At 68.5% G+C, this 56,247-nt stretch carries 55 protein-coding genes and 1 tRNA gene (2 of these 56 only partly in view); 20 read left to right on the top strand and 36 right to left on the bottom strand.

What is annotated here, in order from left to right:
- Positions 1 to 321, top strand: the 3' end of a protein-coding gene (locus ACQ3HB_RS06150) for a coiled-coil domain-containing protein (RefSeq protein WP_430918707.1). It extends 801 nt beyond the left edge of the window; only the last 321 of its 1,122 coding nucleotides appear in the window; its start codon lies beyond the left edge, outside the window; its stop codon occupies positions 319 to 321.
- 57 nt (positions 322 to 378) lie between these two features.
- Here ACQ3HB_RS06150 and ACQ3HB_RS06145 read toward each other — a convergent pair whose 3' ends face one another.
- The gene (locus ACQ3HB_RS06145; protein ID WP_430918922.1) at positions 379 to 1,215 is read right to left on the bottom strand and encodes a UbiA family prenyltransferase; all 837 of its coding nucleotides are present in this window, start codon (positions 1,213 to 1,215) and stop codon (positions 379 to 381) included.
- Between the two features lie 204 nt (positions 1,216 to 1,419).
- Between ACQ3HB_RS06145 and ACQ3HB_RS06140 the strand changes: the two genes are divergently transcribed.
- The 3 genes from ACQ3HB_RS06140 to ACQ3HB_RS06130 are packed head-to-tail and all read left to right on the top strand — an operon-like array spanning position 1,420 to position 4,527.
- Complete coding sequence (locus tag ACQ3HB_RS06140) at positions 1,420 to 2,616, top strand: type III polyketide synthase (protein WP_430918705.1); 1,197 nt, start codon at positions 1,420 to 1,422, stop codon at positions 2,614 to 2,616.
- Positions 2,613 to 3,380, top strand: a complete 768-nt coding sequence (locus ACQ3HB_RS06135; protein ID WP_430918703.1) for a class I SAM-dependent methyltransferase — start codon at positions 2,613 to 2,615, stop codon at positions 3,378 to 3,380. Before ACQ3HB_RS06140 ends, ACQ3HB_RS06135 begins: the two co-directional genes overlap by 4 nt.
- Positions 3,373 to 4,527 (top strand): FAD-dependent oxidoreductase, encoded by a 1,155-nt coding sequence (locus ACQ3HB_RS06130; protein ID WP_430918702.1) that lies wholly within the window; start codon positions 3,373 to 3,375, stop codon positions 4,525 to 4,527. The genes ACQ3HB_RS06135 and ACQ3HB_RS06130 overlap by 8 nt, the downstream gene beginning before the upstream one ends.
- Before the next feature lie 65 nt (positions 4,528 to 4,592).
- On the opposite strand, the gene ACQ3HB_RS06125 is transcribed toward ACQ3HB_RS06130, so the two are convergent.
- The 8 genes from ACQ3HB_RS06125 to ACQ3HB_RS06090 all read right to left on the bottom strand — a co-directional run bounded on the left by ACQ3HB_RS06125 (position 4,593) and on the right by ACQ3HB_RS06090 (position 11,425).
- Entirely contained in the window at positions 4,593 to 4,946 is a 354-nt protein-coding gene (locus ACQ3HB_RS06125) for a hypothetical protein (protein WP_430918700.1), read from the bottom strand.
- Positions 4,947 to 5,060: 114 nt separating this feature from the next.
- The gene (locus tag ACQ3HB_RS06120) at positions 5,061 to 5,366 is read right to left on the bottom strand and encodes a DUF7882 family protein (RefSeq protein WP_430918698.1); all 306 of its coding nucleotides are present in this window, start codon (positions 5,364 to 5,366) and stop codon (positions 5,061 to 5,063) included.
- A gap of 26 nt (positions 5,367 to 5,392) precedes the next feature.
- Positions 5,393 to 5,908 (bottom strand): GbsR/MarR family transcriptional regulator, encoded by a 516-nt coding sequence (locus tag ACQ3HB_RS06115; protein ID WP_430918696.1) that lies wholly within the window; start codon positions 5,906 to 5,908, stop codon positions 5,393 to 5,395.
- Entirely contained in the window at positions 5,905 to 7,515 is a 1,611-nt protein-coding gene (locus ACQ3HB_RS06110) for an ABC transporter permease (RefSeq protein ID WP_430918694.1), read from the bottom strand. The genes ACQ3HB_RS06115 and ACQ3HB_RS06110 overlap by 4 nt, the downstream gene beginning before the upstream one ends.
- Entirely contained in the window at positions 7,515 to 8,414 is a 900-nt protein-coding gene (locus tag ACQ3HB_RS06105) for an ABC transporter ATP-binding protein (RefSeq protein ID WP_430918692.1), read from the bottom strand. Before ACQ3HB_RS06105 ends, ACQ3HB_RS06110 begins: the two co-directional genes overlap by 1 nt.
- 159 nt (positions 8,415 to 8,573) lie before the next feature.
- The gene (locus ACQ3HB_RS06100; RefSeq protein ID WP_430918921.1) at positions 8,574 to 9,662 is read right to left on the bottom strand and encodes a fatty acid desaturase family protein; all 1,089 of its coding nucleotides are present in this window, start codon (positions 9,660 to 9,662) and stop codon (positions 8,574 to 8,576) included.
- A gap of 141 nt (positions 9,663 to 9,803) precedes the next feature.
- Positions 9,804 to 10,571 carry a TetR/AcrR family transcriptional regulator gene (locus ACQ3HB_RS06095; protein ID WP_430918691.1) on the bottom strand — a complete coding sequence of 256 codons (768 nt, stop codon included), beginning with the start codon at positions 10,569 to 10,571 and terminating at the stop codon, positions 9,804 to 9,806.
- Positions 10,572 to 10,630: 59 nt separating this feature from the next.
- Positions 10,631 to 11,425, bottom strand: coding sequence for an inositol monophosphatase family protein (locus ACQ3HB_RS06090; protein ID WP_430918689.1), 795 nt, complete (start codon positions 11,423 to 11,425; stop codon positions 10,631 to 10,633).
- Positions 11,426 to 11,691: 266 nt separating this feature from the next.
- On the opposite strand from ACQ3HB_RS06090, the gene ACQ3HB_RS06085 reads away from it, so the two are divergent.
- Together ACQ3HB_RS06085 and ACQ3HB_RS06080 are read left to right on the top strand one after the other, a co-directional pair.
- A complete protein-coding gene (locus tag ACQ3HB_RS06085) occupies positions 11,692 to 12,486 on the top strand; it encodes an IclR family transcriptional regulator (RefSeq protein WP_430918687.1) in 795 nt (264 codons plus the stop codon).
- Entirely contained in the window at positions 12,483 to 13,517 is a 1,035-nt protein-coding gene (locus ACQ3HB_RS06080; protein WP_430918685.1) for a zinc-dependent alcohol dehydrogenase, read from the top strand. Before ACQ3HB_RS06085 ends, ACQ3HB_RS06080 begins: the two co-directional genes overlap by 4 nt.
- Before the next feature lie 12 nt (positions 13,518 to 13,529).
- Here the strand turns inward: ACQ3HB_RS06080 and ACQ3HB_RS06075 are convergent, their stop codons facing one another.
- The 6 genes from ACQ3HB_RS06075 to ACQ3HB_RS06050 form a co-directional block, all read right to left on the bottom strand.
- On the bottom strand, positions 13,530 to 14,333 hold the full coding sequence (locus ACQ3HB_RS06075; protein ID WP_430918683.1) for a carbohydrate ABC transporter permease: 804 nt from the start codon (positions 14,331 to 14,333) through the stop codon (positions 13,530 to 13,532).
- 10 nt (positions 14,334 to 14,343) lie between these two features.
- Positions 14,344 to 15,264 (bottom strand): carbohydrate ABC transporter permease, encoded by a 921-nt coding sequence (locus ACQ3HB_RS06070; RefSeq protein WP_430918681.1) that lies wholly within the window; start codon positions 15,262 to 15,264, stop codon positions 14,344 to 14,346.
- A 74-nt stretch (positions 15,265 to 15,338) separates the two neighbouring features.
- Positions 15,339 to 16,661, bottom strand: coding sequence for an ABC transporter substrate-binding protein (locus tag ACQ3HB_RS06065; RefSeq protein WP_430918679.1), 1,323 nt, complete (start codon positions 16,659 to 16,661; stop codon positions 15,339 to 15,341).
- Between the two features lie 136 nt (positions 16,662 to 16,797).
- Complete coding sequence (locus ACQ3HB_RS06060; protein ID WP_430918677.1) at positions 16,798 to 17,943, bottom strand: ABC transporter ATP-binding protein; 1,146 nt, start codon at positions 17,941 to 17,943, stop codon at positions 16,798 to 16,800.
- Between the two features lie 337 nt (positions 17,944 to 18,280).
- Complete coding sequence (locus tag ACQ3HB_RS06055) at positions 18,281 to 19,165, bottom strand: hypothetical protein (RefSeq protein ID WP_430918675.1); 885 nt, start codon at positions 19,163 to 19,165, stop codon at positions 18,281 to 18,283.
- Positions 19,162 to 19,347: a hypothetical protein gene (locus ACQ3HB_RS06050; RefSeq protein ID WP_430918673.1), complete on the bottom strand. Its 186-nt coding sequence runs from the start codon at positions 19,345 to 19,347 to the stop codon at positions 19,162 to 19,164. The genes ACQ3HB_RS06055 and ACQ3HB_RS06050 overlap by 4 nt, the downstream gene beginning before the upstream one ends.
- A 153-nt stretch (positions 19,348 to 19,500) precedes the next feature.
- On the opposite strand from ACQ3HB_RS06050, the gene ACQ3HB_RS06045 reads away from it, so the two are divergent.
- The 4 genes from ACQ3HB_RS06045 to ACQ3HB_RS06030 all read left to right on the top strand — a co-directional run bounded on the left by ACQ3HB_RS06045 (position 19,501) and on the right by ACQ3HB_RS06030 (position 23,442).
- Positions 19,501 to 20,442, top strand: coding sequence for a ComEC/Rec2 family competence protein (locus ACQ3HB_RS06045; protein ID WP_430918672.1), 942 nt, complete (start codon positions 19,501 to 19,503; stop codon positions 20,440 to 20,442).
- A gap of 79 nt (positions 20,443 to 20,521) precedes the next feature.
- Positions 20,522 to 21,400 (top strand): helix-turn-helix domain-containing protein, encoded by an 879-nt coding sequence (locus ACQ3HB_RS06040; protein WP_430918670.1) that lies wholly within the window; start codon positions 20,522 to 20,524, stop codon positions 21,398 to 21,400.
- A 91-nt stretch (positions 21,401 to 21,491) separates the two neighbouring features.
- A complete protein-coding gene (locus ACQ3HB_RS06035; RefSeq protein ID WP_430918669.1) occupies positions 21,492 to 22,490 on the top strand; it encodes an ABC transporter substrate-binding protein in 999 nt (332 codons plus the stop codon).
- Positions 22,477 to 23,442, top strand: a complete 966-nt coding sequence (locus ACQ3HB_RS06030; protein WP_430918667.1) for a siderophore-interacting protein — start codon at positions 22,477 to 22,479, stop codon at positions 23,440 to 23,442. The genes ACQ3HB_RS06035 and ACQ3HB_RS06030 overlap by 14 nt, the downstream gene beginning before the upstream one ends.
- A 30-nt stretch (positions 23,443 to 23,472) precedes the next feature.
- Here the strand turns inward: ACQ3HB_RS06030 and ACQ3HB_RS06025 are convergent, their stop codons facing one another.
- The 12 genes from ACQ3HB_RS06025 to rplU form a co-directional block, all read right to left on the bottom strand.
- Positions 23,473 to 23,976, bottom strand: coding sequence for a metallophosphoesterase family protein (locus ACQ3HB_RS06025; RefSeq protein ID WP_430918665.1), 504 nt, complete (start codon positions 23,974 to 23,976; stop codon positions 23,473 to 23,475).
- 46 nt (positions 23,977 to 24,022) lie between these two features.
- A complete protein-coding gene (locus ACQ3HB_RS06020; protein ID WP_430918663.1) occupies positions 24,023 to 24,808 on the bottom strand; it encodes a metal-dependent hydrolase in 786 nt (261 codons plus the stop codon).
- A gap of 139 nt (positions 24,809 to 24,947) precedes the next feature.
- Positions 24,948 to 25,020: transfer RNA gene (locus ACQ3HB_RS06015), tRNA-Ala, on the bottom strand.
- Between the two features lie 99 nt (positions 25,021 to 25,119).
- On the bottom strand, positions 25,120 to 25,497 hold the full coding sequence (rsfS, locus tag ACQ3HB_RS06010) for a ribosome silencing factor (RefSeq protein WP_430918660.1): 378 nt from the start codon (positions 25,495 to 25,497) through the stop codon (positions 25,120 to 25,122).
- A 55-nt stretch (positions 25,498 to 25,552) separates the two neighbouring features.
- On the bottom strand, positions 25,553 to 26,785 hold the full coding sequence (locus tag ACQ3HB_RS06005) for a hypothetical protein (protein WP_430918658.1): 1,233 nt from the start codon (positions 26,783 to 26,785) through the stop codon (positions 25,553 to 25,555).
- Positions 26,782 to 27,411, bottom strand: a complete 630-nt coding sequence (gene nadD / locus ACQ3HB_RS06000; protein ID WP_430918920.1) for a nicotinate-nucleotide adenylyltransferase — start codon at positions 27,409 to 27,411, stop codon at positions 26,782 to 26,784. The genes ACQ3HB_RS06005 and nadD overlap by 4 nt, the downstream gene beginning before the upstream one ends.
- A gap of 44 nt (positions 27,412 to 27,455) precedes the next feature.
- Positions 27,456 to 27,665: a hypothetical protein gene (locus ACQ3HB_RS05995; RefSeq protein ID WP_430918656.1), complete on the bottom strand. Its 210-nt coding sequence runs from the start codon at positions 27,663 to 27,665 to the stop codon at positions 27,456 to 27,458.
- Positions 27,666 to 27,712: 47 nt separating this feature from the next.
- Entirely contained in the window at positions 27,713 to 29,011 is a 1,299-nt protein-coding gene (locus ACQ3HB_RS05990; protein ID WP_430918654.1) for a glutamate-5-semialdehyde dehydrogenase, read from the bottom strand.
- 54 nt (positions 29,012 to 29,065) lie between these two features.
- Positions 29,066 to 29,851 carry a glutamate 5-kinase gene (gene proB / locus ACQ3HB_RS05985; protein ID WP_430918652.1) on the bottom strand — a complete coding sequence of 262 codons (786 nt, stop codon included), beginning with the start codon at positions 29,849 to 29,851 and terminating at the stop codon, positions 29,066 to 29,068.
- Positions 29,848 to 31,398 (bottom strand): GTPase ObgE, encoded by a 1,551-nt coding sequence (obgE, locus tag ACQ3HB_RS05980; protein ID WP_430918650.1) that lies wholly within the window; start codon positions 31,396 to 31,398, stop codon positions 29,848 to 29,850. The genes proB and obgE overlap by 4 nt, the downstream gene beginning before the upstream one ends.
- Positions 31,399 to 31,517: 119 nt before the next feature.
- Complete coding sequence (gene rpmA, locus ACQ3HB_RS05975) at positions 31,518 to 31,775, bottom strand: 50S ribosomal protein L27 (protein ID WP_430918648.1); 258 nt, start codon at positions 31,773 to 31,775, stop codon at positions 31,518 to 31,520.
- 20 nt (positions 31,776 to 31,795) lie between these two features.
- On the bottom strand, positions 31,796 to 32,104 hold the full coding sequence (gene rplU / locus ACQ3HB_RS05970) for a 50S ribosomal protein L21 (RefSeq protein WP_430918646.1): 309 nt from the start codon (positions 32,102 to 32,104) through the stop codon (positions 31,796 to 31,798).
- A 345-nt stretch (positions 32,105 to 32,449) separates the two neighbouring features.
- On the opposite strand from rplU, the gene ACQ3HB_RS05965 reads away from it, so the two are divergent.
- The gene (locus tag ACQ3HB_RS05965) at positions 32,450 to 32,740 is read left to right on the top strand and encodes a DUF4031 domain-containing protein (RefSeq protein ID WP_430918644.1); all 291 of its coding nucleotides are present in this window, start codon (positions 32,450 to 32,452) and stop codon (positions 32,738 to 32,740) included.
- Positions 32,741 to 32,749: 9 nt separating this feature from the next.
- On the opposite strand, the gene ACQ3HB_RS05960 is transcribed toward ACQ3HB_RS05965, so the two are convergent.
- Entirely contained in the window at positions 32,750 to 35,371 is a 2,622-nt protein-coding gene (locus ACQ3HB_RS05960) for an Rne/Rng family ribonuclease (protein WP_430918642.1), read from the bottom strand.
- A gap of 289 nt (positions 35,372 to 35,660) precedes the next feature.
- Here ACQ3HB_RS05960 and ACQ3HB_RS05955 point away from each other — a divergent pair, with 289 nt between their 5' ends.
- Positions 35,661 to 36,263: a vitamin K epoxide reductase family protein gene (locus ACQ3HB_RS05955; protein ID WP_430918640.1), complete on the top strand. Its 603-nt coding sequence runs from the start codon at positions 35,661 to 35,663 to the stop codon at positions 36,261 to 36,263.
- Positions 36,264 to 36,374: 111 nt separating this feature from the next.
- Here the strand turns inward: ACQ3HB_RS05955 and ndk are convergent, their stop codons facing one another.
- The 5 genes from ndk to ACQ3HB_RS05930 all read right to left on the bottom strand — a co-directional run bounded on the left by ndk (position 36,375) and on the right by ACQ3HB_RS05930 (position 42,891).
- Positions 36,375 to 36,791, bottom strand: a complete 417-nt coding sequence (gene ndk / locus ACQ3HB_RS05950; protein WP_430918639.1) for a nucleoside-diphosphate kinase — start codon at positions 36,789 to 36,791, stop codon at positions 36,375 to 36,377.
- Positions 36,792 to 36,793: 2 nt separating this feature from the next.
- Complete coding sequence (locus ACQ3HB_RS05945; RefSeq protein ID WP_430918637.1) at positions 36,794 to 37,216, bottom strand: DUF4233 domain-containing protein; 423 nt, start codon at positions 37,214 to 37,216, stop codon at positions 36,794 to 36,796.
- On the bottom strand, positions 37,213 to 38,565 hold the full coding sequence (locus ACQ3HB_RS05940) for a bifunctional folylpolyglutamate synthase/dihydrofolate synthase (protein ID WP_430918634.1): 1,353 nt from the start codon (positions 38,563 to 38,565) through the stop codon (positions 37,213 to 37,215). Before ACQ3HB_RS05940 ends, ACQ3HB_RS05945 begins: the two co-directional genes overlap by 4 nt.
- On the bottom strand, positions 38,558 to 41,953 hold the full coding sequence (ileS, locus tag ACQ3HB_RS05935; RefSeq protein ID WP_430918633.1) for an isoleucine--tRNA ligase: 3,396 nt from the start codon (positions 41,951 to 41,953) through the stop codon (positions 38,558 to 38,560). Before ileS ends, ACQ3HB_RS05940 begins: the two co-directional genes overlap by 8 nt.
- A 284-nt stretch (positions 41,954 to 42,237) precedes the next feature.
- Entirely contained in the window at positions 42,238 to 42,891 is a 654-nt protein-coding gene (locus ACQ3HB_RS05930) for a TetR/AcrR family transcriptional regulator (RefSeq protein ID WP_430918631.1), read from the bottom strand.
- A 172-nt stretch (positions 42,892 to 43,063) separates the two neighbouring features.
- Between ACQ3HB_RS05930 and ACQ3HB_RS05925 the strand changes: the two genes are divergently transcribed.
- The 4 genes from ACQ3HB_RS05925 (at position 43,064) to ACQ3HB_RS05910 (ending at position 48,334) form a co-directional block, all read left to right on the top strand.
- Positions 43,064 to 44,722: an ABC transporter substrate-binding protein gene (locus ACQ3HB_RS05925; RefSeq protein WP_430918629.1), complete on the top strand. Its 1,659-nt coding sequence runs from the start codon at positions 43,064 to 43,066 to the stop codon at positions 44,720 to 44,722.
- A complete protein-coding gene (locus tag ACQ3HB_RS05920; RefSeq protein ID WP_430918628.1) occupies positions 44,719 to 45,714 on the top strand; it encodes an ABC transporter permease in 996 nt (331 codons plus the stop codon). The genes ACQ3HB_RS05925 and ACQ3HB_RS05920 overlap by 4 nt, the downstream gene beginning before the upstream one ends.
- Positions 45,715 to 45,791: 77 nt before the next feature.
- Complete coding sequence (locus tag ACQ3HB_RS05915) at positions 45,792 to 46,604, top strand: ABC transporter permease (protein WP_430918918.1); 813 nt, start codon at positions 45,792 to 45,794, stop codon at positions 46,602 to 46,604.
- The gene (locus ACQ3HB_RS05910) at positions 46,601 to 48,334 is read left to right on the top strand and encodes a dipeptide ABC transporter ATP-binding protein (RefSeq protein ID WP_430918626.1); all 1,734 of its coding nucleotides are present in this window, start codon (positions 46,601 to 46,603) and stop codon (positions 48,332 to 48,334) included. Before ACQ3HB_RS05915 ends, ACQ3HB_RS05910 begins: the two co-directional genes overlap by 4 nt.
- 53 nt (positions 48,335 to 48,387) lie before the next feature.
- On the opposite strand, the gene ACQ3HB_RS05905 is transcribed toward ACQ3HB_RS05910, so the two are convergent.
- Positions 48,388 to 48,822, bottom strand: coding sequence for a hypothetical protein (locus tag ACQ3HB_RS05905; protein WP_430918624.1), 435 nt, complete (start codon positions 48,820 to 48,822; stop codon positions 48,388 to 48,390).
- Between the two features lie 263 nt (positions 48,823 to 49,085).
- Between ACQ3HB_RS05905 and valS the strand changes: the two genes are divergently transcribed.
- The 4 genes from valS to ACQ3HB_RS05885 all read left to right on the top strand — a co-directional run bounded on the left by valS (position 49,086) and on the right by ACQ3HB_RS05885 (position 54,507).
- Positions 49,086 to 51,677 carry a valine--tRNA ligase gene (gene valS, locus ACQ3HB_RS05900; protein ID WP_430918622.1) on the top strand — a complete coding sequence of 864 codons (2,592 nt, stop codon included), beginning with the start codon at positions 49,086 to 49,088 and terminating at the stop codon, positions 51,675 to 51,677.
- Positions 51,674 to 52,120, top strand: coding sequence for a GNAT family N-acetyltransferase (locus ACQ3HB_RS05895; protein ID WP_430918620.1), 447 nt, complete (start codon positions 51,674 to 51,676; stop codon positions 52,118 to 52,120). The genes valS and ACQ3HB_RS05895 overlap by 4 nt, the downstream gene beginning before the upstream one ends.
- Positions 52,120 to 52,380 carry a hypothetical protein gene (locus ACQ3HB_RS05890; RefSeq protein WP_430918619.1) on the top strand — a complete coding sequence of 87 codons (261 nt, stop codon included), beginning with the start codon at positions 52,120 to 52,122 and terminating at the stop codon, positions 52,378 to 52,380. The genes ACQ3HB_RS05895 and ACQ3HB_RS05890 overlap by 1 nt, the downstream gene beginning before the upstream one ends.
- 84 nt (positions 52,381 to 52,464) lie before the next feature.
- Positions 52,465 to 54,507 carry a M3 family metallopeptidase gene (locus tag ACQ3HB_RS05885; protein WP_430918617.1) on the top strand — a complete coding sequence of 681 codons (2,043 nt, stop codon included), beginning with the start codon at positions 52,465 to 52,467 and terminating at the stop codon, positions 54,505 to 54,507.
- On the opposite strand, the gene ACQ3HB_RS05880 is transcribed toward ACQ3HB_RS05885, so the two are convergent.
- The gene (locus tag ACQ3HB_RS05880) at positions 54,464 to 55,345 is read right to left on the bottom strand and encodes a hypothetical protein (RefSeq protein WP_430918615.1); all 882 of its coding nucleotides are present in this window, start codon (positions 55,343 to 55,345) and stop codon (positions 54,464 to 54,466) included. The two genes, ACQ3HB_RS05885 and ACQ3HB_RS05880, sit on opposite strands and share 44 nt — an antisense overlap.
- 23 nt (positions 55,346 to 55,368) lie before the next feature.
- Positions 55,369 to 56,247: the 3' portion of an ATP-dependent Clp protease ATP-binding subunit ClpX gene (clpX, locus tag ACQ3HB_RS05875; RefSeq protein ID WP_430918613.1), read on the bottom strand. 399 nt of this gene lie beyond the right edge of the window; only the last 879 of its 1,278 coding nucleotides appear in the window; the start codon falls outside the window, past its right edge; its stop codon occupies positions 55,369 to 55,371.

The following is a 56,247-nucleotide window of genomic DNA, read 5'->3' as shown; positions in this document are numbered from 1 at the left end:
GGCGGAGTGAGTTCCGATCCCGACGCCGCGAAGGCCTATGCGCGCGGAGCCGTCGCCTCCTACGGCTGGGGCGACAACGAGTACCAGTGCCTCCTCCGGCTGTGGACCCGCGAGTCGAACTGGCGTGTCGACGCCTACAACCCGGCGGGCCCCGCGTACGGCATCCCTCAGTCGCTCCCCGGCAGCAAGATGGCCTCGGCCGGCGACGACTGGCGGACGAACCCGGCGACCCAGATCAACTGGGGCCTCAGCTACATCTCGGGCCGGTACGGAGCGCCCTGCGGCGCGTGGGCCCACTCAGAGTCCTATAACTGGTACTGAGCGCAACTGGTACTGAGCGACTGATGCGGAGCCCGGCGGGCTCCGTCCAGTGCGCACTCACACCGTGAGCGTCGTCCCGCTCAGCGCGAGCTGCACGGCGATCACGAGCGCAGCGATGATGATGAGCTGGAACAGCAGTCGTGACGGCGGCCGACTGACGACGAGCCGGATCCCGACGGCGACGATCCCGAGCACAACCACGAGTGCGACGACCGAGAACACGCTCGGCGCACCCGATCCCGCGAGCAGCGGACCGACGAAGACGAGCGCACCGCCGATCGCCAGCGCGACGAAGGCGACGACGCCGGACGCCACTCGGCCCAGCCGATGCGGGAGCCCTCGTACGCCAGTGGTTCGATCGTCGTCGAGGTCAGGGAGCACGTTGGTGAAGTGGATCGCGACGCCGAAGACGGCGCCGACGCCGACGGCCCAGGGCGCTGCGAGGGCCGGCACAGGCGAGGCGAGGGTGACGACGGCGGGCAGCAGCCCGAAGCTCACGATGAACGGCAGCACGGAGAACGCTGTCCGCTTGAGTCCGAGGTTGTACGCCCACCCCGACGCGACGAGCACGATGTGCGCGATCGCCGACGGGACTCCGAGCGCGAAGGACAGCGGCACGGTTGCGACACCCGTGACGACGGCCGCCGCGCGCACCGACCCGATACTGATGAGGCCCTGTGCGACGGGCTTGTCCGAACGGCCGACCTGACGATCACGCTCGGCGTCGATCCAGTCATTGGACCACCCGATCGACAGCTGGCCGACGAGGATCGCGAGCGCCACGAGGACACACCGCCACCCGTCGAAGCCCAGGGCGACGGCGAGCACGACGGCGAGGGCGGTGACGGCGAGCGAGGGCCCGGGATGGGAGGAGAGCGCGAGCCGTCTCGCCATCGTGAACACGGCACCAGCTTAGGGATCGCACGGGCCTCGCAGCGCACGCCGCGCCCGCCAGCTCCCACCGGCGGAGCAGTCGACGGGACAGCCGACCGGACAGTCGACCGGACAACCGACGCGTTCCATGTCAGACCGCTCCTCCGGCGTCAACCCCGCGCTCCACGTCCACTCTGTTCAACAGGTGCGGGGTTACAATCCGGTATGTCCGTCACAGTGAGGTCGATCGGGACCGCGGTCCCGAACACCGTCCTCCACCAGTCCGAAGTCAAGTCGGTTTTCAGCGCGCAGCCGGGTCTTTCACGGCTCGGGACCCGCATCATCGGTGCGGCGTTCGACGCCTCCGCGATCACCACGAGGCACACCGTCATCGATGAGCTGTCCTTCACGAATCCAACCGAGGACCCCGTGTTCTACGACGCGGCGAACGGTCTGATCCTCCAACCGCCGACGGGTGTGCGCAACGACGCGTATGCGAAACACTCCCCCGAGCTCTTCCTCGGCGCCGCCCGCCGCGCGCTGGAGGGGGCCGACGGCATCGACGCTTCGGACGTCACCCACGTGATCACCGCCTCCTGCACGGGATTCTTCGCTCCGGGACCCGACTACGTACTCGTCCGCGAACTCGGGCTATCGCCTTCGACCCAGCGTTACCACCTCGGGTTCATGGGGTGCTACGCCGCGTTCCCCGCGCTCCGTGCCGCAGCGACGTTCTGCATCGCCGACCCCGACGCCGTCGTGCTCGTCGTGTGCGTCGAGCTGTGCTCGCTCCACCTGCGATCCTCCAACGACCCGGACACGATCGTCGCCTCCTCCGTCTTCGCCGACGGCGCGGCCGCGGCGGTCGTGACCGCTCGACCCGCACCCGCGGGAAGCACCGTCCTGGACCTCGACGCCTTCGAGACCGTCGTCGTGCCGGACGGCGAAGCGGACATGGCGTGGACGATCGGCGACCACGGTTTCGAAATGGTGCTGAGCAGCTACGTGCCGCAGATCATCGAGCACAACATCGAGCAGGCGCTCGCGCCGCTCCTCGCGCGCAGTCCGGGCCTCGCAGATGCGCCGTACCGCGCGATCGAGCGGTGGGCGATCCATCCGGGCGGGCGGAGCATCCTCGACAAGGTCCAGCACACGCTCGACCTCGACGACGCGCAATTGGAGCCCTCGCGCGCGGTCCTCGCCGAGTACGGCAACATGTCGAGCGCAACGGTGCTCTTCGTCCTCGAACGCATCCTCAAAGGACCTGCTCCCGAACTCCCGGAGCGGGTCTGCTCCATGGCCTTCGGTCCCGGGCTGACGGTCGAGACGGCGCTGCTCACGGCACGAACGGTGGCGGTCGACGGCGCGTCGCGCTCCACGGCACGACCGACGATGTCAGTGCCGGCAGGAGCCAGCGCATGACCCCCCCGGCGACACAGCCGACCGAGGCCACACGAGTCGACCTGAGCAGACGGGCGACCGAGCTGCGCGAACTGATGGACGATCCCCACTGCGATCTCGCTCGCCTCGAGCGCACCTACGAGGAGTTCATGACCGTCAACCGGCTCGTCTCCGGCTGGCGTGGGATCTACCGCTCGCGCATTCGCCCGTTGCTGGCGGCGGATCGTCTGACGACCCTCCTCGACATCGGCTTCGGCGGAGGCGACGTGCCACGCGCTCTGGCCCGCTGGGCGGCCTCCGACGGACTGCGCCTCGCCATCACCGCCATCGATCCCGATGAGCGCGCCGGGCGATTCGTGGGCGCCCTGCCGCCCGTCCCCGGCGTGACGTTCCTTCGGGCGAGCAGCGACGAACTCGTCTCGGCCGGACGGTCCTTCGACCTCGTCACGTCGAACCACCTCCTCCACCACCTCGACGACGACGCTCTCCAGCAGGTGCTCGCGGACAGCACGGCACTCGCGAACCGGCGCGTCATCCACAACGACATCGAACGCAGTCGCATCGCCTACGCCGCGTACGCACCGGCGACGCTCCCCTTCGCACGAGGGTCCTTCATCCACCAGGACGGCCTCCTCTCGATCCGCCGCAGCTACCGTCGCGACGAACTCGCGGCCGTCGCACCGGCGGGCTGGCGGGTGGAACGCAGCCTGCCGTTCCGCCTCCTGCTCGTCCACGACTCCGACGGCTCCGCGCCGGCCGACGCAGAGGGCAGCGCCCGTGCGTGATGTCCTCGTCATCGGAGGAGGTCCGGTCGGCACCTTCACCGCGGCGGTCCTCGCCGCGTCCGGGCTCGACGTCGAGGTCTGGGAGCGCAGAACGGCGGCGTCGGATCACTCCCGCGCCATCGGCATCCATCCGCCCTCCCTGCACGCGTTCGCGAAGCTCGGCGTCGACGAGGCGTTCCTCGAACAGGCCGTGCTCATCCACTCCGGCATCGCGACGAGCCGCGGACGCGAACTCGGCGTGGTCTCCTTCGACCGCTCCGACGCACGCTACCCCTTCATCGTGGCGATTCCGCAGTCGACGACGTCCTCGATCCTGAACCGGAAGCTCAGCGAGCTCACGCCCGACGCGCTTCGGATGGGCGTCAGACTGGACGCGCTCCGGTTCGACGGTCCCGTCGTCCACGCCGTCGGAACCGCGGATACGGACGGGCCGTCTCCGAGACCCGTCACGACGTCGGCACGCTACGTCGTCGGAGCGGACGGGGCCAGAAGCCTCGTGCGCCGACTCCTCGGCATCCGGGCGCCGGAGCGCACCTATCCGGACTCCTACGTCATGGGCGACTTCGCCGATGAGACGGGAGCGGGGAGCACGGCGGTCATCCACCTCGAACCGGGCGGCGTCGTCGAATCGTTCCCGCTCCCCCACGGTGTGCGTCGGTTCGTCGTCCGCACGGATGAACCCGCCGACGGCATCACGCCCGACGATCTCGCGCAGCTCGTCCACACGCGCACAGGACTCAGAGTCGACCCGACGACGTCGACGATGGTGAGCGCCTTCGGTGTCCGGCGGCGGATCGCCCACCGGATGGTCCATGGGCGCGTGATCCTGCTCGGGGACGCGGCCCATGAGATCAGCCCGATCGGCGGGCAGGGCATGAACCTCGGCTGGGGCGATGCCATCGCGTTCGCCGAACTCATCGCGCGCGGCGTGCGGGCGGGGACGTCACCGACGCACGCCCTCGAAGCCGTCGGCGCAAGCAGGGTGCGCGCAGCACGGCGAGCAGCACGTCAGGCCGAGGCGAACATGGCGCTCGGTCGTCCAGCGCATGGACCGGCATTGCTCGCCCGTGATGCGATGCTCCGGCTCGCGCTCGCGACACCGGCTCGCCGGATCCTGGCCGACGCGTACACGATGCGCTGGCTCTGACAGGACGCGGACCCGCCCCACCCGACTCGTCCGGAAGCTCGTCCGCGAGCGCCCCGGCGCACCACCTATTCGAAGTCGAAGTCGCTCGCGCTCTCGTCCGCAGGACCGACCGTCGAGCTCACGGTCGACGCCCGTTCAGGGCCCAGCCGTCTCGTCATCCGCCTGAGCAGCGCCACCGAGGTGTCGCTCACCGGCTCCTCGAACGCGACGTCCACCGAGGTCAGGAGCGCTTGGCTCGACGGACCCGCGACGAACTGGACTTCCGTCGGCGTCCCACGGTCCGTGAGCGCCGGGAGACTCACCACGCCGGCCTCGCCAACCCTCGTCAACGCTCGAAGGTACTGGAGGAGCGCAGCGCCGACGGCATCGCTCACGTAGAACGCTTCACCCGCATATCGCAATCGCCGCATGACTGCCATGTTTCGCCCCCACGCGATCTCGGGCAAGGGGTTGCGTCGGCGTACGTCAGTGGGTAGCGGGGTCCGAATGAAGGCCACGACCGGGCCGATGCGTCGATGGCCCGGCCCGCCGATCTACACGGATTCGATCTCCGGTACGATCCGGAGGTCGCCGTTCGCGTTCGCCTCGCGCATGAGCCGCTCGAGCCAGTCGCGGTTGAGCTCGGGTCGCTCCGGCTCATCGAACTCGAATTGCAAGCCGATCGACGGGTGGACCCAGATCGAGGTCCGGCCTCCGCCCTCGGCCTCGTCACGGGACCAGGACACCGTGAACGACTCGTTCCGGCGCAGTTTCATCACGATGACCGATTTGACGTGGGCGAGCACCCGATCGTCCATCGCAATCCGTCGTGATCCGCTCCCGTAGACGATCGTTCCCATGCGCTCTCCTCCTGCTGACGAACATGCTAACCCGAGGAACGGTCCATACCCAGCCCTGACGCACTCCTCGTCGCCGAGGCGCTTCGCAACTCGTTCCACTCGTCGAGGACCGCCGGAAGACGTCGCTCGAGGAAGCGGAAGAATTCGGCCATCTCCTCCAAGCGCGCCCGCCCGTTCGGTCCCAGCTGTTCCGCGGCCTGCTCGGAGAGACCGACGATGTGCGTGTAGAGGTCGGTCTTCCCGATCGACACGGTGTACCAGGGGTGCCGGGGAAGCTCGTAGACGTACCGGCGACTGCCGGCCAGCTGGTGCCGGGTGAGGAGTCCGATCGTCACGAGGTACCGGACCGCTCCGGAAACGGCTGCAGGGCTCGCCTGCAGCTCCTCAGCGAGTTGGTCGGCGGTGAGCGCAGACTCCTCTGAGGACATCAGGAGCATCAGCACCGCGGCCGGCATGCGCGGGAACCCGTTCGCGGCGAGGGCGCTGACCGTCTGGGCGATCGGATCCTCCGTCAGACGTTGCACGGCGTCGGGCTCGCTCACGCGGTCATCTCCCGTCCGCGCACCGCCACGATGGACAGTCCCGCGAGCACGATCGCGATGACGCACAGGACGACGGCACCCGACCAGTCCGCGTCGGCGGTCGGCACGGCCGGCGTGTGCGTGAACGGGCTCGCATCGCGCACCCCTTGCGAGAGCTGCAGGAGACCACCCAGCTGGCCGACGACGAACCCGGCGCCGAGGAGCGCCCAGCCCACCGGGATCGTCAACCGCGGGACGAACGCGAACAGCAGTGCCGTGATCGCGACGTAGACGAGCCCCGCCGGCAGCTGTGCGAGGCCGCCGCCGATGCTCGACCACAAGCGGTCCACGTCTGAACCGGTCACGAGGAAGGTGAGGCCGCACGCGAGCCCGGCGGCGAGTGCGACGGCCAGGACCGACAGGACGGCGACGAGCAGGTAATCGGCGAGCCACACGATCCGTCCGACGGGAGCCGCGAGCACGAGCTCCGCCCGCCCGTCCACCTCCTCCGATCTCGCTCGGATGATGGCTTGCACTCCGGCTGCGGCCGCGAGCACACCGGCGATGCCGAGGATGGCCGCGACGAAGAGGTCGGCGAGGCCGCCTCGACCGCCGGGCACAAGACCCGCGATCACCGCCGTGATGCTGGAATCCGTCGTGAGGGCACTCGCGAGGTTGTTCGCGAGTCCACCGCCCAGTGCTCCGAGCACCGCCCCGCCGAGCACCCAACCGACGATCGTCGGCCAGTGCATCCGCCACACGAGGGCGACGTTCGAGTGGAACGCCGGCCGCCCGGCCGCTCGTCCGTCCCGCTCACGGATGACACTCGAGCCGAGGTCGCGCGTGGCCTGCAGGACGAAAGCGACGACCACTGTGACGATCGTGAGTCCCCCGAGGAGGAGCAGCGGAGTCGCCTCCGCCTTCGTGAATGCGAACGTCTGTTGTCCCCAGCCGATGGGCGAGAGCCACGACGGCCACGCGCTCGTGATCGACAGCCCGTCGGCTCTGGGCTCGCCGAGCGCGTCACCGGCGGCGCGGAGGACGAACGCGACTCCGACGAGCGCCGAGCCGATGCCGTTCGCGGCGCGCGATGTCGGTGCGAGCTGTGCCATGAGCAGCCCGATGCCGATGAACGCGATGCCGACGCCGGCGGCGGCCAGACCTGCGAGCAGGGACCCCCTCGCCTCGAGCCCGCCCGCGATGAACGCGAGTGCGACGACGAGCCCGAGCAGGAGATTGGCGAGGACGCCGAGTACGAGCGTGGCGACCGCGCCTGCGGTTCGACCGACGGGAGTTGAGCGGAGGAGTTCCAGCCGCCCTCGCTCCTCGTCCGCCCTGGTGTGCCGTGTGACGAAGAAGACGCTCATGAAGGCCGCGACCATCGACACGTAGACGAACACCTGGAAGAAGACGTACGAACCCGTGCTCGCGCCGTCCGGTACACCGCGGAGGGCGATGATCGACGGCGTCGCGACGGCGACTTTCAAGAGGTTCGCGCGGTCGGCCTCCGTGCCGAACTCGGCGCCGACGGCCGACGAGCTCGTCAGCGCCAGAAGCCCTGCGCCGATGATCCAGATTGGGAGTTGGAACCGGTCCCGCCGCGCCTGCAGGACGAGGAGACGGAACATCAGGACGCCGCCGGGATCCGGTCGCCGTAGTGGCGGAGGAAGAGTTCTTCGAGCGATGGCGGCGTGGCCGTCATGGCGTCGACCCGCGAGCCGGCGAGGTGCGCGACCACGCGGCCCACGGCATCGGTGCTGACGTCGAAGCGCAGGGTGTCGCCGTCCCGAACGGCGTGCAGGACACCCGGAAGGGCTGCGATGGCGTCGACGTCGGCGTCGGTCACGACCGTGAACGCCGTACTCGTGAGGTGTCGCATCTCGCTGAGGGTGCCGTGCTCCACGGCGATCCCGGAGCGGATGATCGTCACTCGATCGCAGAGTTCCTCGACCTCGCTCAGGATGTGGCTCGAGAGGAACACCGTCGCGCCGTCGGCCGTCACACGCTTGACCTGTTCGCGGAAGACCGCCTCCATCACGGGATCGAGACCGCTCGTCGGCTCGTCGAGCAGGTAGAGCTCGGCTCGACGCGCGAACGCTGCGATGAGCGCGACCTTCTGCCGGTTTCCCTTGGAGTAGCTGCGGGCCTTCTTCTTCGGATCGAGGTCGAAGTCGGCGATGAGCCGCGCACGCAATGCAGGATCGGCTCCGCCGCGCATCCCCGCGAGGAGGTCGATCGTCTCACCGCCGGACAGATTCGGCCACAGGGTCACGTCGCCCGGGACGTACGCGAGTCGTCGATGGATCGGGACGGCAGCCGTCCAGGGGTCCTCACCGAAGACGGTGACGCGTCCGGAGCTGCGTCGCGTGAGTCCGAGGAGCACCCGGATCGTCGTGGACTTCCCGGCGCCGTTCGGGCCGAGGAATCCGTGCACTTCACCCTCATCGATACTGAGGTCGAGTCCGTCGAGGGCGCGGACCCGGCCGAACTGCTTCACCAGGCCCGAGGCCTCGATCACTGTTGGCATAGCGCGAATCTACCAAATTCAGCGAATAGTGAAGATGATAAACCGATGAGAATTCGCGTGCAGTGGGGCTGCGCCCTCGCCGACCGGGCCGCAACGCGACAACGCCCCGATTCCGCCGGTGGAGGCGGTGTCGGGGCGCTGGGCGATGCTGCGTCGCGACTAGTCGCGACGACGGAACGAGTTGACCATCGGGCAGTCGAACGGATCGCGAGCGGCCAGTCCGACCCGGTTCAGGTAGCGGATGACCATGCCGTAGGACGCGAAGACCGTGGTCTGCGTGTACGAGATGTCGTTCTCGGCGCAGAACTGCTGCACGATCTGCTGCGTGCGGCGAAGGCTCGGACGCGGCATGTTCGGGAACAGGTGGTGCTCGATCTGGTAGTTCAGACCGCCCATGAAGCCGTCGACGAACCAGCTGCCGCGGACGTTGCGCGACGTGAGGATCTGCCGGGTGAGGAAGTCGACGCGCGTGCCGGCCGGGATGAGGGGCATGCCCTTGTGGTTCGGGGCGAACGAAGCACCCATGTAGAGGCCGACGACGGCGACCTGCACACCGAGGAAAGCGAAGCCCATTCCGATCGGCATGACCGTGAAGACGAGCCAGAACAGCAGAGCGAAGCGGGCGACCAGGAGGCCGATCTCGAGCCAGCGGTTCTTGAACGGGGCCTTCTGCGTGACGGCGACGATGCCGTGGCGGTGCAGGTTGAGGCCCTCGAGCAGCAGGAGGGGGAAGAACAGGTAGCCCTGGCGCTGGGTGATCCAGCGGACGAGGCCACGGCTCTCGACGGCGTCCTCTTCGAGGAAGGAGATCGTGTCCTTCTCGATGTCGGGGTCGCGGCCGATCGTGTTCGGGTTGGCGTGGTGCCTGGTGTGCTTGTTCATCCACCAGCCGTAGCTCATCCCGACGACGAAGTTGGCGAGGACGACGCCGACCTTGTCGTTGAGTGTTCCGGAGGCGAAGATCTGGCGGTGCGCGGACTCGTGGGCGAGGAACGCGAACTGCGTGAGGATGACACCCATGATCGCTGCGACGAGCAGCTGCCACCAGGAATCACCGAGGAGCACCATCGCGGTGACGGCGCCGGCGAGGGCCAGCGTGCACACACCGAAGACCATGCCGTAGAAGGCATATCTGCGCTCGAGGAGGTTCTCGGCCTTGACCGCCCTGGACAGGACGGCGTACGCGCTGTTCTTCGGGTCGACGGGATCCTTGCGGAGGCCGGCCGTCAGGATGACGCGGGATTCCATGAGTGCCAAGGTGGGGCTCCAGACTGCGACCGGTACGTCCGGCAACGGTTTCAGCCTAGGAACAGCCCCGTTTCGACGCGTCACACCCGAGGGGTGTTTGCGACCCCCTACGCCGGTAGGGGGTCGAGTCAGGTGCGCGGTTCAGGCGCTTGAGCCGGCCTGCGCGGTCAGCCCGATGAGCTGGGTCGAGAGGTACTCCCGGAGGTTCGCTTCGAAGGACAGGTGCTCCGGGTTCGTGCCCAGTTCGGCGGCGGCCTGCGCCACCTCGGGGGTCGGCGAGGCGAAGGACCAGAGGCCCGCCACGATGATGAGGACCCCGCCCGCGAAGGATTCGGCGGCAGCGTCGTCGAGTTCCGGGAAGCGTGCCGCGACGAGTGCGGCGAAGCGCTCGGAGTGCGCGTGCGCCCGTCGTTTGAAGTCGCGCGCGAACTCGATCGTGATGTTCCGTTCGAGCACACTCGACATGACGCTGATGAGCTCACAGAGCAACGCGTTCGTCGCGAGGGCCTCCGCGAGCACCCCGGCGACGCGTCGTTCTTCCGCGAATGCGCCCGACCGGGGCGTCGGCGGCGGCGGCGATGGCGAGGTCGCCGTCACTACCGGCCTGACCGGCGAGGTGTGAGGCGCGGACCCCGGCTGAGGGTCCGTCGCCTCGAGCGCGACACGCACCTCGTCGACCCAGCTCGTCCAGCTCTCGTCGAGGATCTCGAGGAAGATCGCTTCCCTGCTGTCGAAGTAGCGGAGGACGTTGGACTTCGCGAGGCCGACCCGTTCGCTCAGCTCACGAAGACTGATCTCCGCCACAGGACGCTCGCCGAGCATGGTCCTGGCGGTCTCGAGGATCGCCGTCCGGCGCGCCTCGACCTGCTCGGGCCGCCGCGCCCGTTGGAAGTGCAGCGACGTGGTCATCGTGGAATTCTATCAGCCCGCTGGTCTCTTGCCGCTGGATGCGACCCTCGATCCCGCGCTCACACCCTCGCTCCGAGCGCATCGATCAGAGCTGCTCCCGCCGCGAGGACGAGTTCGCCGTCCGGCGCACCGCCCGCCCCGTTGCGGACGCTTCCTCCCGCCTCTCGCACGATGAGCGCACCTGCGGCGTAGTCCCACGGCCCCAGTCTGCGCTCGTAGTAGGCGTCCAGCCGCCCCGCGGCGACGAGGCACAGGTCCGTCGCCGCCGAACCGCCCATGCGCAGATCGCGCACGTCGGGGGCGAGGCCGGCGATGGTCTCCGCCTGCTCCCGCCGAACCAGTCGGTCGTAGGCGAGTCCCGTCGAGACGAGAGCGAGGTCCAGACGGTCTTCCCTGCTCGCGGCGATGGGGGCGCCATCGGCCGTCGCTCCCCCGTCCCTGGTCGCTGCGAACGTCACCTGCTCCGTGCACACGACGACGACTCCGACGAGAGCGGTCCACTCCGCGGGCTCGGGAGGACCCGACACCGCTGCGATGCTCACCGCGTACGGCCCAGCGCCGTAGAGGTAGTTCACGGTGCCGTCGAGCGGATCCACGATCCACGTGACCCCGCTCGTCCCGGGGAGCCCTGCCGCTGCGCTCTCCTCGCCGAGGAACCCGTCGTCCGGCCGGGCGGCCAGGATCATCGAGCGGATGAGGGCCTCGGCGTCGCCGTCCGCGCGAGTGACGATGTCGAGTTCAGAGCTCTTCGTCGCGATGACGGACACCCCACTCGCCCGACGGGCCCTGAGGAGTTCGGACGCGGCCTCGGCCGCCTCGGTCGCAATGGCAAGCAAGTCGCCGTGATCGTTCATCCGTCGTCGTCGCTCTCGTCCGGTCGATGCCGTATGCACGACATTCGTTCTGCTCCACGAAACCGTGTGCTGAGCAAGCGAACCAGTGCTCGATGACGCAGGAGCCTCCCCCAGATGCCCGCAACGTGAATTCTTGGTGCACAACCACCGCGACGTGGCCGATTCCGGCTCGGATCTCGCTAGTTTGGGAGCACCGGCACCGACTCGTGTAGACGGACCGAGCCGCGATGATGCGGTGAGACAGAACCCGGTTCGAAAGGATCACGATGCCAGAGGACTCCTCCGAGGCCGCCCGCAGCTACACGGTGGGGAGCGTCGCACGCGCCCTCGGCGTCATCGACATCGTCGCCGCCGGTCCGCTCACCGGCATCACCCTGACCGAACTCACGAAGCAGCTCGGGACCTCGAAGAGCACCGCGTACTCGCTCGCGAGAACGCTCGTCGACGCCGGGTACCTGCGGGACGTGCAGCCCGGGCCGCGATACCGCCTGGGCATGGCCCTCGTCCGGCTCGGCGACCGAGCGGCCGCAGCGCACCCGCTCGCCGAGATCGTCAAGCCCGTCCTGCACGATCTCAGCCGACGCACCCAGATGACGGCTCGCGCCGCCATCAACGATGACGGCTATCCGATGTTCATCTCGCGTGTCGACGCGCCCGGCAACGTCCGCTTCCACACCCCGATGGGCGTCCGGGAGCTGCCGCACTCGTCCGCCGCCGGCAAGGTCATCCTCGCGAATCTCCCGGTCGCCGACATGGAGCGCATCGTGGAGGAGACGGGCCTTCCGTTCCGCACCCGCAAGACGATCACGTCCATGGCAGAGCTGCGGGAGGAGCTGGATCTCACCCGCGATCGAGGGTATGGCATCGACGACGAGGAGGACCAGGACGGCGTCTTCTGCATGAGCGCCCCCGTCTACAGCCACAACGGAACGATCGTCGGCGCACTGTCGGTCACGGGGCTCAAGGTGGAACGCTCCGACCGACGGGTCGCCGAACTCGGCAATCAGCTCCGTAAGGCGGCTGCGCAGATCACCGCCCAACTCACCGGTCGCGCCCTGTGACGGATCACTCGGCCGTTCGCGCGCTCGAAGTCGCCGAACCCGGGAGCATCGCGCTCGTCGACCGTCCGGACCCGATCGCCATGACGACAGCTTCAGCCTCGGGCGGCTCCTCCCTGAAGCCCGTCAAGCCGCTCCTGGTGGGCCTGTGCGGAACGGATCTCGACATCATCGACGGGCTCGTCGATGAAGCGTTCGTCACCTACCCGATCGTCCTCGGCCACGAATGGGTCGGCGAAGCCCTCGGCCCGAACGACGAGCCTCGCCGAGTGATCGCCGAAGGCATCGTCCCCTGCACGATGTGCGACGACTGCCGACGAGGCGCGACGAACCTCTGCGCCGTGTACGACGAGTACGGCTTCACCCGGGACGGTGCCGCCGCCGGCCGCGTGCTCGTTCCCGAGCGGCTGCTCCACGACATCGGTGGGAACGTGTCCATCGAGTCCGCCGTCCTCGCGGAGCCGGCCGCAGTGGTGCACCACGCCCTCGAACGTGCACGACCTGAGCCCGGAGCGCGGGTCCTCGTCGTCGGCGACGGCACCATCGCGCTGCTCGCTGCCCACCTCGTCCGTTCATGGCGGCCGTCAGTCGTCGACGTCAGGGGCCGCAGGACCGCTCAACTCGGACTCGTCGAGCGCGCCGGAGCGGATCGGTTCCTGCTCGACCAGCCGGGCTCGACCGGCCAGACCGGATCCTACGACCTGGTCATCGACGCCGCCGGCAGTCCCGAGGCGTCTGCCGCGGCCGTGCGGTCCCTCGAACGGGGCGGCACGCTCGTCGCCCTCGGCTATCTGGGTCGGGGCGTCACCGTTCCGCTCACGGTCGACGACCTCATCAACCGCGAACTCAGCGTGCTCGGGAGCTTCGCGTCGACGAGCGAGGACTGGCGCTCCATCGCATCCCGCCTGAACGACGACACGCTCGACCTGTCCTGGCTCGTCACGCACCGGTTCCCCCTCCCGGAGTTCAGAGCGGCGATCGAGGAACTGCGCAGGCCGACCGGGGCACGAGGCAAGATCGTCCTCGTGCCCTGACCGGCAGTCCGGTCACTTGATGCCGGAGCGCAGGAAGCTGTTGATGAATCCGCGCTGTCCGATGAGGAAGGCTGCGAGCAGCGGCGCGATCACGATGACGGTCCCCGCCGCCATCCGCGGGAAGTCGAGTCCCGTCTCCGGCGCGAGGAACCGGACGAGTCCGACCGTGATGGGCCTCGTCGCATCCGTCGTCGCGACGATGAGCGGCCAGAGGAAGTTGTTCCACTGGGTGGACACCGAGACGAGCGCATAGGCGATGATGCTCGGCTTCGCGGCCGGGATGAAGACCTTCCAGAGGATCTCGAGTCGCGAGGCGCCCTCGACCTGTGCGGCTTCGACGAGCTCGTTCGGCACCGTCAGGAACGCCTGCCGCAGGAAGAAGATGCAGAACGCGCTCGCGACGTAGGGCAGCCCGATGCCCGTGATCGTATCGAGCAGGCCGAGCGAGGCGACCGTGCGATAGTTCTCCGACATGAACACTTCAGGGAAGATCATCAACTGGATGAGCACGAAGACGAACAGGGCGTCCTTGAACGGGAAGCCGTACCGTGCGAAGGCGTAGGCGGCGAGGACGCCGATCACGAGTTGCGCTCCGGTGATGCCGACGACGAGGAGCGTCGTGTTGAGGTAGTACTGCCCGAACGGCGCCCGCTCCCAGGCGTTCACGAGGTTCTCGAAACCGAAGGAGACTCCGGCCGGCGATTCCACGATGAACGCCCGGACGATGACGTAGGCGAGCGGCGCGAGCCAGAGGAGGCCGGCGACCCACGCGAGCGCCATCTCGACGCGGTCGGACACGGTGAGGATGCGATCCATGTGCGGATTCCTAGCGGTAGTGGATCTTGCGATCGATCAGGCGGATCTGCACGACGGCGAGCACCACGAGTACGGCGACGACCACGAGGGAGATCGCGGCGGCGTACTGTGGCCAGTGCTGAGAGAACGCCACACGGTAGATGTAGAACAGCAGCAGGGTGCTCGCGTTGTCCGGACCGCCCTGCGTCATGACGAAGACGAAGTCGACGGTCTTGATGCTGTCGGAGAGCGCGACGACGGCAGCGAAGAGCGTCGTCGGCATGAGCAGGGGGAAGCTCACCTTCCAGAAGTGGCGGAACTTGCTCGTGCCCTCGAGCTGCGACGCCTCTTCGAGTTCCGGATCGATCGCCTGGAGACCCGCGAGGTAGAAGATCATGAAGAACCCGGCCTCCTTCCACACCATCATGACCATGAGCGACGGCAGCACGAGTGAGGGGTCGCCCAGCCAGTTCGGGGTCGGCAGGCCGAGCGCACCCAGGATGCTGTTGAACACGCCGATGTTGGGTTGGTAGAAGTACATCCAGATCACGGCGATCGCGACGACCGGGAGGATGGCGGGTGCGAACACGCCCGCTCGGAGGAATCCGCGCCCGCGCATCTGCTGATGCAGGAGGACGGCGAGGAACATCGCCAGGCCGAGTGAGATCGGAACCGTGAGGAGCGAGAACGCGAGGTTGTTCGTCACGGAACGGAGGAACACCTCGTCCGTCCCGAGCGCTGCGTAGTTGTCGAGGGTGAACGCGTCGCCGGCCCGGTTGCTGAAGCTGCTCACGATCGATGCGAGCATCGGCTTGACCGTGAACAGGACGAGGAAGACGAGGGCCGGGACGAGCAGGAGGTAGGCGAAGGCCGTGTCCGGCAGACGACGGCCGACCCGGAAGACGTTCCGGGTCGGCCGCCGCTGGCCGGGCGCCACTGGGGCGTCGATCATGTGGTGAACCGATCAGTGAGGGGTGCGATCAGCGGGTGTGCACACGGTGCGTGCGCGTGAAGGGTGCCGTGACCCTATTTGTGGGTGGCGAGGATCGCGTCGATGTCCTTCTGCGCCTTCTCGAGCGCCGTCTTCGCGTCGGCGCCGCTCAGGAGGACGGACTGCAGTGCCGGTGCGAGCGTCTGGTAGACGACTCGGTCGCGGTCGTAGGTCGCCATCTCGGGGATCGCGTCGGCGACGGCGTCGTGCGCCGCCTGCGCCTGCGGGAACTCCTTGACGTAGTCCTGCATCGCCTGCGTGTTCCAGGCGGCGTCGGAGGTGGCGATGTAGCCGGACTTCACGGAGACGTCCGCTGCGCGCTCGGGAGTGGTGAGGAACTTGGCCAGGGTGACCGCGGCGGCCTGCTGCTCCTTGGACACACCGGCGTTGAACAGCATCAGGCTGCCGCCGCCCGTGGGGGCTCCGACGCCGTCGCCCGCCGGAAGCGCGGAGACGCCCCAGTCGAAGCCGGCCTTCTGCTGGATCGTGCCCATCCGGCCGGACGTCGTCCAGAGGATGCCCGTCTGACCGGCGAGGAAGTCGTCGGTCGAGGTGCCCCAGGCCACTTCGGTGTCGGGTGCGACACCTTCGGTCTTGCCGAGCGACGCCCAGAACTCGAGCGCCTTGACGTTCTCGGGGGTGTCGAGCGTGACCTTGGTTCCTGCTGCGTTGCTGATCGCACCGTCACCGCCGGCCTGCTGGACGAGCGCCTGGTAGAGCCAGTACGCGGTGCCGGTCGAGGTGGGGATGAAGACGCCCCACTTGGCGCCGGCCTTCTCCTGGAGCGCTTTCGCGTCCGCGACGAGCGCGTCCCAGCTGTCCGGGGCCTTCTCCGGGTCGAGGCCTGCCTTCGTGAAGAAGTCCTTGTTCCAGTACTGGACGATGGTGGACCGCGCGAACGGGACCCCCCACACGGTGTCCTTGTCGTCGACCGAATTGGACATGAACTGCGGGTAGAACCCGTCGAGCCACTTCTTGTCGTCGTCGCTCGTCAGGAAGTCGTTCCAACTCGTGACGGCCTTGCGCTCCACGAGGTCGTGCATGAACGACTGGTCCATGATCGCGAGCGCGGGCGCCTTGTTGCCGTCGATCGCCGTGTTCACGGCCGTGAGCGTCTGGTCGTAGTCCCCGGAGTACACGCCCTTGACGTGGATGTTCGGGTACTCCTTCGCGAAGTCCTTGAGGTAGCCGTCGATGAGGGTGCCGAGTGTACCGACCTGGTCCGGGTAGTAGAAGTCGATGCTCACCTCCTTCGAGGAGGCGTCGTCGGAGGCCGGCGACGCGCAGCCGGCGAGGAGCGACGTGGCGATGACCGCTGTACCGGCGACCGTGAGGAGGTTTCGTCGGGTGAATGACATGGGACTGGTGGTCCTTTCTGGAACCGTACTCGGGTGTGCGACAGGTGTGATGCGAAGGGATGGTGCTGGACGAACTGCTGAGGGATGGATGCGTGGGTGACCGGGCCGGGCGGTTCAGGCGCCTGGGCGAACCCGGTCAGGCGGTGGCGGCGAGTGCGCGGGAGACCGCCGGATCGATGCGCTGTTCGCTCGTGCGGTCGAAGACGTGCACGTGGCGAAGGGGAACCTCGAGGACGTCGACGTCCGGCAATGGTTCGCTGGCCTTGACGCGGACTTGGACCCGGCTCCCGCCTACGCTGTAGCTCACGAGCCGGTCCGCGCCGAGGAGTTCCTGGCGACCGACGACCGCCGGGAGCGCGAGCATCGACCGCATCGGGTCGATGTCAGAGGTCGCGCCGGCGCGGCCGACGATCACGTCCTCCGGTCGGATGCCGATGAGGAGGTCGCCCGGGAGTCCGGAGCCGTGGCGCGCCAGGAGCGCAGCGCCGTCGACGCGTGTTCCATCCGTGAGCACGAGGTCTCCTCCGTCCCGGTGGGCCGGGAGGAGGTTCATGGGCGGCGAACCGATGAAGCGTGCGACCGCCGCCGACGCCGGCCGCGCGTACAGTTCATCGGGCGACGCGATCTGGTCGACGCCGCCGTCGCGCATGACGACGACGCGATCCGCCATCGTCATCGCCTCGACCTGATCGTGGGTGACGTAGAGGACGGTCAGTCCGAGGCGCTGCTGGAGGTCGCGCAGTTCGGTGCGCATCTCCGCGCGGAGTCGCGCGTCGAGGTTCGAGAGCGGCTCGTCCATGAGGATGAGCTCTGCACCGCTCACGATGGCGCGACCGAGGGCCACCCGCTGCCGCTGGCCGCCCGACAGCTGGCCCGGTCGTCGCGTCAGGTACGGTTCGAGTTGCAGCTGGCGCGCCGCGTCCCGCAGTCGGCTGTTCCGCTCCTCTTTCGAGAGGTGGCGTACTTTGAGGCCGAAGACGATGTTCTCCGCGACGCTCAGGTGAGGGAAGAGCGCGTAGTTCTGGAACACCATCGCGAGTCCGCGCTCCGAACTGGGGACCGCGGTGACATCGCGTTCGCCGATCGTGACACTGCCGGTCTCGGTGCGTTCGAGCCCGGCGACGATGCGGAGGGTCGTGGACTTGCCGCAGCCGCTCGGTCCGAGGATCGCCGCGAACTCGCCGCTCGGGACGGTGAACCCGACATCGTGCAGGGCGAGATGCTTCGCACCCCGGGCGCCCGGGTAGGACTTCGAGAGTGAGCGGAGGGTGACGTCTGGCACGGCTGTCCTTGCGGGTTCGGGAGGGTGAGTCGTTGTGTTCGGGAGCGCAGAACCGGGGTTTGCGCTCGTGAACACAGTGGCAGAGTCAACCCGTCCTCCCGGAGGCGGGGACACGACGGAAGCGTGAACAACACGTGAATGTCAGGGCAGCCGTTCGCGGTGCGACCGCCGCAGCAAGCACGACCGGGCCCGGCACGACCCGACACGGCCCAGCACGACTCAGCACGACTCAGCGCAGAACGATGTCGACCCGCATGACGAACGGCCCGTCATCCACCCCGTGCGGGTCGATGGCGGGCCGTTCAGGCGACAAGCGCGCGGAGCCGGTGGACGGCTCTCAGCCGACGATCGCGTAGTGCTGGAGGTAGAGGTTGACGGACTTCCATCCGGAACCGACGTTCAGGACGTGCAGCTGTCCGCCCGCGGCGCCGAGGTCGACGGCGGCGATGCCCTGCACCTCGTCCTTCGGCTCGACGTCCTGGTGGAGCTCCCAGGCGACCGCGCCCGTCGTCGTGTCGATGGAGTACACGGACTTGTCCCCGGAACCGTCGACCGAGGCGTACAGCTTGCCCTGGAACATCGCGGCGCCCTGGATGCGGCTGAGCGGCTGCGAGAGCGTGATGGTCGAGACGACGGGCAGCGTCGCACCCGCGGGAAGCGTCAGCAGGTCGTTCAGGCTGTACGCGATCAGGCGGTTCGTGCCGTCGGCGACGCTCTGGTTCCACGGCGCCGTGTAGACGAGTCCGGCCGCCTTGTCGACGGCGACCCACGGCACCCCGCCGGGCATCGTCGCGAGAGGGAGCTGCACGTACCGTCCGGTGTAGCCGAGCGAGTTCGCGTCGTAGAGCGCGAGCAACGGGTGCTGGTAGTCCTTGCCGTCTTCGAGCGGGGCGACGACGAGGCCGTCGGTGTAGTCGATGTCGCCGATGTGGTCGCTCTTGAACGTTCCGCTGAGCGCGGACGGGATGGCCGCGGCGTTGGACGCGAGCTTGTTGTCGCCCGCGATCGTGGCCTTCACGAGGCTGTAGGGGCCGCTGTAGTAGAAGTTCGTGTTGTCCGTGGCGATGCCCTGGCCGCGCTCGAGCGCGCTGAGCAGCGACCAGCGCTGGTAGTCGGACGTGCGCGTCCAGGTCGCTGCGTTCGCGGCGAGCGGCGCCGCAGTGACGCCGATCGCCGCGGCCACGATGATGGCCAACGCGGCACGGATGGGGGTGGATTTCACGGGAGACCTCCGGAGTCGAACTCGAGCGTGCCCCGATCGAGGCACACGGCAACCGAAGCAGCCCCTGCGCGACCGGACAACGACGCATCGGTGAACATGCCGGGAGGCCGCTGTGAACGCAGGATGGCCGGGCCGATGCTCCACATCGTGGGCCCGTGGAGACTCGCGGAAGCGGGGTGCATGGGTTCGCGAGCGTCGAACCTTCGTTCGGGGGTTCGCGCGTCCCCGATTCCAAGCGTTCATCTCCCGCTCCCCGGGCGGACACCGACGCCGGACACACTGACAGCGGCTCCCGTGAGGACGGGAACCGAGCAGAGCAGGGAAAGGAGCGGTCGATGCGCGTGCACGTGCTCAACGTCGGCCAGGGCAGCTGCACCGTCATCATCGGCGACACGGGAGCCGTCACGATCGTCGACGGTGGCGACGAGCGAGCGTGGCCGGGACGCGTCGACGTCCTGACCTGGCTGCAGGCCAACGGGATCACCCGCATCGAGACGTTGATCCTGACCCATCTGCACCGCGACCACGCCCAGGGATTGCTCGCCATCGCCGGATCGATCCCAATCGGCGTCGCCCACCTGCCGTATTCGCGCTTCGCCGCCCCGCGACCGTCCACTGCATGGCTCGACGGTTTCGTGCGCAATGCCGACGTGGATTCCCCGCACGGCCACCTGCAGCTCGTCACGGAATACCTCGCGCTGCTCGATGAGCTGGACCGCTCCGGGACACCGGTGATCACCGCGGATTCGAGCTGTCGGCTGCCGATCTGGCGGGACGCCGGGTGGACGCTCGAGCAGCTGTTCCCGCGGACAGGCGACGAGCGCGGAACCCCGGCGCTCGTGGCCGCCCTCGGCGACGCCGACGACGCGTCGCTCTCCACGCTCCTCCACGATCTCTCCGAGCACACGAACGACGAGTCGGCGGTCTTCATCCTCAGTCGCGACGATGACACGGCGCCACCCGTCGTGTTCTCGGGCGACCAGTGCGGGTCCGAATCCAGATGGCGCGCGATCGCCGCGCGCGCGGATCTCACGGGATGCATCTGGTTCCTCCCCCATCACGGAGCCCCGGACGGCCCGTCGGCGGCCTTCGTGGCCGAGCTCGCCCCGGCGATGCTCGTCGCTTCCGCCGCCGATCGAGGGGTCGCCGAGGTCTCGGCGTACTGGGCCGAGCTCGAGACCGAGACGGGCAGACCGGTCATCACGACGCACCGGTTCCCCGGCGCGGAGCGCTCCGTCCACGAGTACGACGGGCTCACCGTCAGCGTCGGCGGCTGACGCTCCGCAGTGTGGGCCGGCCGCGCCGAACATCGCCCCATCGGAACACCGCGCACCTGTCGCTCAGTATGGTCGAAGCATGAGCATCCCCTCTCCGAGTCGCGAGCTGACCGTCGACGACCCGCTCGAAGCGATCGCCGTGTGGGAGCGGGCGCAGTTGCCGGACAATCCGGTCGCCTCGATCCGGCTCGCGTCGCACCGGATAGACACACCTCGATCACAGCTCGAGGGCCAGTCGTGGCCCCTGCACGCCCACCGCGCGCACGAACTCCTGTGGGGCATCGACGGCCTCGTGACCGTGAGCACACCGTCCGCCTTCTACGCCGTTCCGGGCGGAGCGAGCATCTGGATCCCGGCAGACGTTCCTCACGAGGTGCACGCCGGAGCCGGCAGCTCGCTCCTCTGCAGCTGGTTCGCCGCCGACGAGCCGAGGAACGGGCTCGACGAGGTCTCCGTGCTCGTCCCACCGGTCCTGCTCGATCACGTGCTCACCCACCTCATGCAGGACGGCTTGAGCGATGCGGCCCGGGCCAACGCCGAAGCCTTCGCGCTCGACCTCCTCGAGCCCACGCCCCGCCTCAGGGTGGACCTGCCGCTCCCCACCTCGCCGTGGCTCCGCGTCGTCACGGACGCCATCATCGCGGACCCCTCCGATGCGCGCACGGTCGAGGCCTGGGCCGAGGAGTGCAGTGTGAGCGTCCGCACCCTCATGCGGAGATTCGCGACGGAGACCGGCATGCCGCTGTCGCGCTGGCGTGCGGACGCGCGAATCAGGTTCGCCATCCAGCGCCTCACGCTTGGCGACGGCGTGCAGTCCGTCGCGCGTGCGACCGGCTTCCGCACGGCCGCCGCCTTCGGGGCCGCGTTCCGGCGCCGCACCGGGGTCACGCCCGGCATGTTCGCTCGGCGAGGCATCACCACCGTGCCCGTTGACCGATCTGCGATGCAGGTCGACTGATTCACGCGGCGAAACCCGCCGTTCGGACTTGCCCGCCCCTTGAGCACTCGACACAATTAGGTAACCCTTACCTCATTCGATGGAGTTCGCCGTGCCCAGATCCCCTCACTCCCCCGCACTCACGCGCGTGGTCCGCACTCTCTCCGCCGGCATCGGCGTCGTCCTGTCCGCCGCCCTGTTGTCCGCGTGCGGCACGTCTGCGGGAGCGTCGACCAGCGCAGACGTCCCCATGCACACGATCGAGACGACGTACGGCACGGTCGAGGTGCCGGTCGCGCCCAAGCGCGTCGTGGCTGCCTCCTACGACACCCCGTGGCAGCTCATGTCGCTCGGTGTGACGCCAGCGGGAACGCAGGACTACGGGAAGTGGATCAAGGAGTTCACGACAGCGCAGCAGGACTTCGTGAAGGGCGTCCCGACGATCGGTTCGTACGGCGAGTCGAAGTTCGAAGCGATCGCCGCCATCAAGCCCGACCTCATCGTCGGGGACGCCGACGAGATCGACGCGGACACCTTCAAGCGGTTGTCGAGCATCGCGCCGACCGTCATCGCCAAGGGTGACAGCCGCGGTGACTGGGCGACGATCACGGAGCAGCTCGCCGAGGCCGTCGGGAAGACCGACGCGTGGAAGCAGGCGCGCACGACGTACACCGAGACCCTCACGAAGCTCAAGACCGATTACGCGGAGGTCATCGCGAACAACACGTGGGTGCACTTCTCCCTGGGCGACGGCCCCGGGCAGTTCTCGATCCAGGAGCCGACCGGCTCGATCGGCAACCTCGTCGTCAACGAGGTCGGCCTGAAGCCGGGCAGCAGCGTTCCCGACCAGAAATCGGATGCCGGCTACAGCTCATACCCGTTCGAGCAGATCGGCAGTGTCTTCGGCGGCGTCACGGTCGCCATCCACCCGCTGAACGCCGATGGCAGTCTTGTGCCCGGCATCCAGGACGTCCTCGACAACGAGCTGTTCACGAGGCTCCCCGTCTCGACCGAGCACCACGTCTTCGGCCTCCGCACGAGCATCACCGACTACGTCACGGCGACCGAGTGGCTGCACGAACTCGAAGGATCCGTGCTTGCGAAGCTCTGAGCGGCCGATCTGGTATCTCGCGTCGGTCATCACGACGCACCGACTGAGCAGCCGGATGATGCGGGTCACGCTCGGCCCTGCGGAGCAGTCCGCGGAACCGGACCATGCAGTGCTCGACCTCGACGCCTTCGTCTCGTCCGGCCGCCCCGACGAGTTCGTCACCCTGCTGCTGCCGACCGCGGGCGCCCCGGCGGCATCGGTACGATCCCTGCTCGTCGAGACGGCGGAGGGAACCGCCGCGGAGCCGTCCGCCGAGATCACGACGCGGTACTACTCGATCCGACGGTGGGACCCACTGGCGCACACCGTCGACATCGACTTCGTGCTCCACGGCCACGGTCCCGCCGCGAGCTGGGCTCTCAACGCGTCCCCGGGTGAAACGATCGCGCTCGGCGAACCGCGCGGACACCACACACCTCCCGCGGACACGGACTGGATCGCGCTCGTCGGCGATGCGACGGCGCTCCCCGCCATCGCGCGGATCCTCGAGTTCCACGCGGATCGCCCGGACGATCCGCCGATCACGGCGGTCATCGACGTCGGCGAGGACGACGAGCACGTGCTCGCCCATCGCCCCCAGGACCGGATCGTCTGGATGCACGGCTCCCGCGGCCTCGCGAGGGCCGACTCCCACGACGGCCCGGATGCGGCCGACCTTCCCGAAGCGGTCCGAGCGCTGACCGAACGGGACGGCATCGGCTACGTCTGGTTCTCCGGCGAGGCCTCCCAGATGCGGACGATCCGATCCCGCCTCCGCCACACCCTGCGACTGCCGACCGCGCGTTGGCAGACGATGGCGTACTGGCGGAAGGACGCGGAGCGGTGGCGACGACGCTACGAACAGCTCGATCCCGCGACGACGCAGCTCCTGGAGGCGATCTACACGTCGGAAGAAGACGACGAGGTCATGAGGGACCGCGCGGAAGCCGTGTTCGTGGCGAATGGCCTCTGACTCGGCTCTCGGAGACTGAGTCGGGCGTGCTCAGCGGGAGACCTCCACGAGGTGCACCTCGCTCACGGCGCCGGAGTCCGCGACGAGCGTCATCATCGAGCAGACGGGCTGCCGGCGACGATCCGTCGGCGAGCCCGGATTCAGCAGTCGGAGGCCCGATGACGCCGTCGTGTCCCACGGGATGTGACTGTGTCCGAACACGAGCACGTCCGTGTCGGGGTACTCCGCCATGGCGCGCGTCTCCCTCCCCGCTGCTCCCCCGGTCTCGTGCACGACGGCGAACCGCAGCCCCTCCACCTCGAACCGGTTGACGAGGGGAAGTCGAGCGTGCAACTCGGGCCCGTCGTTGTTCCCCGCGACGCCGACGAGACGCTTCGCGCGTGCCTCAATGGCGTCGAGCGTCGGCACGTCGACCCAGTCCCCCGCGTGCACCACGAGGTCGGCGGTGTCGATCGCATCCCACACGACCTCTGGAAGAGCCTTCGCGCGTTTCGGCAGATGGGTGTCCGAGATGAGGAGGATCGAGGTCGCCATCACCCCATGCTGCCACGGCTTGCGTGGCGAGACCCGTACCGCGATCTCAGAACAACGCCGTCACATCGACGCCGAATGCGCGGAACGACTCGTACCCGAGCCCCGCGAACACGTAGGCCGCGAGGACGATGCCGAGCACGGCTTCACGGATCGAGCCGGCATTCCCGAGCAGCGGGACGGCGATGTAGCCGTTCGGCAGCCAGATGCGGTTGAGGACCGGCGTGCGGCGGAGCCTTCTCGGCGGCCGCGGCTTGATGGGCCAGAGCAGGCCCGGCAGTCCGCCCGTGGTCAGCAGATCGCCGACCAGGTGGGCCAGGAAGCCGAGGACCACCGCGACCGGGAACCACTCGACACTGCCCGGAGCCAGCAGCACGACGGCGAGACCGACGATCCCGCCGAGCATCCAGGCCGCCGACCAGCTGCGGACGACCGCGCGCGCTTTGACGGCGAAGCAGACGAGTGCGGCGGCCCCGAGTGCCGTCCCGATCGAGAACGTGCCGAGGTGGTCCGTCGTCAGCGTCAGCAGGGTGAGCGCCCATGCGAGGAAGCCAACGATGACGGCGCCGACGAGTGAGTGCGCACCGTGGCGGTGTCCGCCGGAGACACTTCCGACCACGCCGGTCGCGAGACGGCCGAGGACCGGCACGGAATGCGAGATCGTCGCGCTGTGGTGATCCGCATCGGGCAACAGGGCCGCACCGGAGCACACGAACGAGCCGACGATGACCGCGACGGGATCAAGCGGATGCAGCTCGGTGACGAGCAACGGCATCGTCCCGGTGACGGCGATCCACGCCGCGGCACCGCTCGTCGCATGCGTGACACCCATCATGACGGCGTGCGATTCCTTCCGTCGGCGGCGTCGCGACCGCGGGCCCGCAGAGCGCGTGGCTGAACGAAACGTGGCTTAACGAAGAAGGCCCAACCGTGTTCGAAAAGCTCGAAATCGGTTGGACCTTGTTCACTCTGGGTGGATCTGAGGGGACTCGAACCCCTGACCCCCTGCATGCCATGCAGGTGCGCTACCAGCTGCGCCACAGACCCAGATTGTTCCCGCTCGCGCGGAAGCAACTCATCTAGATTACTACATCCTGGAGGTGGTTTTGACCACTTCGGCGCAGAACCCGATGCTGGATGATCGAATTACTGGACCGGCTGCGGTTCACTCGAGGTGAGCGGCAGGACCGGGCAATCCTTCCAGAGGCGCTCGAGCGAGTAATACACGCGCTCCTCCTCGTGGAAGACGTGCACGACGACCTCGCCGAAGTCGAGGAGGATCCAACGACCCTCCGATTTGCCCTCGCGGCGAAGCGTCTTGGTGCCGGCCTGGTTCAGCTGGTCCTCGACCTCGTTCGCGATGGCGATGACGTTCCGCTCGCTGCGGCCGGTCACCAGCAGGAAGGCGTCGACGAAGGGCAGCGGACCCGACACGTTCAGGGCGATGAGGTCGTCGCCGCCCTTGGACTCGGCGGCGGTCGCTGCGCGTTGGACGATCTCGATCGTGTTGTCGGCCAGGGTCATGTGGTGCGCTCCTCTGCCGACGCGTGGTCACGCGCCGGATCGTGGTGTGACGGGATCAAAACGCCCCGCTGAAGTATCCGATGACGAGCACGGCGAGCACGCCGGCGGCGAGCACCGCTGCGGCGATCGCCAAGGTCATCAGCAGTTTGTTGCTCTGATTCGTGGTGGCCGGCACGACGTCGCGTGCATTGCCGTGGCTGCTGACAGCCTTGCTGGCCGAGACGGGAGACGCCGCTGTGACGGAGGCGGGCATCTCGTCGGACTCGAAGAGCTTGTCGACGTCTGCACCGTCGAAGTGGTTGGGGTCCTGGCCGGATGCGCCGAGCCCGCGGGGCAGTTCGATCGAACCCGTGATGAGGATCTCACCGGTCGTGTTCGATGTGGCGCCAGGGGTCGCCTGTTCCGGCGCGACGGGGATGATGAGCGACGAGGTCGTGACCGAGCCAGTCGCGGTGATGCCTGCGCCGAGGAGTTCCTCGAACGCGACGTCCTGTTCGGCCTGAGCCTTCTCGGCCTCGAGTGCCGCGACGAGCATCGAGTCGCGGCCGAAGCCCTTGGAGAGCGTGGATGCGGGGTCTTCGGAGATGTCGTCACGGTCGGAGACGTCGAAGATCGAACCGGTCGGCTCCGCAGCGCGTCCGCCGGTCGCCTGTTCGGCGACGGTGGGCATGGCGGAAGGGGTCGTTCCGGCGGCGGTCGTCGTGCCTGCCACGGTCTCGCGGGGTCGCGACGGCGTGGCGTCCGCGGGGACGACGGGTGGCACGGGCGCGATGGGCGTGCCCGTGGGCGCGACAGCCGCCTTGGCGGCCTGCTGCTTCGGCGGCACGATCGGTTCCGGCTTCGACGGAGCGGGCTTCGGTGCACGCTTCGCCGGGGCCGAGGGCTTCGGGGCGACAGGGGTCTGACGCGGAGGGAGCGCGACGGGAGGCGCCACCTCTTCGACCGGAGGCGCGACGGGCGTCAGAACGGGCCGTTCGAGCGAGCCGGTACGCTCCAGTTCGCGGAGCTGACGACGCGTCATGCCACCGGTGGAGGTGCCTGATGGGGCAGGACTCGAAGCCGCTGCAGGAGCTGCAGGCGTCACGGGCGCAGACGGTGCCGGAGCGTCCTGCTGCGGGGCCACATCGGGGATGTTGCCGCCGGCGACGGGTTCCGTGGTGGAGGCACGACGACGGCGCGGAGCCTCGGCCTCCGTCGATTCGACGGCCTCAGGAGGCGCGCCAACGGTCTGCTGGGTCTCCCTGGCCTGACGCCGTGTGACGGGCGCGTTCTCTGGCGACGCGGTCATGAAACTTCACTCCGATACAGGTGGTGCTTGGTGATGTACTGCACGACACCGTCGGGAACCAGATACCAGACCGGAAAGCCCTTACTCACCCGGCTCCGGCAATCCGTCGACGATATCGCTAGGGCCGGAACTTCCAACAAGCTTACGTCGTGCTGTGGTAAACCCGAAACATTCAAGTCGTGTCCCGGACGACTCACAGCAACGAAGTGTGCGAGGTCCCACACCTCCGCGACGTCCTTCCAGCTGAGGATCTGGGCCACGGCGTCCGCCCCCGTGATGAAGAACAGCTCCGCGTCCGGCCGCGAGCGGTGCAGATCCCGCAGGGTGTCCACCGTGTAGGTCGGCCCGGCGCGATCCACGTCCACGCGGCTGACGGTGAACCTCGGGTTGCTCGCCGTGGCGATGACCGTCATGAGGTACCGGTGCTCGCTGTCGGTGACACCGGACTTCTGCCACGGCTGGCCGGTCGGCACGAAGACGACCTCGTCGAGGTCGAAGTGCTGTGCGACCTCGCTCGCTGCAACGAGGTGTCCGTGGTGGATGGGATCGAACGTCCCGCCCATCACGCCGATGCGTTCACGTCTGCCGGGAGTGCCCGGCGCGGAGGATTCCGCTGCAGATGCGATCACTGGGTGCTGATCAGCCGTGCGCGTGCTGGACGCTGACAGGGTCAGTGACCGTGCTCGCCGTGGGCATCGTGGGCCGCAGACTTCTGCGCGTGACGGTTGGCGACGTCGCGGTAGCTGAACGTGACGACGCCGAGGATCGCGAACACGACGAGCGCGACGGCCCCGAACACCCACGTGGGGGCGCCCAGTTCGACGGCGTGCTCGGACTCGGCGAATACCGCGGATGCAAGCGCTGAAGCGGCAAGCGACATGATCTCTCCTTCTGTGGCGTTCGGACACGCCGTGTTCAGTCTAGCGACTACTGCCGCACGTGACCTGAACCACGCACGAGCCACTTCGTACTCGTGAGCTCGGGGAGGCCCATCGGACCGCGCGCGTGCAGCTTCTGGGTGGAGATCCCGACCTCCGCACCGAAGCCGAACTCGCCGCCGTCGGTGAACCGGGTCGAGGCGTTGACCATCACGACGGCGGAGTCGACCTCGTTCAGGAATCGTTCCGCGGTGACGACGTCGTTCGTGATGATCGACTCGGTGTGCTTGGTCGAGTATCGATCGATGTGCTCGATGGCCGCGTCCACGTCGTCCACGACGCGGACGGAGATGTCGAGGGACATGTGCTCGATCGACCAGTCCTCATCGGTCGCTTCCACGGCGTCGGCGAAGATCGCGCGGGCTTCCGCGTCCGCATGGATGACGACGCCGTCCTCACGGAGAGCCGACAGGACGGGCGGCAGCAGCCGTTCGGCGGCTGAGCGGTGGACGAGCAGTGTTTCGAGCGCATTGCACACGGACGGTCGCTGGACTTTGGCGTTGCGGACGATGTCGACCGCCCAGGACTCGTCCGCGGATGCGTCGAGGAACACGTGCACGACGCCGGCCCCGGTCTCGATCACGGGGACGCTCGCCTCCTGCACGACCGTGTTGATGAGCGATGCGCTCCCCCGCGGGATCAGGACGTCCACGAGTCCGCGCGCGTTCATGAGCGCTCGTGCGCCCTCGCGACCGAACTCGTCGATCGTCTGGGCGGCGTCCCGCGGCAGCCCGACGGACTCGAGTGCTCCCTGGATGAGCGAGACGAGGACGGCGTTCGAGTGCTCCGCCGCGGTGCCTCCGCGGAGCACGACCGCGTTCCCGCTCTTGATCGCGAGCGCGGCGATGTCGACCGTGACGTTGGGGCGTGCTTCGTAGATCGCGCCGACGACGCCGAACGGCACCCGGACCTGCTCGATCTTGAGCCCGTCGGGCGTGACACTGCCGCGAACGACCTGGCCGACCGGATCGACGATCGCGACGACGTCGAGCACCGCGTCGGCGAGTGAGGCGATGCGCGCGGCATCGAGGCGCAAGCGATCCTGCAGCCCTTCGCTCAGGCCGTTCTCACGGCCGCTCGCGAGGTCGAGTCCATTCGCCTCGATGATGTCGTCGACGTGCGCACGCAGCGCGTCGGAGATCGCCACGAGCGCCCGATTCTTCTGCCCGGCGTTGGCCTGCGCCAGTAGACGCGACGCACGCTTGGCAGCCGCGAAGCGCTCCTCGATCGGGAGTCCGACTGGCGCGGCGGGCACGGCGGGCGATGCTGAGACGACTGCGTTCGACATGTTCCGATTGTAGCGACGACGCACGGAGCCGTCTCCCGCATGACGACGGTGTTGTCAGGCCCCGGCGGGCTGGAACCAGGTGCCGACCTGTTCGCCGCGCAGCGCTTCCGCCACGTTGGCGGTCGACGTCACGAGGACGGCCGTTCCTGCTTCCGCCGCGAGTCGGGCCGCGGACACCTTCGTGCCTGCTCCCCCGGTTCCGACGCCGGCGGCACCGATGTCGCCGAACGTCACGCCGTCGAGACGGTCGCCGTACGGCACGTCCTCGATCCGCACGGCGCCGGCTTCGTGCGGCGGCCTCGTGTACAACGCGTCGACGTCGCTCAGGAGCACGAGCACGTCTGCTGCGACGAGGACGGAGACGAGAGCAGCAAGACGATCGTTGTCCCCGAATCGGATCTCGTGGGTCGCGACCGTGTCGTTCTCATTGACGATGGGCAGGATGCGCAGGCCGAGCAGTCGCTCCATGGCCCGCTGCGCGTTGCTGCGGTGGCTCGGCGTCTCGAGGTCTCCTGCGGTCAACAGCACCTGACCAGCCACGATGCCGTAGCGGTCGAGGCTGTCCTGGTAGCGGTAGATGAGGAGGTTCTGCCCGACGGCCGCAGCCGCCTGCTGGGTGGCGAGGTCGCTCGGGCGGCTCTCCAGCCGCAGGAACGGCATCCCGGTCGCGATGGCGCCGGACGAGACGAGGACGATCTCCGCGCCGCGCCCGTGGCTCTCGGCGATCGCGTCGACGAGCGCTGCGATCTGGCCGGCGTTGTCGCCGCTGATCGACGACGATCCGACCTTGACCACGACTCTCGTCGCTGACCGGATGCCGCTGCGCTCCGTCACCGTCACTGCCGGTCGCCCTCCTCCGAGGTGACGATCTCCGTCGTCGTGTCCGGCTCGTCGTCGGCCCACAGGCCGGCTTCGCGTTCACGCTCGAGCTCCGCACGCGCTTCCGTCTTCGCGTCCATGCGACCGAAGTACTCCTCGCGACGCTGGTTGCGGGTGGGACGGTTGTTGGCGTCGAGACGCGCGTCGGTTCCACGAGGAGCGGTGAGGAGTTCTGCCGTGCTCGTGAGGGTCGGCTCCCAGTCGAAGACCACACCGCCGCCCGGTCCGATCATGACGGTGGCGCCTGCGACGGCGCCGGCCTTGAAGAGCTTCTCCTCGACGCCGAGCTTCGCCAGACGGTCCGCGAGGAAGCCGACGGCCTCGTCGTTAGAGAAGTCGGTCTGCGCGACCCAGCGCTCGGGCTTCGTACCGAGGATGCGGTACAGGTTGCCGTAGGTGCCGCCCTCGACCGTGACGGTGAACTTCGAGTCGTCGACGACCTTCGGCCGGAGGACGATGCGCGGCTTGGCGGCGTCGGCGGCCGCGATGACACGGCTCTCCTCGACGAGCTCACCCAGCGCGAACGACAGCTGACGGAGACCCTCGCGGGACACTGTGGAGATCTCGAACACGCGGTAGCCGCGCGCTTCGAGATCCGGCTTGATGAACTCGGCGAGTTCCTTCGCCTCCGGCACGTCGATCTTGTTGAGCGCGATGAGCTGAGGACGCTCGATGAGCGGGGTCTGACCCTCCGGGACCGGGTAGGCGGCGAGTTCGCCGAGGATGACGTCGAGGTCGGTCAGCGGGTCGCGTCCGGGCTCGAGCGTCGCGCAGTCGAGGACGTGGAGCAGAGCAGCGCAGCGCTCGACGTGGCGGAGGAACTCGAGGCCGAGCCCCTTGCCCTCGCTCGCGCCTTCGATGAGGCCGGGGACGTCGGCGACCGTGTAGCGGACTTCGCCGGCCTCGACGACGCCGAGGTTCGGGTGCAGGGTCGTGAACGGGTAGTCGGCGATCTTCGGCTTGGCGGCCGAGAGCGATGCGATGAGGCTCGACTTGCCGGCCGAGGGGTACCCGACGAGCGCGACGTCTGCAACGGTCTTCAGCTCGAGGAAGATGTCGCCTTCCCAGCCGGGCGTGCCGAGGAGGGCGAAGCCGGGGGCCTTGCGCTTCGTCGAGGAGAGCGCCGCGTTGCCGAGGCCGCCCTGGCCGCCCGGGGCGACGATGAACTCCATGCCGGGCTCATCGAAGTCGACGAGCTCCGCACCGTCGGCGTCGCGGACGACCGTGCCGACGGGGACGGGGAGAACGAGCGTCTCGCCCATGTGGCCGTTGCGGTGGTCGCCCATGCCGAAGCCGCCGGAGTCGGAGCTGCGGTGGGGTGCGCGGTGGTAGCCGAGCAGTGTGGTGACCTGTGGATCGGAGACGAGGACGATGTCGCCGCCGTGTCCGCCGTTGCCGCCATCGGGGCCTGCGAGCGGCTTGAACTTCTCGCGCTTGACGGAGACGCAGCCGTTGCCGCCGCCTCCTGCTCGCAGGTGCAGTGTGACCCGGTCGACGAATGTGACCATGGACGCCCAGCCCCTCTCTTGCTCGTGGTACCGCTCAGTCCCGGCCTCTCGGGTTCAGAACTGGCTCAGAAAAAACAGAAGGCGGGCCGAAGCCCGCCCCCTGTGGAAAACGCGTGAAGCTACAGAGCAGCGGTCACGATGTTGACGACCTTGCGACCGCCCTTGTGACCGAACTCGACCGAACCGGCTTCGAGTGCGAACAGCGTGTCGTCGCCGCCACGGCCGACGTTCACGCCGGGGTGGAAGTGGGTGCCGCGCTGGCGGACGATGATCTCGCCTGCGCCGACGACCTGGCCACCGAAACGCTTCACACCGAGGCGCTGTGCGTTGGAGTCACGACCGTTGCGAGTGGAACTCGCACCTTTCTTGTGTGCCATCTGTTCTTCTCCTCGATGCCTTACTTGATGCCGGTGATCTTGACGCGCGTGAGCTCCTGGCGGTGCCCCTGACGCTTCTTGTAACCGGTCTTGTTCTTGAACTTCTGGATGACGATCTTCGGGCCACGGAGGTTCTCGAGGACCTCGGCCGTGACCGTGATCTTCGCGAGCGACTTCGCGTCGGTGGTGACCTTGTCACCGTCGACGTGGAGCACCGCGGGGAGCTCGATCGTGCTGTCCTTGGCGGCCTTGACCTGGTCCATCGTCACGATGGTGCCGACCTCGACCTTTTCCTGCCGTCCTCCGGCGCGCACTACTGCGTAAACCACTTACGTACCCGTTCTTTGGGGAGCGAAACTGCTCCGACTGACTGTTGCTAGAAGTTACTGCACGGAAAGGCTCGAATACGTGGGACACCTTGATGGCAGAAAACCATGGGCGGAACACCGAAAGACTCAGTGCACACCAACGGTCGAGCTTACTTCATCGTGCGAGTCAGGTCAAACCAGCTGGGAGCGGTTCAGACCCTGGATCACCGAACCATTCTACCCCGGCGACTCCTGTGCAACCGCCGACCGTCATCGGCGCGTCTCCCCCGGAACACCCCGGGGTACCGCATCCCCGCTCGAGTTCCGCAGGACGCGTTCTCCCGCCACCGTTCCTAAGATGGATGAATGACCGTCCTCATCGACCCGCCGCTCTGGCCGGCGCACGATCGGCTGTGGTCGCATCTCGTGAGCGACCGGTCGATCGACGAGCTCCACGCGTTCGCCGAACGCGCCGGAGTCCCCCGCCGCGCCTTCGACCTCGACCACTACGACGTTCCCGAGGAACGCCACGCAGCACTCGTCGCGGCCGGAGCCGAGGCGGTGGACGCGCACGAACTCGTCCGGCGCCTCATCGGAAGCGGTCTGCGCGTGACGGAGCGGCAGCGGCGGGAAGCCGCTGCCGCTCCGAAACACTGATCAGGCCGACTACTCCGCGGTGCGTCCGGCGGACTCGCCGCCGGTCGGCGCGATGGCCGAGCCGCCCGTGAGGGAAGCCGTCGACACACGACGGCTCCTGCCGCGGCCCTGACCGGGCTTCTTGGGCTCCGGGAGGGCGTCGAGGACGGAGTCGAGCAGGTGCTCGGTGTCGACGACGGCACGACGCGGCTTCTCGGCGATCGGCGTGAGGGGGATGTCGAGGATCGCGATGGGCGCCTGCGCTGCGGGCTGCTCGGCGACCCGCTCAGAACCGTTCTGGTCGGAACCGCCCTGATCCTGGCGCGGAGCCTGCTCACGCGAAGCATCGCGCTGGCCCCGGCCGTTGCGTTCTGAGCGATCCGCACGATCGCCACGGTCGTCGCGCGACTCACGGGGTTCACGCGGTTCGCGCTTGTCACGGCGTCCCCGACGGCCTTCGCGCGGCGCGGACGGAGTGGTCGGCCCCTCCGGGAGCTCGATCGTGATCGTCTCGGAAGGAGCGGCCGTCTGCTCAGCGGTCCCCTCGGCGGCCGCGGCGGCCTCTGCTGCGACCTCCTCGTGGTGCAGCGTGCGAGCGGCGATGAGGGCGAGCGCGTTCTTCGCGTCATCGGTGATGCCGTGCGTCTGCGTGGCGGGCTTCTGCGCGGCGGTGCCCGACGGAGCCGAACCGTTGCCGTTCGACGCAGGACCCTTGCCGCGGCGGCGCTGTTCCGGCTGCGGCGTCTGGCGGTGCTTGACGACGGGGTCGTGGTGCACGATGACGCCACGTCCCGCGCAGGTCTCGCACGGCTCGCTGAAGGTCTCGAGGAGTCCGAGACCGAGCTTCTTGCGCGTCATCTGGACGAGGCCGAGCGACGTGACCTCCGCGACCTGATGCTTCGTGCGGTCACGGCTCAGGCACTCGACCAGACGGCGGAGCACGAGGTCACGGTTGGACTCGAGCACCATGTCGATGAAGTCGACGACGATGATGCCGCCGATGTCGCGAAGACGCAGCTGACGCACGATCTCCTCCGCGGCCTCGAGGTTGTTCATCGTGACGGTCTCCTCGAGGTTGCCGCCGGAACCGACGAACTTCCCCGTGTTGACGTCGACGACGGTCATCGCCTCGGTGCGGTCGATCACGAGCGAGCCGCCGGAGGGCAGCCAGACCTTGCGGTCGAGGGCCTTCTCGATCTGCTCGGTGACGCGGTAGTCGGCGAACGCGTCGCCGGTGCCCTCGTAGGCTTCCACGCGCTCGAGGAGGTCGGGTGCGACGCCGCGCAGGTAGCTCTCGATCGTCTGCTGCGCTTCCGAACCCTGGATGACGAGCTTGTGGAAGTCCTCGTTGAAGACGTCACGCACGATCTTGATGAGGAGGTCGGGCTCGCTGTGCAGGAGCGCGGGGGCCTGGACGGTCTCCATCTGGCGGGAGATCTCGGCCCACTGCGACTTGAGGCGCGTGACGTCGAGCGTCAGCTGCTCCTCGGTGGCGCCCTCGGCCGCCGTGCGCACGATGACGCCGACGTTCTCGGGCAGGACCTCTTTGAGGATCTTCTTGAGGCGGGCGCGCTCGGTGTCCGGGAGCTTCCGCGAGATGCCGTTCATCGAGCCGTTGGGCACGTAGACGAGGTAGCGGCCCGGGAGGGACACCTGGCTCGTCAGGCGTGCGCCCTTGTGACCGATCGGGTCCTTCGTGACCTGCACGAGCACCTTGTCGCCGCCCTTGAGCGCGAGTTCGATGCGGCGGGGCTGGTTGCCCGTCTCCGCTGCGGCCCAGTCGACCTCACCGGAGTACAGGACGGCGTTGCGGCCACGACCGATGTCGACGAACGCGGCTTCCATGCTGGGGAGCACGTTCTGGACGCGTCCGAGGTAGACGTTGCCGATGAGCGACGCCTCCTGGCTGCGGGCGACGTAGTGCTCGACGAGGACGCCGTCCTCGAGGACGCCGATCTGGATGCGTCCGCCCTTGGAACGGACGACCATCACGCGGTCGACGGATTCGCGGCGCGCGAGGAACTCGGCCTCGGTCACGACGGGACGACGACGGCCAGCGTCACGGCCGTCGCGACGACGCTGCTTCTTGGCTTCGAGGCGGGTCGAACCGCGCACCTTCTGCGGTTCGGTGATGAGCTCCGGTTCACGCGGGGTGCGAACCTTGACGACGTTGCGCTCGCTCGACTCCCCCGCTCCGCCGTCCTCGCCGGCGCGGCGACGCGTGCGGCGACGGGACGAACCGCCCTCGGATTCCTCCGGCTCGTCATCGCGGTGGACGATGGGAGGCAGGTCCGGCGCCTGGAACAGCAGGACCGTGGTGGGCGGACGGACCGGCGCGACCGGTTCCACGATCGCGTCGGCGGGCGCATCGTCGTGCGACTCGGAGGGCGCGTCGTCTCCGGCTCCGGCCTCCTCCACTGCGGCGTCAGCGGCCGTGAGCGGCTCCGGCGTCGCCTCCGGCTCGGTCGCGTCCTCCGCCGTCTCCGGCGACTCCGGTTCCACGACGGCTTCGATCACGACGTCGAAGAGGTCGGCGTCGAAGACGCCCTGTCCCGCTTCCACCGCGGCAGTCTCGAACGCCTGCGATTCCTGGTCTTCGTGCTCTGTCGACTCGCCCGATGCGTTCGGGTCTTCGATATTCTCGTTCACCATTCCTGGTGCGCTCCTCAACCGGTACAGTGGCCGCGCCACTCTCCGGTACCTCTCTCGTGCGAGCCTCCGCTAGGCGACTGCTCGCAAATCCTGTGTGACGGCCGGCTCTCCGAGCTCTAGCTGTCGTGTCGGCTCGTGCCGACGGGTCCTGGGCACTCGTTGCCCAACAAGCCTGTTGTGACACCTCGATCGAGCGCGGCTCGACCTGCGTCGATCGATTATCGCACGACTCACCTGTTCGGGGCATGTTTGCAGCCCGACACGCAGGACCCCATGCGACAATCGGGGCGTGTCAACACCTCTCATCGAGGCGCGCCCCAGGGGCCTCGCCATCTTCCTCATCATCGCCGGTTCGATCGGCTGGATCGCGGCTTTCGCCCTCACCGTGGAGAAGTTCCACCTGCTCGAGAACCCGGGCGGCAAGCTCGGGTGCGACCTCAGCATCCTCGTGCAGTGCCAGGCGAACCTGAACTCGTGGCAGGGCTCGGTGCTCGGCTTCCCGAACCCGATCCTCGGCCTCGGCGGGTGGGTAGCGCCCATCGCCGTCGGCGTCGCGATCCTCGCCGGGGCGCGATTCCACCGCTGGTTCTGGATCGCTCTGAACGTCGGTGTCGCCGGCGCGCTCGGCTTCGTGATCTGGCTCATCTCACAGAGCATCTTCGTGCTCGGCACCCTGTGCCCGTGGTGCATGGTGACGTGGTCGGTCACGATCCCGACGTTCTTCGCCGTCACCTTCTTCACGCTCAAGTCGGGCGTGATCCCGACGAGCGCGGGCGTCAAGCGGTTCGCGACGAGCGCCTCGTCGTGGGTCGCCGTCATCACGCTCGCCTGCTACCTCATCATCGCGATCATCGCTCAGGTGCGCCTCGACGTGCTGTCCTACCTCGTCTGAGCGGTTTAGCCCTCGTCTGATCGGTTCGGCACAGCGCGTCCGCCGCACGCAGAACGCCCGCCGACCTGGAGACCAGACGGCGGGCGTTCGTGCGTTCGGGTGCGACCCGGCTCAGTTGAACCAGAGGCCCAGTTCGCGGCTCGCCGACTCGGGGCTGTCCGAGCCGTGCACGAGGTTCTGCTGGACCTTGAGGCCCCAGTCGCGGCCGAAGTCGCCACGGATCGTGCCGGGGGCGGCGTTCGTTGGGTCGGTCGTGCCTGCCAGTGAACGGAAGCCCTCGATGACGCGGTTGCCGGCGACGCGGATCGCGACGACGGGCCCGCTCAGCATGAACTCGACGAGCGGCTCGTAGAACGGCTTGCCCTCGTGCTCCTCGTAGTGCTTCGCGAGCAGTTCGCGGTCCGGCTGCACGAGACGGAGGTCGACGAGCGAGTAGCCCTTCGCCTCGATGCGGCGCAGGATCTCGCCGGTCAGGTTGCGCGCGACGCCGTCCGGCTTCACGAGCACGAGCGTTTCTTCAACAGCCACTGTCAGTCCTTCACTTCTCGGTAGTGCGCCTGCTGGCGCTCGATCCGGTCGCCCGACACCATGCAGTACGCCCACACGGCGGCGAACATCGCGCCGACGAGGAACATCATCGGCACGAACAAACCGGTAGCAACGATAGCGGCTTGCACTCCCCAGCCGAGCCAGTATCCCCAGCGGAATCGCAGGAGCGGGATCGTCACGATGATGATGAGGCAGAGGATTCCGCCACCGATCAAGGCGACGGGGGCGGGAGCCGCTTTGAGGCCGAAGATGACGAGCGAGCCGAGGAACATGACGATCATCTCGAAGCCGAGCACGATCGAGCCGAGGCTCTGCTTCACCGTGCGGACAGGACGCGTGCGAGGCGCTTTCGGCGTCGGCTCACCCGGGTCCGCGGGCTCGTGTGCGTTCGGGGCGTCGGTCATGCTTTCACCTTCCACTCGCGGTCGGCCGCGATCTCGATCGCTTCACCGACGAGGGTGATCGAACCGGTGATGACGACGAGCCTGCGCTCGCCCTCCGCTGCCCACCGCCTCGCGACGTCCGCCGCCTCGTCGAGGCGATCGTAGACCGGCAGCTCCGGGATCGCGAGCGATTCCGCGATCCGACCGAGTTCCTCGGCGGGGATCGCACGCTCGGACTCCGACTGCGTGATGACGAGGAGCGATGCGGCGGGCGCGAAGGTCTCGAGGATGCCACGGGCGTCCTTGTCCGCCACGATCCCGACGACGAAGGCGATCTCGTCGACGTCGAAGTAGGTGCCGAGCGCTGCGACGAGCGCGCGGGCCCCGTGGGGGTTGTGCGCTGCGTCGACGAGGACCGTCGGTTCCGTGCCGATGAGCTGCAGACGGCCGGGCGACGTCGCTTCCGCGAGCCCTTCGGCGAGGACGGTCTCCGCGAGCGGCCGGGTCGCCCCGCCGAGGAAGGCTTCGACCGCTGCGATCGCGAGCGTCGCGTTGCGGCCCTGGTGGTCGCCGTAGAACGGGAGGTAGAGCTCCGGGTACGTCCCGGCACGGCCGCGGACGGTGATGAGCTGCCCGCCGACGCCGACGGCGTCCTGCACGAGCGCGAAGTCCTCTCCCTCGAAGGCGATGGGGTCGCCGGCTGCCTCGGCTGCCGCGACGAGCTCACGCCTCGCGTCCGCGGTCTGCGCAGCGGACACGACCTGCGCGCCCGGCTTGATGATGCCGGCCTTGGTCCGGGCTATCTCGGTGATCGTCGATCCGAGCCGCTGCATGTGGTCGAGGTCGATGGGCGCGAAGACCGCGACGTCGGCGTCCGCCGCGTTCGTCGAATCCCACGATCCGCCCATGCCGACCTCGACGACGGCCACGTCGACCGGCGCGTCGCCGAAACTCGCGAAGGCGAGGACCGTGAGCGCTTCGAAGAAGGTCAGGCGCGGTTCCCCGGCGGCTTCCAGCTCGTCGTCGACCATCTTCAGGTACGGCTTGATGTCGTCCCAGTTGTGGGCGACGGCCTCGTCGGAGATGCGTTCGCCGTCGATTGAGATGCGTTCGGTGAACCGGACGAGGTGCGGGCTCGTGAAGAGTCCCGTCCGCAGATCGTGTGCGCGGAGGATGCTCTCGATCATCCGGGACGTGCTCGTCTTGCCGTTGGTCCCCGCCACCTGGATGATCGCGAAGGACGATTCCGGGTTGCCGAGCAGCTCGAGCGCTCGTTTGGTGGGTCCGAGGCGCGGCTGCGGCTGCGCCTCGCCGAGCCGTTCGAGCAGCTCGCGGTAGACGGCGTCGGCGGCTTCGACGGGATCAGACATCAGCGCGCTCCAATTCCTGTTCTGAGGTGGTCTTGACGACGGCGACGACGAACGCGCCGCTGTTGGCGAACTTGCCGGCCTCGAAGGACTGCACGTGCTCGACGCCCGTGGTCGCCGCTGCCGCGCCGACCGTCACGGTGAGGCTCGTGGCGAGCGTCTCCCCGGCGATGTCGACGACGTCGGCTGCCGGGATGCTGTCGGCGTCCGTCTGGTCGGCGAAGGTGAGCGCCAGGGAGATGCGGTCGCTGACCTCGAGGCCGGCGGCCTTGCGGGTGTCCTGCACGGCGCGGATGACGTCGCGGGCGAAGCCTTCTGCGCGCAGTTCGTCGGTCAGGACGGTGTCGAGCAGCACGAGGCCGCCCGCGGGCAGGAGCGCGAGCGCCGCGGCGCCCTCGACGTCGTTCTCCGCCTCCATCACGAGCTCGTACTCGCCTTCGACGAGCGGGATGCCGCCGGCGGTGACGACCCCGTCCGTCTCGCTCCAGTCGCCGGACTTGGCGCCCTTGATCGCCTGCTGCACGGTCTTGCCGAGTCGTGGACCCGCCGCCCGGGCGTTGACCGTGAGCTTCGAGGTGATGCCGAAGTCGGAGGCGCTCTCGTCCGTGAGCTGGACGAAGGTGACCTGCTTGACGTTGAGTTCGTCGCGCAGGATCGACTCGAACGGTGCGAGCGAGGCGGGGTCGGCGACGACGACCGTGAGGCCGGCGAGCGGGAGCCGGACGCGGAGCCCGGCCTGCTTGCGGAGGGAGAGCGTCGTCGAGCTGATGGCGCGGATCTCGTCCATCGCCTGCACGAGGGCGTGGTCCTCGGGGAACGCGGACGCGTCCGGCCAGTCGGTCAGGTGCACGCTGCGACCGCCGGTCAGGCCCGTCCAGACCTGCTCGGTGACGAGTGGGAGGAGCGGAGCGGCCGTTCGGCTGATCGTCTCGAGGACCGTGTACAGCGTGTCGAAGGCCGCCTTGCCCGGTCCGCCATCGGCGACGCCTCCCCAGAACCGGTCGCGCGACCGACGCACGTACCAGTTCGTCAAGACGTCGGCGAAGTCGCGCAGCGACGCCGTCGCCAGGGTCGCGTCGAATCGCTCGAGGTGTTCGGTGACGGTCTCGACGACCTCACGGGTCTTCGCGAGCAGGTAGCGGTCGAGGACGTCCTCGGAGTCCGTGCGCCATTCGGCGTCGTAGCCGCCGGGGGCCGCCGTGTTGGCGTACAGCGAGAAGAAGTACCAGCTGTTCCAGAGCGGCAGCATGACCTGGCGGACGCCCTCGCGGATGCCCTCCTCCGTCACGATGAGGTTGCCCCCGCGCAGGACGGAACTGGAGATGAGGAACCAGCGCATCGCATCGGAGCCGTCGCGGTCGAAGACCTCGTTCACGTCCGGGTAGTTGCGGAGCGACTTGGACATCTTCTGCCCGTCGCTCCCGAGGACGATGCCGTGGCTCACGACGCTCGTGAACGCCGGGCGGTCGAAGAGCGCCGTCGAGAGCACGTGCAGGAGGTAGAACCAGCCTCGCGTCTGCCCGATGTACTCGACGATGAAGTCCGCCGGGTTGTGGGTGTCGAACCACTCGCGGTTCTCGAACGGGTAGTGCACCTGCGCGAACGGCATCGAGCCCGAATCGAACCACACGTCGAGGACGTCGGTGATGCGACGCATCGTCGACTGGCCGGAGGGGTCGTCGGGGTTCGGACGCGTGAGTTCGTCGATGTAGGGCCGGTGGAGATCCGTCGGACGCACGCCGAAGTCGGCTTCGAGCTCGTCGAGCGAGCCGTAGACGTCGATGCGCGGGAAGTCTGGGTTGTCGCTCTTCCACACGGGGATGGGCGAGCCCCAGTACCGGTTACGGCTGATCGACCAGTCGCGGGCGCCTGCCAGCCACTTGCCGAACTGGCCGTCCTTGACGTTCTCGGGGACCCAGGTGATCTCCTGGTTGAGCTCCTCCATGCGGTCCCTGAAGTCGGGGACGCGGATGAACCAGCTGGAGACGGCCTTGTAGATGAGCGGCTGCTTGCAGCGCCAGCAGTGCGGGTAGGAGTGCTCGTAGCTCGCCTGGCGGAGCAGCCGCCCTTCGTTCTTGAGAAGCTGTGTGAGCGGCTTGTTGGCCTCGAAGACCTGGAGCCCGACGACGTCGGCGACCTGCGGGAGGAAGCGCCCGCCGTCGTCCACCGAGACGATCACGGGGATCCCGGCGGCTTCACAGACCCGCTGGTCCTCCTCGCCGTATGCGGGCGACTGGTGCACGATGCCCGTGCCGTCCTCGGTCGAGACGTAGTCGGCCACGAGGATGCGCCACGCGTTCTGCGTGCCGAACTCCTCGGCGTCCGCGTAGTAGTCCCAGAGACGGTCGTAGGTGACGTCCTGCAGCTCGGAGCCGAGCACGGTACGGGAGATCGCGGCCTTCGCCTCCTCGGCGGAGTCGTAGCCGAGGTCCTTCGCGTAGTTGCCGACGAGCGCCGTGGCGATCAGGTATTCGCCGCCGAGCACCTCCGTCGCGGCGTGCGGGGAGCCGTCGTCCTCGCGGAGCACGGTCGCGTCCGGGGTGCCGTTCGGTCCGGCCGGGACGACCGCGTACTCGATCTCCGGCCCGACCGCGAGGGCGAGGTTCGTCGGGAGCGTCCACGGAGTCGTCGTCCACGCGAGGGCGCGAACGGCGGTCAGGCCGAGGCTCTCGGCTTTCGCGCCCGTGAGCGGGAAGGTGACCGTGACCGTCTGGTCCTGACGCATCTTGTAGACGTCGTCGTCCATCCGCAGCTCGTGGTTGGAGAGCGGCGTCTCATCGCGCCAGCAGTACGGCAGCACGCGGTAGCCCTCGTAGGCGAGGCCCTTCTCGTGCAGCTGCTTGAACGCCCAGATGACCGACTCCATGTAGGTGATGTCGAGCGTCTTGTAATCGTTGTCGAAGTCGACCCAGCGCGCCTGGCGCGTGACGTACTCCTGCCAGTCCTCCGTGTACCGGAGCACGGAGTCTTTCGCCGCCCGGTTGAAAGCGGCGAGGCCCATCTCCTCGATCTGGCGCTTGTCCGTGATGCCGAGCTGACGTTCCGCCTCGAGCTCTGCGGGCAGACCGTGCGTGTCCCAGCCGAAGCGTCGGTGAACCTGCTTGCCGCGCATCGTCTGGAACCGGGGGAAGAGGTCCTTCGCGTAGCCGGTGAGGAGGTGGCCGTAGTGCGGGAGGCCGTTGGCGAAGGGCGGGCCGTCGTAGAAGACCCACTCCGGGGCGCCTTCGCGCTGGTCGATGGATGCCTGGAAGGTGCCGTCCTGCTTCCAGTAGGCGAGGACCTGCTCCTCGATGGCGGGGAAGCTCGGCGACGGCGAGACGCTCGCGGTGTCGTCAGAGGATGGAACGCGGGCCGTGTCTGCGGCGTCGTCGCGGGATTTGGGGTAGCTCATGGGTCTCCTGGCAGGTCTCGGAACTCCTGCGAGGACGACGGCTGTGCCATCGCGGTACCACCCCGCTTACGAACCGATGCGTCTGACCATGTGGCCGGTGACTCGTATTCGTCGCTTGTTCATTGGCTGTGACGGGCCAGACCCGCTCGGTTCTACTGAGCCGTGATCCTGGGATCCCGACCGTTCTTCCGCGGACTCCCCGGTGATGGCCGGATCAACGTCGTTCCCTCCATCGTACAGCCGGTCGGGGCGATCCGGGCACTGCCGGTCGGACGGGCGGGACGTCAGCCGCGCGATGCGGCGAGCGCCGCCTCGAATCCGGTGACGACCGGAGCGACGGCGACGTCGAGGTAGTGGTCGAGTCGTTCGCGGGACACGCCTGCGGCAGCCCATGCGCCACCGGCTGCGACGACGGCCCCGGCGAGCGCCCCGGCGGCCGCGGTGATGAGCAACGGGTCCGCGACGCGTCCGCCCGCCGCGAGGGTCGGGTCGCTCCGCTCGATCCGTCGGGCGATCGCGAGGCGCAGAAGGGCTTGGAGCCTGAGGAGACGTTGCAGTCCGGAGGCCTGGAGGTCCTCCGTGGTGCCCATGAGTTCGGCTTGGGTGAGTGCCCATGGGACGCTCTGGGCGTTGGTGCCCGCGGCGATGGCGAGAAGCGCGCTTCGGAGGGATTCCATGGGGCCACCGTCGCTCGACTGGTCCTCGAGGTGGTGGTCGAGGCGGTCGAGCGCCGCGTCGACCTCGACCCAGAGCACGTCGCTCTTCGAGCCGAAGTAGTTGAAGAAGGTGTTGCGGCTGACGCCTGCGCGACTGGCGATCTGGTCGACGGTCGTCCGCGGGTAGCCCTGTTCGAGGAAGAGCTCGGCGGCAGCCTCCTCGAGGGTGCGCTGGGAGGAGAGCCGTGGTCGGCCGACGCCGCTCCGTGGTGTGCTCGCCACGCGGGCTCCTTCCTGTCGTCGCTGCCGACGCTGCCGTCCCTGCCGACGTCGAGCCTATCCGGACAGGACCTTCCTCCTCGGGCGGCGAGGGAATCAATCCACCCCTATGCTGGTTCCTAGACTGCGTCCAGTAATTGGATGACAACGTTCAGCAATTCGACAGAAACGTGCCATGTCCCCTCTCCTCGCAACTCCCCCGCTTCGCCGCGCGCTCGTGACGATCGCGAGCACCGCTGCAGCGATGCTCGTCCTCGTCGGCTGCGCCCCAGCGGCGTCCACCGCGTCCAGCACGCCCGTCGCCGGCGGCACCCTCGTCTACGCGAGCGGTGACGCCGAACCGACGTGCCTCGACCCGCACGTCGGCGGCAACTACCCGCAGGCGCTCCTCGCCACCCAGTTCCTCGAATCGCTCGTCTCCCGGGACAAGGCGGGGAAGATCATCCCCTGGCTCGCCACGAAGTGGACGACGTCCGAGGACGGGCTCGTCTGGGAGTTCACCCTCCGTGACGACGTGACCTTCACCGACGGCACGCCGTTCGACGCGGCCGCCGTGAAGGCGAACGTGGAACACCTGCAGGACCCCGACACGAAGTCCTCGACCGGCTACCTCGCCTTCGGCAAGGTCAAGCAGGTCGACGCGGTCGACGCCCACACTGCGCGCTTCACCCTCAGCTCACCAGACAGCGCCCTGCTCGAGTCCCTCTCGCAGCCCTGGAACGCGATCGAGTCACCCGCCGGCATCGCGCGGGGCATGGATGCGAACTGCGAGGCCCCCATCGGCACGGGACCATTCGTGGTGTCGAAATGGGTCAAGCAGGACCGCGTGGACCTCACGCGCAACGAGGACTACAACTCCGCCCCGGCCGATGCCGCGCATCAGGGTCCCGCCTACCTCGCCGGGATCACCTGGCGATTCATCCCCGATTCCGCGTCGCGCTTCGCCGCGTTGCAGGCCGGCGAGGTCGACATCATCGACAACGCCCAACCGGACACGATCGTCCAGGCGGAGAAGACGAAGACGCTCGTCGACCTCGACGCTCCCCGCCCGGGCGCATCGAACCGCATCGAGCTGAACTCCGGCCAGGCGCCGTTCAACGACGCCAAGGTCAGGGAGGCGTTCGTGAAGTCCGCGGACATCGACGCCGGCATCGCATCACTCTTCTTCGGGACCGCCAAGCGCTCGTACTCGCCGCTCTCGAGCGCTGAACCCACCGCTTTCTCGGACCAGTCCCTCTTCGGCTACGACCTCAAGCGGGCGAACGCGCTCCTCGACGAGGCCGGTTGGACGACGAAGGACGCCGACGGCTACCGGACGAAGGACGGCGTGAAGCTCACCGTGCGCTTCCCCGTGAGCACCAACCAGTCGATCCCCGCCGAGCAGTCGCTCTTCGAGCAGATCCAGGCGGGAGCGAAGCAGGCCGGTTTCGACGTGCAGCTCGACCCGCTCGACCTGTCGAGCTGGTACGAAGCGCTCGGGACGAACGCCTACGACGCCGTGAGCGCGCCCTACACGAAGGTGGGCCCGGACGTCCTCCGCATCCTGTATGACTCCTCAGGCATCACGCCGGCTCCGAGCGGGTACTTCGCCAACCACGCGCAGCTGAACGACCCGAAGCTCGACGCGATCCTTTCCCAGGCGAGCGACACGCTCGACGCGGACAAGCGTGCCGAGCTCTACAAGCAGGCGCAGCAGACCATCCTCGACAGCTACACGGTGCTGCCGCTGTACGACCAGCAGAACCACTTCCTGCTGAGCACGAAGCTGCAGGGCGTCCGGCCGCTGCCGACGGTGTCCGCTCCGACGTTCACGGACGCCTGGCTGGCTGAGTGACCTCGCTCCGCGCCACCGAACGATCGACGGCCGTCCGTCGAACGCACCGACCGATCCTCCTGCGGGTCGCGGTGCGGGCGGCGGGCGCCGCGTTCGTCCTGTGGGCGGTCGCCACGATCACGTTCTTCGCCGTGCGGCTCATCCCGGGAGACCCGGCCCAGGCGATCCTCGGCGGTCCCGGGTCGCAGGCGTCGCAAGCGGCGCTCGACCGCGTCCGGGAGCAGTACGGGCTCGACCAGCCGCTCATCGTCCAGTACGTGCAGCAGCTCGGACGACTCCTCACCGGCGATCTCGGGCAGTCGTATTCGCAGCGCACCCCCGTCGCGGAACTGCTCTGGGGTCAGCTCGGGAACACCCTCGTCCTCGCGGTCGCATCACTCGCCGTGGCGTGGGTCCTCGCACTCGCCCTCGTCCTCTGGTCGACGAGGGGTGGACGGGTCGCTGCAACGATCGGCAGCGGCGTCGAACTCCTCGCGGCCGCCCTCCCCCACTTCTGGCTCGCGACCGTGCTCATCTCGCTCTTCAGCACCTGGCTCGGCGCTCTCCCCCCGGTGAGCACGGGCGACGCGCGCGGCACGATCCTGCCCGTCCTCACCCTCGCGATCCCGGTCGCCGGATTCCTCGCGCAGGTCATGCGCGAATCCCTGCTCGACGCCCTCGCCTCGCCGTTCGTGGTCTCTGCGAAAGCACGCGGCGAGACCCGCGGCGGCGTCATCCTCCGTCACGCACTCCGGCACGCGGCCGTCCCCGCGATCAACCTCTCCGGGTGGGCGTTCAGCTACCTGATCAGCGGCGCGGTCGTCGTCGAGACGATCTTCGCCCGGCCCGGCCTCGGGCGCACCCTCCTCCAGGCGGTCACGCTCCGCGACGTGCCCGTCGTCACGGGCGTCGTCCTGTTCTCGGCGCTCGTCTACATCCTCGTGACGCTCGTGGCCGATGCCGCGGCCGCGGTCGTGGATCCGAGGGACAGGCAGAGGGAGGCGTCCTCGTGAGCGGCCTGGCGATCGTCGACGGGGAATCACGGTCCCGTGCGGGCGCCAGGCGGAACCCGCGGGCCGGTCTCGGACGGATCATCCTCGGACGCTTCAGCCTCCCCGAGCTCCTCTCGGCCGTCGTCGTCCTGTTCCTGCTCGTGAGCGCCGTCGCTCCCGGACTGCTCGCGACAACGGACCCGACGGCCATCGCCCCCGCCGACGCGTTCAGCGCACCATCGGCCGCGCACTGGTTCGGCACCGACGAATCCGGACGCGACATCTACAGCCGGGTCGTCTTCGGGACGGCGACCTCCCTCCTGATCGGGCTGGCGGCCACGGTCATCGGCCTGGCGCTCGGCGCACTCCTCGCGACGATCGCCGCGGTGGGAGGGCGCGTGGCCGACTTCGCGGTGGGTCGCGTCCTCGAGGTCCTCTTCGCCTTCCCCGGACTCCTCCTGGCGCTCCTCGTCATCGTCATCGCCGGTCCGGGCCCCGTCACGGCGACGATCGCCGTGGGCCTCTCGACCGCCCCCGGATACGCACGGCTCATCCGCGGGCAGCTCGTCGTCGTCCGGTCCTCCGAGTACGTCGAGGCCGCGCGAGTCCTCGGGCACTCCCCGTGGCGCGTCCTCACGAAGCACATCCTCCCGAACGCGCTCGCGCCGCTGTTCGTCCTCGCGACCCTCGGCATCGGCCAAGCAGTCGTCTGGGCTGCGGCCCTCAGCTACCTCGGGCTCGGAGCACAGCCGCCGGCTCCGGAATGGGGCGCCATGCTCGCAGCAGCACGCACCTACCTGACCACCGCGTGGTGGATGACCTTCTTCCCGGGCATGATGATCGTGCTGACGACGCTTTCGACGACCGTGCTCGGTCGCGGTGTCCAGCGGAGGACGAGGGAGGGCCGATGACGAACACCGTTCCCCTTGCGGATCCCTCTGAGGCCCTCCTGCAGGTGCGCGATCTCCACGTCTCGTTCTCCGGGGGCCCCGACGTCGTCCGCGGCGTCGACCTCGAGATCCGTGCGGGCGAGTGCGTCGCGATCGTCGGCGAGTCCGGCTCGGGGAAGAGCGTGACGGCGAGGTCGCTCCTGGGCCTCGCCGGCGCTGGAGCGTCGGTTCGCGCCGGCGTCATGCGCTTCGAGGGCGAGGACGTCTCGGGCCGCACCGAGGCCGGATGGCGACGCATCCGCGGCCGCCGCATCGGACTCATCCTCCAGGACGCATTGGGCTCCCTCGACCCCCTCCGCACCATCGGTCGCGAAATCGACGACGCGCTCCGTCTCGGGACCGGCCTCGGCCGCGCCGAACGGTCCGCGAGGGTCATCGACCTGCTCGAAGCCGTCGGGATGCCGGAGCCTGAGCAGCGCGTGGGCCTCCGTTCCGGAGAGCTGTCCGGCGGCCTGCGCCAACGCGCCCTCATCGCCTCGGCCATCGCCCTCGATCCACCGCTCGTGATCGCCGACGAACCGACGACGGCGCTCGACGTGACGGTGCAGGCACGCATCCTCGAACTCCTCGGCGGCCTCCGAGACGGCGGGACCGGACTCCTGCTCATCAGCCACGACCTCGCCGTCGTGAGCGCGATCGCCGATCGGGTCGTCGTCATGCGGCACGGTCGGATCGTCGAGAGCGGTCCGACCCACCGGATCCTCGAACACCCGCGCGAGGCCTACACCAGGGAACTCATCGGAGCCGTTCCGACCGATCGGCCGCGGTGGTCTCGGCTCTCAGCCGTCGACGCTGATGGCGACACGGGCCCTGATGCGCGCAGCGGTACAGGTGATGACACGAACTCCGCTGCCGAGACCATCGACATCGCGGAGCGCGCACCGGTCGGTTCGATGGCGGCGCCGCCCGCGAGCGACACCCCGATCCTCGAGTTCACGGGCGTCGTCAAGCGCTTCTCCCGGCGAGGCGGCGCGGAACCCCTGCTCACCGTCTCGGACGCGTCATTCGGCGTGGAGCGCGGCACGAGCCTCGGCATCGTCGGCGAGTCCGGATCGGGCAAGACGACGATCGCGCGGATGCTCCTCGGGCTGACGTCCCCCGACGCGGGGACCATCAGGTTGGACGGCCTCGACTGGTCGGGAATGTCCGAGCGGCAACGGCGACCCCACCGGCAGCGCATCGGTGCGGTCTACCAGGACAGCCTGAGTTCATTCGATCCCCGATGGCGCGTGCGGGACATCCTCGCCGACGCCGCGGCGCTCCGCGCGCACGGCCCGGCCTCGACGGTCGACGAGCTCCTCCGATCGGTCGCCCTCGACCCGGCCGTCGCCGAGGTCAGGCCCCGCACCCTGTCCGGCGGCCAGCGGCAGCGCGTCGCGATCGCCAGGGCCCTCGCCCCGCGACCGGACGTCCTCGTCCTGGACGAACCGGTGTCGGCACTCGATGTGACGGTGCAGGCGCGTGTGCTCGATCTGCTCGACGAGCTGCAACGGGAGCGCGGCCTCAGCATCGTCTTCATCAGCCACGATCTCGGCGTCGTCCGCCACATGACCGATCAGGTCATCGTGCTGCAGCGCGGCGTCATCGTTGAACACGGGTCGACCGAACGGGTCTTCACCGATCCGCGCCACGCGTACACCGCTCGGCTGGCAGCCGATGCGCCTCGGATCAGGAATCGGTCAGACGGCTAGCTCAAACGACTGGCTCAGACGGCTGGCTCGACCGGACGACTCGGGCGGCGCGCTCAGGCGTCGGTGAGGCGACTGACCCGGTCCGTCGACGCCGGTTCGGTGTCCGCCTGCGAGCGACGGATCTCCGCGCGCCGTCTGCGGGCGGCGCGCAGTCGCAGCAGCACGAGCGTCCCGGCCAGCAGCGGTGTCGCGACGACGGCGATCACGCCGATGAACTGACGTCCCTGGCGGGCGCCTGCCTCGTCCGCGACGCCGTCGTTCAGTGCGCGGGCGCGTGCGGCGTCGACCGGTACGGCATCGACCGCGACTGCATCGGCGATGACGGCGACAGACGCCGGCGAGTCCGTCCTGACGGACGCGTGCACGGGCGAAGCGGTGAGCAGCACGGCGCTGATCATGACGGCGCCGACAATCGCTCCGGGACCGGTCAGACTGCGGCGTCGCTGACGCTCGTCGGCACCCGACACGACTCCCCCGAACTCTCGCACTCCGTGAGCATACTGGACCTCAGTAAGAATTACTCACCACGTGGCGGGTACGGATGGTGGTAGCGCGTCGGCACCGATCCGATCGCCGCGAGCCGCGACCGACGACAGTCGTCCGGTTCCTTGCACATGCGCCGCCCCGACACGCGACGGCGCTCCCGACGAGCTGCTGGGACCGACCCCCGACCCCTGCGATAGACTCGACGAGACCCCCACACACTCAGGCACGTACACACGGTGCCGCACATATCGAGCTGGAGACCGCCATGACCACTGCCAACATCCCCGAGAAGCCCGCACTGGAGGGCCTCGAGCAGAAGTGGGGCACCAGCTGGGAGTCCCAAGGCACCTACCGCTTCGAGCGCGACGGCGCCACCAAGGACTGCATCTACTCGATCGACACCCCGCCGCCCACCGCATCCGGGTCGCTGCACATCGGGCACGTCTTCAGCTACACCCACACCGATGTCGTGGCGCGGTTCCAGCGCATGCGCGGCAAGCGCGTCTTCTACCCGATGGGCTGGGACGACAACGGCCTCCCCACCGAGCGTCGTGTGCAGAATTACTACGGCGTGCGATGCGACCCGACCCTCCCCTACACGCCCGACTTCGTCCCGCCCTTCGAAGGCGGCGACAACAAGAGCACGAAGGCGGCCGACCAGCAGCCGATCTCCCGCCGCAACTTCATCGAACTGTGCGAACGCCTCACCGTCGAGGACGAGCAGCAGTTCGAAGCGGTCTGGCGCGCTCTCGGACTCTCCGTCGACTGGACACAGAGCTACCGCACGATCGGTGAGGAAGCGCTCTTCACCAGCCAGCTCGCGTTCCTCCGCAACATCGAGCGCGGCGAGGCCTACCAGGCCATGGCTCCCACCCTGTGGGACATCACCTTCCGCACGGCAGTCGCCCAGGCGGAGCTCGAGGACAAGGACCAGCCCGGCGCGTACCACCGGCTCTCCTTCCACAAGCCCGACGGCGGAACGATCGAGATCGAGACCACCCGTCCAGAACTGCTCCCGGCGTGTGTGGCCCTCGTCGCGCACCCGGACGACGCACGGTTCAAGGACCTCTTCGGCACGACCGTGACCACGCCCGTCTTCGGCGTCGAGGTCCCGATCCTCGCCCACCACCTGGCCCAGCCGGACAAGGGCGCCGGCATCGCCATGATCTGCACCTTCGGCGACCTCACGGACGTCATCTGGTGGCGCGAGCTGGACCTCCCGAACCGGGCGATCATGGGCTTCGACGGGCGCATCATCTCCGAAGCGCCCGAAGCGATCACATCCGAGGCCGGACGTGAGGCCTACACGAAGCTCGCGGGCAAGACCGTGTTCAGCGCCAAGCAGGCCGTCGTCGAACTCCTCACGGAGTCCGGCGACCTCATCGGCGCCCCCAAGCCCATCACGCACCCCGTGAAGTTCTTCGAGAAGGGCGACAAGCCCCTCGAGATCGTCTCCACCCGCCAGTGGTACATCAAGAACGGCGCACGTGACGAAACGCTCCGCTCACGTCTGCTCAAACTGGGTTCGGAGCTCGACTGGCACCCGGACTTCATGCGCGTCCGCTACGAGAACTGGGTCGGCGGTCTGAGCGGCGACTGGCTCATCTCCCGCCAGCGCTTCTTCGGCGTCCCCATCCCGCTGTGGTACCCGCTCGACGCCGACGGCAACCCGGTCTTCGACGAACCGATCGTCCCGCCGCGCGAGTCGCTGCCCGTCGACCCGTCGAGCGACGCGGCTCCCGGCTACGACGAATCCCAGCGCGGCGTCCCCGGCGGCTTCCAGGGCGAGGTCGACGTCATGGACACCTGGGCCACCTCGAGCCTCACGCCGCAGCTCGCCGGCGGCTGGGAACGCGACCCGGAACTCTGGGACCTCGTCTTCCCGTTCTCGCTGCGTCCGCAGGGCCAGGACATCATTCGCACCTGGCTGTTCTCCACGATGCTGCGCTCGGTCCTCGAGTACGACGTCAAGCCGTGGGAGCACACCGCGCTGTCCGGATTCATCGTCGACCCCGACCGCAAGAAGATGTCCAAGTCGAAGGGCAACGTCGTCACGCCAGCCGACATGCTCGAACAGCACGGCTCCGACGCCGTCCGCTACTGGGCCGCTTCCAGCCGACTCGGCACCGACGCCGCCTTCGACCCGCAGAACCCGACGCAGATCAAGATCGGTCGCCGTCTGGCCATCAAGGTCCTCAACGCGTCGAAGTTCATCCTCGGCTTCGCGTCGACCGATGACGCGGCGGTGACGGAGCCGCTCGACCTGAGCATGCTCGAGACGCTCCGCAAGACCGTTGCGGATGCGACCACGGCGCTGGAGTCCTATGACCACGCCAGAGCCCTCGAGATCACCGAGGCGTTCTTCTGGACCTTCTGCGACGACTACCTGGAGCTCGTCAAGGAACGCGCGTACGCCGAGGTCGGTCCCGAGCAGGCCTCCGCCGTTGCCGCCCTCCGCACTGCCCTGACGACGCTCCTCCGCCTCTTCGCACCGTTCGTGCCGTTCGCGGCAGAAGAGGCCTGGTCCTGGTTCAACACCGACTCGGTGCACCGCGCGGTCTGGCCGACGCTCGACGAGCTCTCCGCCGTCCCCGCAGGCGACCGGCGTCTTCTCCAGCTCGCGAGCGAAGCCCTCACCGGCATCCGTCGTGCGAAGACGGACGCGAAGGCATCGCAGAAGACCCCCGTCGAATCCGCCGTCATCAGTGGACCGGCTGACCAGACCGAGCTCTTGCGGACGGCGTCCGACGACCTTCGTGCCGTCGGACGCATCGAGCGCCTCGACTTCGCCGCTGGCGAGGAACTGAGCGTCACCGGTATCGTGTTCGCACCCGTCGAGAGCGAGGAACGCGCATGAGCGTCACCGTCCGTCCCGTCACCGAGAGCGATCTCTTCGCGTGGCACGCCCTCTCCACCGGTTACGGCGACTTCTACGGCGTCCCCATGACCGATGAGAAGGCCGTCCGCGTCTGGGGCTGGCTCAGCGATCCCACGCATCCGTTGCAGGCGCTCGTCGCCGAGAACGAGCAGGGCGACCTCGTCGGCCTCGCCCACTACCGAGTGTTCCCGCGTCCGCTCGCCGGGACGACCGGCCTCTACCTCGACGACTTGTTCGTGGACCCGAACGCCCGCAAGCACGGCGTCGGAGAGGCGCTCCTCGGACGCCTCCGCGAGCTCGCGGCGGCGGGCGGCCACAGTGTCGTCCGCTGGATCACGGCGTCCGACAACGAGGAAGCGCAGCGACTGTACGACCGTGTCGCGAAGCGGACCGAGTGGGTCACCTACGATCTGGAGCCGTGATGCAGCTCGGAACCCGCTGGTCCGTCGGCCAGCAAACCCCTGACACGCTCCCCCAAGCCGTCGTCGACGCTGTCCGGGCGGAGGAGGCCGAACTCGTCTCCCTCGGCGTGGCGACGTCCTCCTGGCGCTGGACCCTCACCTGGCTCGAACGCCGGCCGATCGTCGAACTGGACGACGGAACGACGATCAGGATCGCTGCAGACGGCTCCGTCGTCGTGACCCGTGCGGACGAGGCGGCTGAAGACGCCGACGACGACTGATCCCACGTGATCGTCCGAGCTCCGGCCGGGGCAATACGGTGGCGACGCTCGAAGCGGGGACGGTGCGGCGCGTAGGGTAGCTGGATGGCACACACCGCGAATCCGTTCCTCCGTCCGAGCGCCCTCCTGTACCAGCTTCCACCGTTCGGCGAGATCCACGAGGAGCACTACCGCCCGGCGTTCTCGGAGGGGTTCCGCGAACAGCTCGCCGAGATCGCGGCCATCACGGCACAGCCGGAAGCGCCGACCTTCGCGAACACCTTCATCCCGCTCGAGCGGAGCGGAGCGACGCTGCAGCGCGTCGCCGCCGTGTTCTTCAACCAGAGCTCCGCGGACAGTTCCGCCTTCACGAACGAGCTCGAGGAGGAGATCGCTCCGCTCCTCGCGGCCCACGAGGACGCCATCCGGCTCGATCCGGACCTGTACTGGCGCATCAGCGCCGTCCACTCGGAGCTCGGCCGCCTCGACCTCGACGACGAGTCGCGCTACCTCGTCGAGCGGTACCACACCGAGTTCACCCTCGCGGGTGCGGGCCTCGACGAGGTCCAGAAGGAGCAGCTCAAAGCCATCAATCAGCGGCTCTCGACGCTCACGACCAGATTCGAGAAGCATCTGCTCGCCGACACGAACGAGCTGGCCGTGGTCGTCGACGACGTCGCCGAGCTCGACGGCCTCGCTCCCGGCGAGGTCTCCGCGGCTGCCGAAGCGGCACGCGAGCGGGGCCTCGACGGCTCCTACCTCATCACACTCGTCCTCCCCACCGGGCATCCGTACCTCGCCGATCTGACCGACCGCGGGCTCCGCGAACGCATCATGACGGCGTCCCGTAGTCGTGGGACGCGGGGCGGCGAGCACGACAACCGGGATCTCGTCCTCGAGATCACCCGCCTGCGCGCCTCGCGCGCCGCTCTCCTGGGCTTCCCGTCGCACGCGGCCGCCGTGACCGCCGACGAGACCGCTGGCACCCCTGAGCGTGTCGCAGAGCTCCTGGAACGCCTCGCGGCGCCGGCAGCGCGCAATGCCGCAGCGGAGCAACGAGCGCTCGCCGAAGTGCTCGGCGACGGCAGCACGGTCGAGTCGTGGGACTGGGCCTACGCCACCGAGCAGGTCCGTGCCGAACGCTTTGACGTCGACACCGCATCGATGCGGCCGTACTTCGAGGCGGAACGCGTGCTCCGGGACGGCGTCTTCCACGCAGCGAGCCTGCTCTACGGCGTGACGTTCACCGAGCGGACGGACCTCGTCGGCTACCACCCCGACGTCCGCGTGTTCGAAGTGCGCCACGAGGACGGAACGCCCGCGGGCCTGTACCTGCTGGACCTCTACACGCGCGATTCCAAACGCGGCGGTGCGTGGATGAACCCGCTCATCTCCCAGAACCGGCTCCTCGACCAGCCGACGGTCGTCGTCAACAACCTCAACATCCCGAAGCCGTCCGCCGGGGAACCGACGCTCCTCACCTTCGACGAGGTCAACACCTTCTTCCACGAGTTCGGGCATGAACTGCACGGACTCTTCGCGATCGTGACCTACCCGAAGTTCGCCGGGACGAACGTCTTCCGCGACTTCGTCGAGTTCCCCAGCCAGGTCAACGAGATGTGGATGCTGTGGCCTGAGGTGCTCGCGAACTACGCGAAGCACCACGTGACCGGGGAGCCGATGCCCGACGAGCTCGTCGCCAAGCTCCACGCCTCCGAGGGCTTCAACGAGGGCTTCTCCACGAGCGAGTACCTCGGCGCGGCCCTCCTCGACCAGGCCTGGCATCGCATCGGCCCCGAGGACGAGATCACCGACGTCGCCGCGTTCGAAGCCGCAGCCCTCGCCTCGGTCGGCCTCGACACCCCGGCGATCCCGCCCCGCTACGCGAGCACCTACTTCGCGCACACCTTCTCAGGCGGATACGACGCAGGCTACTACTCCTACATCTGGAGCGAGGTCCTCGACGCGGACACGGTCGAGTGGTTCAAGGAGAACGGCGGACTGACCCGTGAGAACGGCGACCGCTTCCGCACCCGGCTGCTGGGCGTCGGTGGCTCGAAGGATCCGCTCGTCGCCTACCGGGACTTCCGCGGCAGGGACGCCGTCATCGAGCCTCTGCTCCGCCGTCGAGGTCTCGAGGCCGACTGACTTCCACGGCGGGATCGTTCCGCACCCGATCGACCTCGTCGAGGTGGGCGGCGATCGCGTATGCCGCGACCCGCTCCCGCGACGTCCCGGCACGCGCGGCGACGGCCGTGAGGCGCGCATCGACGTCGGGAGCCAGCAGGAGCTGCAGCGACCCCGTCACCGCCATACCCGGGGCGGCGGTCCCCGCAGCCGATTCCGCGCTCGGGGCGTCACGGACGAAGATGGCGACGACGGGCACGACGACGGTGCCCAGCGCGTCGAGGATCACGAACACGCCGAACACGCGCCAGTAGTCGAGACCGAGGTCGCCTGGGATCGACCCGTTCGTCGCTATCGGCAGAGTGATGAGCAGCGCCACCAGGGCGATGAAGACGATCGTGATCCCGAGACCGATGCGGACCGCGAGCCGGCGACGTCCGCCGAGGAGCAAGAGCAGATTCACCTGCGCGAGCGAGACGGCCCAGACCCCCGCGATCCCGAACCAGCGGAGCAGATCACCCCAGCCGTCTGTTCCAGGATCCCACCAGATGGTGAACAGCCCGAAGACCAGTGCGATCCCGGACACCACGAGCCCTGCGAACGCGACGAGACGAAGCGTACGACCGGCGACGGCGAGGTCACAGAGCGCCGTGATGCTGAACCCGGCGATGAGGAGCGCGGTGAGCAGGATGCGACCCTGCACCTCGCCGAAGCCGCCGGTGAAGAGCACGGCGATGCCGAGGAGCGCCGTGAGCGACAACGAGACGATGATGACGATCACCGCCGCACGCCGGAAACCCGTCACGAGCGCGGAACGCTGGCGCGGCTGACCGGCTGCAGGGGTGTTGGAGATCGTCATCGTCTCCTCCTGGACGGGGTCGACTATGCGGACTTGTCCTGGCGCCGTGCCGCACGCGGCACGATGGTGGGAGCGGCGTTCTCGACGACGGACTCACGGGTGATGACCACCCGGGCGACCTCGTCCGTGGACGGCACCTCGAACATGATCGGCCCGAGGACCTCTTCCATGATGGCGCGGAGGCCACGGGCGCCGGTCTTCCGGAGCACCGCGAGGTCGGCGATGGCTTCGAGCGCCGCCTGATCGAACTCCAACTCGACACCGTCGAGTTCGAACATGCGCTGGTACTGCTTGACGAGCGCGTTCTTGGGAACCGTGAGGATCTCCATGAGCGCGTGCTGGTCCAGCGGCGTCACGGTCGTGACGACCGGGAGGCGCCCGATGAACTCGGGGATGAGGCCGAACTTGTGGAGGTCCTCGGGGAGGACCTCGCCGAAGAGGTTGACGTCGTCGCCCTTGCTGTGGAGCGGAGCGCCGAAGCCGATGCCCTTCTTGCCCGCCCGCGAGGAGATGATCTCCTCGAGTCCCGCGAAGGCGCCGGCGACGATGAACAGGACGTTCGTCGTGTCGATCTGGATGAACTCCTGGTGCGGGTGCTTGCGTCCGCCCTGCGGAGGAACGGAGGCCACCGTGCCCTCGAGGATCTTGAGGAGCGCCTGCTGGACGCCCTCACCGGAGACGTCGCGGGTGATCGACGGGTTCTCGGCCTTGCGGGCGATCTTGTCGACCTCGTCGATGTAGATGATGCCCGTCTCGGCGCGCTTGACGTCGTAGTCGGCGGCCTGGATGAGCTTCAGGAGGATGTTCTCGACGTCCTCGCCCACGTAGCCGGCTTCCGTCAACGCTGTGGCGTCCGCGACAGCGAATGGAACGTTGAGACGCTTCGCCAGCGTCTGTGCCAG

It is taken from the genome of Plantibacter lichenum, assembly GCF_050587525.1.
In the GTDB taxonomy this organism is placed as follows: Bacteria; Actinomycetota; Actinomycetes; order Actinomycetales; family Microbacteriaceae; genus Plantibacter.
The sequence above is the reverse complement of the archived record's forward strand: the minus strand, read 5'-3'. Positions and strand labels throughout refer to the sequence as shown.

Coding starts and splice junctions, on each gene's coding strand:
- ACQ3HB_RS05940 (WP_430918634.1), bottom strand. CDS start 38,565: ATGTCTGATCCCGTCGAAGCCGCCGACGCCGTCTACCGCGAGCTGCTC.
- ACQ3HB_RS06090 (WP_430918689.1), bottom strand. CDS start 11,425: ATGAACGATCACGGCGACTTGCTTGCCATTGCGACCGAGGCGGCCGAG.
- ACQ3HB_RS06005 (WP_430918658.1), bottom strand. CDS start 26,785: ATGACCGCGTCGCCAGAGAACGCGCCCGTCACACGGCGTCAGGCCAGG.
- ACQ3HB_RS05990 (WP_430918654.1), bottom strand. CDS start 29,011: ATGTCGAACGCAGTCGTCTCAGCATCGCCCGCCGTGCCCGCCGCGCCA.
- ileS (WP_430918633.1), bottom strand. CDS start 41,953: ATGAGCTACCCCAAATCCCGCGACGACGCCGCAGACACGGCCCGCGTT.
- rpmA (WP_430918648.1), bottom strand. CDS start 31,775: ATGGCACACAAGAAAGGTGCGAGTTCCACTCGCAACGGTCGTGACTCC.
- ACQ3HB_RS06070 (WP_430918681.1), bottom strand. CDS start 15,264: ATGATCGACGCCCCAGTGGCGCCCGGCCAGCGGCGGCCGACCCGGAAC.
- valS (WP_430918622.1), top strand. CDS start 49,086: ATGACCACTGCCAACATCCCCGAGAAGCCCGCACTGGAGGGCCTCGAG.
- ACQ3HB_RS05890 (WP_430918619.1), top strand. CDS start 52,120: ATGCAGCTCGGAACCCGCTGGTCCGTCGGCCAGCAAACCCCTGACACG.
- ACQ3HB_RS06135 (WP_430918703.1), top strand. CDS start 2,613: ATGACCCCCCCGGCGACACAGCCGACCGAGGCCACACGAGTCGACCTG.
- ACQ3HB_RS05880 (WP_430918615.1), bottom strand. CDS start 55,345: ATGACGATCTCCAACACCCCTGCAGCCGGTCAGCCGCGCCAGCGTTCC.
- ACQ3HB_RS06045 (WP_430918672.1), top strand. CDS start 19,501: ATGCGCGTGCACGTGCTCAACGTCGGCCAGGGCAGCTGCACCGTCATC.
- ACQ3HB_RS05965 (WP_430918644.1), top strand. CDS start 32,450: ATGACCGTCCTCATCGACCCGCCGCTCTGGCCGGCGCACGATCGGCTG.
- ACQ3HB_RS06120 (WP_430918698.1), bottom strand. CDS start 5,366: ATGGGAACGATCGTCTACGGGAGCGGATCACGACGGATTGCGATGGAC.
- ACQ3HB_RS06125 (WP_430918700.1), bottom strand. CDS start 4,946: ATGGCAGTCATGCGGCGATTGCGATATGCGGGTGAAGCGTTCTACGTG.
- ACQ3HB_RS05895 (WP_430918620.1), top strand. CDS start 51,674: ATGAGCGTCACCGTCCGTCCCGTCACCGAGAGCGATCTCTTCGCGTGG.
- ACQ3HB_RS05960 (WP_430918642.1), bottom strand. CDS start 35,371: ATGGTGAACGAGAATATCGAAGACCCGAACGCATCGGGCGAGTCGACA.
- ACQ3HB_RS06145 (WP_430918922.1), bottom strand. CDS start 1,215: ATGGCGAGACGGCTCGCGCTCTCCTCCCATCCCGGGCCCTCGCTCGCC.
- ACQ3HB_RS06025 (WP_430918665.1), bottom strand. CDS start 23,976: ATGGCGACCTCGATCCTCCTCATCTCGGACACCCATCTGCCGAAACGC.
- ACQ3HB_RS06100 (WP_430918921.1), bottom strand. CDS start 9,662: ATGGAATCCCGCGTCATCCTGACGGCCGGCCTCCGCAAGGATCCCGTC.
- ACQ3HB_RS06075 (WP_430918683.1), bottom strand. CDS start 14,333: ATGGATCGCATCCTCACCGTGTCCGACCGCGTCGAGATGGCGCTCGCG.
- obgE (WP_430918650.1), bottom strand. CDS start 31,398: ATGGTCACATTCGTCGACCGGGTCACACTGCACCTGCGAGCAGGAGGC.
- ACQ3HB_RS05995 (WP_430918656.1), bottom strand. CDS start 27,665: ATGTCGCTTGCCGCTTCAGCGCTTGCATCCGCGGTATTCGCCGAGTCC.
- ACQ3HB_RS06110 (WP_430918694.1), bottom strand. CDS start 7,515: ATGTTCCGTCTCCTCGTCCTGCAGGCGCGGCGGGACCGGTTCCAACTC.
- ACQ3HB_RS05885 (WP_430918617.1), top strand. CDS start 52,465: ATGGCACACACCGCGAATCCGTTCCTCCGTCCGAGCGCCCTCCTGTAC.
- ACQ3HB_RS06050 (WP_430918673.1), bottom strand. CDS start 19,347: ATGCACCCCGCTTCCGCGAGTCTCCACGGGCCCACGATGTGGAGCATC.
- ACQ3HB_RS05925 (WP_430918629.1), top strand. CDS start 43,064: ATGTCCCCTCTCCTCGCAACTCCCCCGCTTCGCCGCGCGCTCGTGACG.
- ACQ3HB_RS06140 (WP_430918705.1), top strand. CDS start 1,420: ATGTCCGTCACAGTGAGGTCGATCGGGACCGCGGTCCCGAACACCGTC.
- rsfS (WP_430918660.1), bottom strand. CDS start 25,497: ATGACCCTGGCCGACAACACGATCGAGATCGTCCAACGCGCAGCGACC.
- ACQ3HB_RS06085 (WP_430918687.1), top strand. CDS start 11,692: ATGCCAGAGGACTCCTCCGAGGCCGCCCGCAGCTACACGGTGGGGAGC.
- ACQ3HB_RS05910 (WP_430918626.1), top strand. CDS start 46,601: ATGACGAACACCGTTCCCCTTGCGGATCCCTCTGAGGCCCTCCTGCAG.
- ACQ3HB_RS06020 (WP_430918663.1), bottom strand. CDS start 24,808: ATGATGGGTGTCACGCATGCGACGAGCGGTGCCGCGGCGTGGATCGCC.
- ACQ3HB_RS05945 (WP_430918637.1), bottom strand. CDS start 37,216: ATGACCGACGCCCCGAACGCACACGAGCCCGCGGACCCGGGTGAGCCG.
- ACQ3HB_RS06095 (WP_430918691.1), bottom strand. CDS start 10,571: ATGACCACGTCGCTGCACTTCCAACGGGCGCGGCGGCCCGAGCAGGTC.
- ACQ3HB_RS06105 (WP_430918692.1), bottom strand. CDS start 8,414: ATGCCAACAGTGATCGAGGCCTCGGGCCTGGTGAAGCAGTTCGGCCGG.
- ACQ3HB_RS06040 (WP_430918670.1), top strand. CDS start 20,522: ATGAGCATCCCCTCTCCGAGTCGCGAGCTGACCGTCGACGACCCGCTC.
- ACQ3HB_RS06065 (WP_430918679.1), bottom strand. CDS start 16,661: ATGTCATTCACCCGACGAAACCTCCTCACGGTCGCCGGTACAGCGGTC.